The following is a 54,731-nucleotide window of genomic DNA, read 5'->3' as shown; positions in this document are numbered from 1 at the left end:
TCAGCGAACTCGTCCGTACCAGACGCTCCTCGTCCAGATCTTCTCCAGCCGCACGACGGAACCGGTCTTCGGGGAGTGCCAGATCTTTCCTTTGCCGGCGTAGATGCCCACGTGGTAGACGCTGCGCCCCGAGTGGAAGAAGACCAGATCGCCGCGCTTGCGTTTCGACGCCGAGACGTGGCGGGTCTTGTTGTACTGCTGCTGGGCCGTGCGTGGGAGCTTCTTGCCCACCCTCTTGAACGCGTACAGCGTCAGCCCGGAACAGTCGAAACGGTGGGGGCCGGTGGCCCCGTACCGGTACGGCGATCCCTTCTTCGACGCGGCGATCTTGAGCGCCTTCGTTGACCGCGTCGCGGCCTGGGCGTCGGTCACGGCGCCGGGGACGATCATGGAGCCGCCGACGGCGGCGAGCGTCAGAACCGTGGCCGTGCCGGCCCGGGTGATCAGAAACGGGACATGAACCTGCGCAGTCATGCGCAACCCTTCGTCAGCCGCCTGTGAAGGATGACCTGTCGGGTTCGGGCTGGCGAAGTTGCCCGGCCGCGCGATGCGGCTTCACCCCGAGGGTCGACCGGCTGCCCGGTCGACCCGTTGTGCTCGGGTCCTCCACTCCTGCCGATCCACTTCTGTCGACCAGTCATCCGGGCGGCGGCAGGACTCGGCGTCCGCCCGGACCGCCTCGCCGTGGTGGCGGGGGCTTGTCGTCCCACGGATCTTGACTCACCGGCTGCCGGATTTCCTGAGCAAAACAGCGATATGCAATATTTGCCATCAATGGTCTATTTGAGTGGCTGGGGGCGATTTGTGCACTCGTCAGGCTTTCTTGACCGGTCCCGTACCAGCGGTGGAACGGCATATTTCCCTCACCGTCCACGTCGGCGGCGCAAGTCGAGTCGTCCCTCTCGCAGGGGATTCCTTGCGCCGGACGAGCGAGAAAAATCGATCACCATGCCGGGCGTGTCGCCGACGGAGAGATGATCAACTCATTGCGGCCGGGGGCAGGGTGACCCGTCCGGCCCGCCGTTCCCCGTCCAACACGCGCAGTGCCCGCGCCAACGTGGCGGCGTGGATCTGTGCTTCACCCCGCTCGTGCATCAATGTGAGCGCGTCCCGCAGGGCGCCCGCCCGCGAGGCGAGCGCCTGGGCCGCGCGCAGCGCACCATAGGTGTCGCTGCCGCGGGCGGGGTTGATCCGGCCCAACTGGTCGAGCACTTCCAGATAGCAGTCGATGAACTCGGCCTCGGCGCACGTCAGTGCGGGCAGCGGTGGGAGGAACGGTGGCTGCATCGGTGGCTCACCTCGCGCTGTTCGGCGGGAGCGACGTCTTGCGGTTCTCCAGGACGTGGTCCACCAGTCCGTACGCCTTGGCTCCGGCGGCGTCGAGAATGAGGTCGCGCTCGAAGTCGGCGGCGATCCGCTCGGCGCTGCGGCCGGTGTGACGGGCCAGCATGCCGGTGAGCAGCTCGCGGACGCGGACCAGTTCCCGCGCCTCGATCTCCAGGTCGGACGGCTGGCCCTGCACCGGCTCCGGGAGCTCGGGCTGCTGGACGACGACCCTGGACCCGGGCAGGGCGTGCCGCCGGCCGGGAGCGCCCGCGGCGAGCAGGACCGCCGCGCTGGAGCCGGCCTGGCCGAGGCAGAAGGTCTCCACCTCGCAGGTGAGGTACCCCATCGTGTCGTAGACGGCGGACATGGCGCCGAACGAGCCGCCGGGGGAGTTGATGTAGAGGGAGATCGGCCGATCGGGTGCGGCGTGCTCCAGATACATGAACTGCGCGATCAGGTCGTTGGCGGCGGTGTCGTCGACCGGGGTGCCGAGGAAGACGATGCGCTCGGCGAGCAGTTTGGAGTACGGGTCGAGGGTGCGGGTCCCGTCGGTCGTGCGCTCGGTGAACTCGGGCAGTACGTAACGGGCGGCAGGGCGGAACATGGTGAGGCCTCTCCTCCGGTGTCTGTACGCGGCCTGCGCGAGCATCTGTAAAAAATGTACAGGACGTACAGAAGGTTATGATGGGGACTATGGCCTACGAGATTCCGGTGACGCAAGCGCGAGCTGAACTCGCCGAACTGATCAATCGCGTCGTCTACGGCGGCGAGCGGGTTGTGGTGACGCGGCACGGAAAGCCGCTTGTCGCGCTCGTCTCGGCCGCTGACCTGGAGCGACTTGAGAGCGACGTGGCCGTTGCGGAGGAGCAGGTGATCAGCTCGGTCTCCTCGATCGGCTCCACGGTGTCCGCTCCGGGCGAACGGCGACGCTTCGGCATCGCGGCGGAACACCGGGGGCAGCGCGACGCGGGCAACTGACCGCTCCTGCACGCATAAGCCGTGCACCCCCGCTACGGCGGGGGTGCACAGCCGCCGTGACGGTGGGGCTCAGCCCACCAGAGCCGGCTCCGGCTTGCTCGGTACCCAGGACGTCGCCGGTGCCCGGCGCCGGCCTCCGGCGAGAACGGCGGTCAGCCCCAGGGCCACCCAGGCGGCGAGCGTCAGTGCAGCGCCGCCGATGTGCCGTCCGGTCATGTGGCCCGCACGCTGATCGCCACGGCCCAGGCGTTCATTGTGTAGCCGGCGACGTTCGGGACGCCGCGCCCGAGGTGCTGGAGGACGGTCTGCGCGGGCTGATGTCCCATGGATCTGCAAAAGAGCAGTAACGCGCCGGAAAAACGTGTGTCCTAACCTGCGATACCTCGCCGTGAGGCAGCGATTCTTCATTCAACAGTCTGTTGAATGCGGTTAGTGTCTCGCTGCGCCCAGAACGGGACTGGCGGAAGACTGTGAGGTGGATACGTTGCAACTGACCCCGCATGAGCAGGAACGCCTGCTCATTCATGTGGCTGCCGATGTGGCGGAGAAGCGCCGGGCGCGTGGACTGCGGCTCAACCACCCCGAGGCGGTCGCGCTGATCACTGCGCATCTGCTGGAGGGGGCCCGTGACGGCCGTACGGTCTCGGAACTGATGGTGTCCGGGCGGAAGGTGCTCACCCGCGACGACGTCATGGACGGGATTCCCGAGATGATTCACGACGTCCAGGTCGAGGCCACCTTCCCGGACGGCACCAAGCTCGTCACCGTCCATGACCCGATCGTCTGACGGGGCGTCGCCGTGATCCCCGGAGAGATCCTTTACGCGGACGGGTCCGTGCCGCTCAACGCGGGCCGAGCCGTCACCCGCCTCACTGTCCTCAACGTCGCGGACCGGCCCGTCCAGGTGGGCTCGCACTACCACTTCGCCGAGGCCAACCCCGGTCTGGACTTCAACCGTTCGGCCGCGCACGGCCTGCGGCTGAACATCGCCGCCGGAACCGCAGTCCGCTTCGAGCCCGGCATCCCCGTCGACATCGAACTCGTGCCCCTCGCCGGACGGCGCGTCGTCCCGGGCCTGCGCGGCGAAACCGGAGGTGCCCTCGATGCCTGAGCTCAACCGTGCCGTGTACGCGGATCTGTTCGGGCCCACCACCGGCGACCGTATCCGGCTCGCCGACACCGATCTGCTCGTCGAGGTCGAGGAGGACCGCTCCGGTGGTCCCGGACTCGCGGGCGACGAGGCGGTGTTCGGCGGCGGCAAGGTGATCCGCGAGTCGATGGGCCAGGCGCGCACCACCCGTGCCGAAGGGGCCCCCGACACCGTCATCACCGGCGCCGTCATCATCGACCACTGGGGCATCGTCAAGGCGGACATCGGCATGCGCGACGGCCGGATCACCGGGATCGGCAAGGCCGGCAACCCGGACACGATGGACGGTGTCCACCCCGACCTCGTCATCGGCCCCGAAACCGAAATCATCGCGGGCAACGGCAAGTTCGTGACGGCCGGCGCCATTGACGCGCATGTCCACTTCATCTCGCCGACCATCGTCGACCAGGCGCTCTCGGCCGGTGTCACCACGCTCGTCGGTGGCGGCACCGGACCGGCTGAGGGCACGAAGGCGACCACGGTCACCCCGGGCGCCTGGCACCTGGCCCGGATGTTCGAGTCGCTTGAGGCCTACCCCGTCAACATCGGGTTGCTCGGCAAGGGCAACACGATGTCCAGCGACGCCCTGCGGGCCCAACTGCGGGGCGGAGCAATCGGATTCAAGATTCATGAGGACTGGGGGGCCACCCCGGCCGTCATCGACGCCTGCCTGAAGGTGTGCGAGGAGAGCGGCGCGCAGCTCGCCATCCACACGGACACCCTCAATGAGGCCGGATTCGTCGCCGACACCCTCGCCGCGATCGCCGGGCGCTCCATCCACGCGTACCACACCGAAGGTGCCGGCGGCGGGCATGCCCCGGACATCATCACCGTGGTCTCCGAGCCGTACGTTCTGCCGAGCTCCACCAATCCGACCCGGCCGCACACCGCCAACACCATCGAGGAACACCTCGACATGCTGATGGTCTGCCACCATCTCAACCCCGCCGTGCCGGAGGACCTGGCGTTCGCCGAATCGCGGATCCGGCCGTCCACCATCGCGGCCGAGGACATCCTCCACGACCTCGGGGCGATCTCGATCATTTCCTCCGACGCCCAGGCGATGGGCCGCGTCGGCGAGGTCGTCCTGCGCACCTGGCAGACCGCCCATGTGATGAAGAAGCGCCGTGGCCTCCTGCCCGGCGACGGTCGGGCCGACAACCACCGGGTCCGTCGCTATGTCGCCAAATACACCATCAATCCGGCCGTCGCCCAGGGCCTCGACCAGGAGATCGGCTCCGTCGAGACCGGTAAACTCGCCGACCTGGTGCTGTGGGAGCCGGCGTTCTTCGGCGTCAAACCGCAGACCGTCATCAAGGGCGGACAGATCGCCTACGCGCAGATGGGTGACGCCAACGCGTCCATCCCCACCCCGCAGCCGGTCCTGCCCAGGCCCATGTTCGGCGCACTCGGCCGGGCGCCCGCCGCGAACTCGTTCAACTTCGTGGCGAGCGCGGCCATCGAGGACGGACTGCCCGAGCGCCTCGGACTCGGCAAGAGGTTCGTACCGATCACCAGTACCCGTGGCGTGACCAAGGCGGACATGCGGGAGAACGACGCCCTGCCGCGCGTCCACGTCGACCCGGACAGCTTCGCCGTGACCATCGACGGCGAAGCGGTCGAACCCGCGCCCGCCACCGAACTCCCCATGGCCCAACGCTACTTCCTCTTCTGAGACAGGGCATCTGATGAGCCGCGCAGCTCTGCTCGTCCTCGCCGACGGCCGGTTCCCCGCCGGTGGCCACGCCCACTCGGGTGGCGCCGAACCGGCCGTCGAGGCAGGACGCATCCGAAACGCCGAGGATCTGGCCGCCTTCTGCCGGGGCCGCCTGCACACCACCGGACTCACCGCCGCCGCACTCGCCGCGGCGGCCGCCCACGGCCTCGACCCGCTGGCCCTCGACGAGGCCGCCGACGCCCGCACCCCGTCGCCCGCCTTGCGGGCTGTAGCGCGCAAGCTCGGCCGTCAGCTGATGCGGGCCGCCCGCGCGACCTGGCCCAGCCCCGAACTCGCCGCGCTCGCCCGGGCCCGCCCGCACGGCGCCCACCAGCCCGTCGTGCTCGGCCTCACCGCACGTGCGGCAGGGCTCGGGCCCGAGGACGCGGCGCACTGCGTTGCGTACGAGACGGTCAGCGGTCCGGCCACCGCGGTGGTCCGGCTGCTTTCCCTGAACCCGTTCGAGGCCACCGCTGTCCTCGCCCGCCTGGCACCCGAACTCGACCGGGTCGCCGAACAGGCTGCCGCCGCCGCACGGAGGGGTATCGACGCGCTGCCCGCCGCGTCGGCGCCGCTGCTCGACATCACCGCGGAGGCCCACGCCGCCTGGCCGGTCCGCCTGTTCGCCTCGTAGAACCACACGCACCACACCCCACCAGGAGCCGCACCCCATGCATCTCGACCACTCCCACGACGGCCCGGCCGCGGTGAGCGCCGACGCAGCACGTCCGGACGGCACCCGCCGTGCACTGCGCATCGGGCTCGGCGGGCCGGTCGGCTCCGGCAAGACGGCGACGGTCGCCGCGCTCTGCCGCGCGCTGCGTGACCAGCTGTCCCTCGCCGTCGTCACCAACGACATCTACACCCGCGAGGACGCCGAGTTCCTGCTCCGCAACGCCGTACTCCCGCCCGAGCGCGTTCAGGCAGTCGAGACCGGCGCCTGCCCGCACACCGCCATCCGGGACGACATCTCCGCCAACCTCGAAGCCGTCGAGGACCTGGAGGACAGCGTCGGGCCGCTCGATCTGATCCTCGTCGAGTCCGGCGGCGACAATCTCACCGCCACCTTCTCCAAGGGCCTCGTCGACGCCCAGATCTTCGTCATCGACGTGGCGGGCGGCGACGACATCCCGCGCAAGGGCGGCCCCGGCGTCACCACCTCCGACCTCCTCGTGATCAACAAGACCGACCTCGCCCCGTACGTCGGCTCCGACCTGGACCGGATGGCCCACGATGCCGCACAGCAGCGCGGAGCACTTCCCGTGGCCTTCACCTCTCTCACCTCCGGCGAAGGGGTCGGACCCGTGGCGGCCTGGGTGCGCGCACAGCTCGCCGCCTGGACCGCATGAGCGTCCAGGCGGCCGCCCGGATCACCGCCGTCCTCGACGGCCGCGGTGCCACGGCCCTTCCCGTGCTGGAGAGCGACGGGCCGCTCGCCCTGCGTCGGACCAGGGCCACCACCGCCCCGTACGCCCGCGTCACGGTCGTCGGCGCGATGAGCGCACCGCTGGGCGGCGACCGGCTCTCCATCGCTGCGCGCGTCGAGGAGGGTGCCCGGCTCACGGTGGACTCCGCCGCGGCCACCGTCGCGCTGCCCGGACCGGGCCGGATGCCCCAACCCGCCTCGTACGACATCGCGTTGAGCGTGGGGGAGCGGGCCGCACTCAACTGGCTTCCGGAACAGCTCATTTCCGCGTCCGGCAGCGAGCTGTACATGACCACCCGGGTGGAACTCGCCGCCACCGCACGGCTGGTGCTGCGTGAGGAGCAGATCCTCGGCCGGCACGGCGAGTCCACCGGCACCCTCGGTGCCCGCCTCACCGTCCACCGCGCCGGTCGTCCGCTGCTCGATCAGGAGGTGGCGTGCGGTCCCGGGGCGCCCGGTGGCTGGGACGGCGGGGCTGTATTCGGCGGCCATCGTGCGGTCGGTCAACTCCTTTTTGTGGACCCGGCATTCGAGGATGAATGCCCCGAGACGCGCCTGCTGGGGCCGACCGCCGTACTCACCCGTCTCGCCGGCCCCGGGGTGCTGGTGACCGCGGTGGCCCCCGATGCTCGACTGCTGCGTACTGTCCTGGACGTCGCCCTGGGCGAGCTGCTGGACGCCGTACGCGGGTGAGCACCGCTCAGCGGGACATGGGTCTCCGGTTATCGATTCGGTAAAGAAGTGCGTCCACAGCCTGTTCCCTAGTACCCCATAGGCGACAGGATCCGCGGAAGTAACCCGATGTGAACTGCGCCGCTACCTGCGGCGCTTCAGACAATGGGGGAGGTTCCACTTGAGACGCACAGCAGTGCTCGGCTCGGTCGGCACTCTGATCGCGGGCGCGCTCATGGCCGGCGCGATAGTCGCACCGACTGCCACGGCCGACAGCCGCCACCACAGCGGTTCGGAGGCGCGCGGCGTCCAGATCGCCGCCGCACGGGCGGCCCAGGCCGGCGTCGACTGGAAGGACTGCCCGGCCGACTGGGCTCTGGCCACACCTATTCAGTGTGGCTGGGTGACCGTGCCGCTCGACTACGCCAAGCCCGACGGCAAGCAGATCAAGCTTGCGGTCGACCGGCACGTCAGCACCGGCACGAAGGAGGAGCGGCAGGGGGCGCTGCTCTACAACCCGGGCGGTCCCGGTGGTTCCGGGCTGCGTTTCCCCACCCGGATCACCAACAAGAACCCGCTGTGGACGAAGACCGCGAAGGCGTACGACTTCGTCGGCTTCGACCCCCGCGGTGTCGGCCACTCGGCGCCGATCTCCTGCATCGACCCGCAGGAGTTCGTGAAGGCTCCGAAGGCTGACCCGGTACCCGACAGCGAGGCCGACAAGCGCGCCCAGCGCAAGCTCGCCGCCGAGTACGCGGACGGCTGCGCCGAGCGCAGCGGCGACATGCTGCCGCACATGACCACGCCGAACACCGCACGCGACCTGGATGTCATCCGCGCCGCGCTCGGTGAGGAGAAGCTCAACTTCCTGGGCGTCTCCTACGGCACCTACCTCGGAGCGGTCTACGGCACACTGTTCCCGGATCACGTCCGGCGCATGGTCGTCGACAGCGTGGTCAATCCGGCGAAGGACAACATCTGGTACGAGGCCAACCTCAACCAGGACATCGCCTTCCAGAAGCGCTGGGACGACTGGAAGGCATGGGTCGCCCAGAACGACGCGGCCTTCCACATCGGCACCACGCCTGCCCAGGTCGAGCAGGAGTGGCTGAAGCTGCGCGCCTCGGCCAAGAAGAACCCGATCGGTGGCGTCGTCGGACCCGCCGAGCTCATCGGTTACTTCCAGAGCGCGCCGTACTACGACTCCACCTGGGTGCGCATCGCCCGGACCTGGAGCAACTACCGGGCCGGCGACACCCAGGCGCTGGTCGACGCCGCGGGCCCCGACATGTCGGACCTCGCGGGGAACGCCTCCTCCGAGAACGGCAACGCCGTGTACACGGCCGTCGAGTGCGCGGACGCCAAGTGGCCCACCAATTGGCAGAAGTGGGACCGCGACAACACCCGGCTGCACAAGGACTACCCGTTCATGACCTGGGCGAACGCCTGGATGAACCTGCCCTGTGCGACCTGGTCGGCCAAGCAGCAGACCCCGCTGGAGGTCAAGACCGGCAAGGGCCTGCCGCCGGTGCTGATCGTGCAGTCCACGCGTGACGCCGCCACCCCGTACGAGGGCGCCGTCGAGCTGCACAAGCGGTTCAAGGGTTCGCGTCTGATCACCGAGAAGGACGCCGGTTCGCACGGCGTCACGGGCCTGCTCAACCCCTGCATCAACGAGCGGGTGGACACCTACCTGCTCACCGGGCAGACCGACGGGCAGGACGTGACGTGCACCCCGCACGCCACGCCCAAGCCGTAGGCGACTGAGTGACGGGGACGGGCGGCCGGACAGGAACCACCGGCCGCCCGTCCTCCCGTACGAGGACCGTTCACAGCCCCCGGTCGTACCGCTCCAGCCAGGCGTCCTCCGCCGAGTAGTCGAAGAGGACCTCGCCGTACGCTCGCAGCATCGCCGGGAAGGCGTCCCGCCAGTCCCGTCCGTCCAGCCGCGCGGCGAGCCACTCCACGGTCTCCGGCAGCGACTTCGTATAGCCGGTCACCGGCCGGTAACCGATCTCCTTCTCGGCCGCCGTCATGTCGTAGACGATCGGATGGGCCATGGTCCACGGCGTCTCGCCGACGTGTCCCGCGGGTGGCGGTCCGTCCACGAGCACCGTCTCCGTCTCCAGGCCGAGCACCCCGTCGATCGCCGACGCGATCTCCGCGACCGTGGGCGCCTGCGGATCGCCCGCGTTGAGCACCCGCGATCCGGGCCGCAGGGCGGCCAGCCTGATCAGCTCGGCGACGTTGGACACATGGACCGGATGGAACCGGCTCGCACCACCGTGCGAGAGGACCCGGCGCCTGCGGCCGTCCAGGAGACGTTTGACGAAGTACAGTTCGCGCGGGGAACGGCAGTACGGGCCATGGACCGCACCGGCCCGCAGCAGCGTCACCGGCAGGACGTCACCCGCCGCGAGCAGATCCCGCTCCAGCCGGACCTTCCGGGTCCCGTACGTGGCATCGCCGGGCGCCACCGTGGCCTGTGTCTCCGGGATCGGCAGCGGGTACTGCGGAGCACCGTCGGGCTCGCCCTGCGTGTCGAAACTGCGGCCGCGGTCGTCCTGATACACCGCGCCGCTGGAGATGACGACGGCCGAACCGATTAGGTCGGCGAGCCCGGTCAGCTGCCGGGCGTGCTGATCGCCGTACGCCACCATGTCGACCAGTACGTCGCACCCGTCGCCCAGCGCCGCGGCGAGTGCCCCCTCCTCGTCGCGGTCGAGGGCGACTGTCCGTACCTCATCGGCCCAACGCTCGTCCCGGCCGCCCGCGCGCGAGGCCGCCGTCACCTGCCAGCCGTCCTCGGCGAGCGCCCGCACGGCCACCCGCCCGATCTGTCCCGTTGCCCCGAGAACCCATGCGTGTCCCTTGCTCATGAGGTGCACGCTAGGCGGTGGCCGGCCCGTCGGACCCCGGGAGTTCGCCCCTCGCGGATTCGCCGTCAGCGTCGCCGTTTCGGGAACTTCTTCGCCTGCTCGGCCTGTTCGGACTTCACCCTGGCCGCGTACTCGTCGACGTACTCCTGACCGGAGAGTCCGAGGATCGCGTACATGATCTCGTCGGTGACCGCCCTGATCGCCGCCTTCTGATCCTCCATGCCCGCGTAGCGGGAGAAGTCCAGCGGCTCACCGAAGCGGATGGTGACCTGCTTGATGCGCGGCACGACCCTGCCGGGAGGCTGGATCTCGAACGTTCCGACCATCGCGCACGGCACGACGGGCACCCGCGCCTTGAGCGCCATGACCGCGACACCGACCTTGCCCTTGTAGAGCCGGCCGTCGTGCGAACGGGTGCCCTCCGGGTAGATCCCGAGCAGCTCGTCCTTGCTCAGCACCGCGAGCCCTTCACGGATCGCGGCCTGCCCCGCGTCCTTCCCGGACCGGTCCACCGGAATCTGCCCGGCGCTGCGGAAGAACGCGGCAGTCAGCCTCCCCTTGAGACCCGGGCCGGTGAAATACTCCGCCTTGGCGAGGAAGGTGATGCGCCGTTTGATGATCGCGGGCATCAGGAAATGGTCGGAGAACGACAGATGGTTGCCGGCGACGATGGCCGCACCGTCCTCCGGGATGTGCTCCAGTCCCTCGATCCTGGGCCGGAACAGCAAGCGCAGCAGTGGCCCCAGAATGACGTATTTGAGCACGTAGTAGAACACCGGATTGGCTCCTCGCTCCGCCCGACCCTCGCTTCGAGGAGGCGGCCTGCGCGAACGCGGCGACGCGTTGGGTGAACGGGGTGGACGTGCCGGCCGAAGTCCCGACCGGGCGCTGAACCTCGGCCGACAGGCGGGCCTGCGCCCGCCCGGGCCCGCCCGTCGTACCGGACAAAGGGCCCCGCTCAGGTGTCGCGCGTGGCGACCATTCCCACAGTGATCAGCCCGAGTACCACCCAGCCGAACCAGAGCCAGCCATTGCTCCCCAGCGCCACTGTGTAGGCGGTGACCGCCACTAGGGCTCCGACGGTGAGCATCCCCATCGTCTTCGTGGATCCGGACATGCGCGCACCCTCCTCGTCGGCCGCGCGGCCGTGGACCCCATCGTCACCCGGAAGGTGTCTCCACCGCTACTGTCCGCGCGCTTGCAACGAGGCGAGATAGGCGTTGTACGCCTTCAGCTCCTGGTCCCCGTCGCGGTCGGCGGCGCGGTCCGCACGCTTCGCGGTCCGCTGCTCGGATCCGTACCACTGGAAGACCAACGCGATCAGCACCAGCACCGAAGGGATCTCGCTGAACGCCCAGGCGATGCCGCCCGCCCAGTTCTGGTCGCTGAGCGCGTCGATGCCGAGTGAGGCCGGCGGATGCTTGTACGTCTCCACCATCGGAGAGGTCGCCATCATCAGCGCGATACCGAAGAAGGCGTGGAACGGCATCCCCGCGAACAGCTCCAGCATCCGCATCACATAGCCGGGCCGGTGAGGTCCCGGGTCGACGCCCATGATCGGCCAGAAGAAGGCCAGTCCGACAGCGAGGAAGTGCACCATCATCGCGAGGTGCCCGGTCTTCGAGCCCATGAGGAAGTCGAAGAGCGGGGTGAAGTACAGCGCGTACAGGCTGGCGATGAACATCGGGATGGTGAAGACCGGATGCGTGATGATCCGCATGTACCGGCTGTGCAGCAGCATGAGCAGCAGCTCGCGGGGGCCGGTGCGGTTACGGCCCGCGACCGGCAGTGAGCGCAGCGCCAGAGTCACGGGGGCGCCCAGCAGCAGCAGGATCGGCGACAGCATGCTGATCACCATGTGCTGCACCATGTGCACGCTGAACATGACCATGCCGTAGTCGTTGAGCTTCGTGCACATCACCAGGGCGATGCTCAGCACACCGACCGTGAAGAAGATGATCCGGTTGACCGGCCAGCCGTCCCCGCGTCTGCGCAGTCGCAGCACCGCGTAGCCGTACAGGCCGAGCGCGAGGACGCAGCCGATCAGGAATACGGGGTCCGCGGAGAATTGGAGCCCACGTCCCAGCGTGAACGGCGGCAGATCCATGGTCATGCCGTGCCCGCTGTGATCCATCTGTTCACTCCCGCTGGGGACGTCCCCGTTTCGCGCCGGTTGTCCCGACCAGAGTAGAACTGCCCCCGGCCGCAGCTGCGGCCGGGGGCAGTTCTCAGGTGCTGGTGTTGCTCAGAGCACGCACTCGGCCTCGGCGTACCGCTCGGCCGGGACCGACTTCAGGCTCTCCACGGCCCGGGCCAGCGGCACCATGGTGATATCCGTGCCGCGCAGCGCCGTCATCATGCCGAACTCGCCACGGTGCGCCGCCTCGACCGCGTGCCAGCCGAAGCGGGTCGCCAGAACCCGGTCGTACGCGGTCGGGGTGCCGCCGCGCTGGACATGACCGAGTATCACCGGGCGGGCCTCCTTGCCCAGGCGCTGCTCCAGCTCGACGGAGAGCCGCGTGGCGATCCCGGTGAACCGCTCGTGGCCGTAGATGTCCTTGGTGCCCTGCTCGAACTCCATGGAGCCCACCCGCGGCTTGGCGCCCTCGGCGACCACGACGATCGCGAACTTCTTGCCCGCCGAAAAACGCCTGCCGACCAGCTCGGTCAGCTCGTCCATGTCGAAGGGGCGTTCCGGCACGACGATCGCGTGCGCACCGGCCGCCATGCCCGAGTGGAGTGCGATCCAGCCGGTGTGGCGGCCCATGACCTCGACGATCAGTACCCGCTGGTGCGACTCGGCGGTGGTCTTCAGCCGGTCGAGGGCGTCGGTGGCCACGCCGACCGCGGTGTCGAAGCCGAAGGTCACATCGGTCGACGCGATGTCGTTGTCGATGGTCTTCGGCACGCCGACGATCGGCAGCCCCGCCTCGGAGAGCAGATGGGCAGCCTTCAGCGTGCCCTCGCCGCCGATCGGGATGATCGCGTCGAGACCGAGATCGGCGACATGGCCCTTGGCCTGCTCGACGCCGCCCCGCAGGTGTGCGGGCTGGACCCGGGACGAGCCCAGGATCGTACCCCCGCGGGCGAGAATGCCGCCGACCGCGTCGAGGTCGAGCTTGCGGTAGTCGCACTCAAGGAGGCCCTTCCACCCGTCGTGGAAGCCGATGACCTCGTCGCCGTGGTCGACCACCGCGCGGTGCACGACGGAACGGATGACGGCATTGAGGCCGGGGCAGTCGCCGCCGGAGGTGAGCACACCAATACGCATTGCCCGGGAAACCTTTGCAACGTGGGCCGACGACCGGACCACGTCGTCCGGTTGGATCCCCGCCACCCTACCGGCGCAGGGTGGCGGGACCGAATCAGACGTCCGCCTGGTGGACACCGCTCAGTTGAGCGAATTACGCGTCATGCGGGCTGGGTCGCCGACGCGATGCGCTCGGCGCGCAGCGCCTCGTACCAGCGGTCGTCCGTCGGCGGCAGGGCGTTGACGTCGAGGGCCAGCTTCAGGAGCAGGTCCGCGATCATCGGGTTACGGGCCATCACGGGCCCGTGCATGTACGTACCGAAGACCGTGTCGTTGTACGCCCCCTCGGTGCCGTCACCCGTGCCGTTGCCCCGGCCGAACTGCACCCGGGCGAACGGCCGCGCCGTCGGGCCGAGATGGGTGACGCCCTGGTGGTTCTCGAAACCGGTCAGCTGCGGCAGGCCCAGCTGCGGATCGATGTCGGCCAGTACGTCACCGACGCACCGGGCACCCTCGCCACGGGTGGAGACCACGTCGAGCAGGCCGAGACCGGGCTCGCGCTCACCGAGGTCGTTGATGAACTCGTGGCCGAGGATCTGGTAGCCGGCGCAGACCGAGAAGATGATCGCGCCGTTGGACGCGGCCCGGCTGAGACCGCCGTCACGGCGCAGCCGCTCCGCGGCGAGGCGCTGGGGCCGGTCCTCACCGCCGCCGATCAGATAGATGTCGCCGGACGTCGGGACCGGCTGGTCGCTGCGCACGTCGACGCGCTGCACGTCGAGACCGCGCTGCCGGGCCCGGCGCTCCACCACCAGCGCGTTGCCCTGGTCGCCATAGGTGCTCAGCAGGTCGGGGTAGACCCAGACCAGACGCAGACCGTTGTTGCTCATGCTTCGTCCTCTCCGGAGGTGGCCGGGTCCGGGGTCAGTTGCCGACACGACGGCGCAGATCCTGGAAGGCGGTGTAGTTGGCGATGACCTCGATACGGCCGGGCGGGGCCTGCTGCACGGCCTCGTCGAGGTTCTCGCAGACCCGGAAGTCGAGACCGGCCACTTCGAGGCGGACCGCGAGGTCCAGCTTGCGGTCGCCGAGCACGAAGATCGGGTGGCCCGCGAGCTGGGTGTAGTCGACGTCCCACAGCCAGGAGGTGTCCGTGCCGTCCGCGCCCCGGGCGTTGACCGAGAGGATCACCGGCGTGGGCGGCGGGTCGATCAGGGAGAACGTTTCGAGCCAGCCCGCCGGGTTCTTCGCCAGCAGGAGCCGCAGCTCACGGCCGAGGAAGGAGACCACGTCGTAGCGGCCGGCGACGGCCTGCACCTGATACATGCGCTCCAGGGCGACCTGCGGCGGCACACCGAAGACGGCCGCGACGGCGGCCGAGCTGGTGGCGTTCGCCTTGTTCGCGCGGCCGGGGAGCTGCAGGTGGATCGGCCACGCCGAGCCGTGCGGGTCCAGGACGTAGTCGCCGTGCAGCACCCAGCTCGGGGCGGGGCGGCGGAAACCGCACTCGCCGCAGAACCAGTCGTCGCCGGGGCGCTGCATCACACCGCCGCAGGACGGGCAGGACCAGGCGTCGTCCTTCCACGCCTGCCCGGCCGCGACCCACACCACGTTGGGGGAGGAGGATGCCGCCCAGACGATCAGCGGGTCGTCGGCGTTGGCGACGATCACGGCCTTCGAGCCGGACAGCCCCTCACGCCACTTCTCGGCCAGCATCCGGGTCTCCGCGGCGCGGTCCAGCTGGTCGCGCGAGAGGTTGAGCAGCGCGATCACCTTGGGTGTGGTGTCCCGCGCGACGCCTGCGAGGTACTTCTCGTCGACCTCGATCACGCCGTACTTCGCGTCCGAGCCACCGGCCAGGGCCGAGGTGATACCCGCGGGCATGTTGGCGCCGAGCGCGTTCGACACGACCGGGCCGGCCGCCCGCAGTGCCTCCGCGATCAGCCGGGTCGTCGTGGTCTTGCCGTTCGTCGCCGACACGAGGATCACGTCCAGGTGCTGCGCCAGCCGCCCCAGCAGGGCGGGGTCGAGCTTGAGCGCCACCCGGCCGCCGATCACCGATCCGCTGCCGCGCCCCGCAGCGCGCGACACCGCCGCTGCGGCCTTGCCCGCCGTCACCGCCAGCTTGGCCCGCGGCGACAACGGCTCCGTGTTGCCTGCCATCGTCCTAGATCCTCCTTGCATCGGTCCGCGCCCAGCCTATCGATGTCCGGCGCGGCGACCGCACCACGGCACCACCAGGACGGTGGAGGCCGGGTGGAACGTACGATGACGGCCATGCGAAACCGCCCGATCCCCGGCAGTTCCGGACTCGTCCGCGCCATGACTCTGCTCGGTGACCCGGTGCTTCACGGCGCCTGCGAGGACGTCACCGACTTCGGTCCGTCGCTCGCCCGGCTCGTCGAGGACATGTTTGCCACGATGTACGCGGCGCAGGGGGTCGGTCTCGCCGCCAATCAGATCGGCATACCGTTGCGGGTGTTCGTCTACGACTGTCCCGACGACGACGATGTCCGTCATCTCGGCCACCTCGTCAATCCGAAGCTGGTCGAGGCGGACGGCATCACGGTACGCGGACCGGAGGGCTGCCTCTCGCTTCCCGGCCTGGAAGCCGGGACCCCACGCTTCGACCATGCGGTGGTGGAGGGCGTGACCGTCGACGGGGAACCGGTGAGGGTCGACGGCACGGGCTGGTTCGCGCGCTGTCTCCAGCACGAGTGCGACCACCTCGAAGGCACCGTCTACACGGACCGGCTGACCGGGCTGCGCCGGGCGAGGGCACTGCGCGCGGCCCGCCGGGCGCCCTGGGGACGTACCGACTGACCACGCTCTCCCGCGTCAGAATCCGGGCCCGCCCGGCAGGTCGCCCGCGGCGGCCAGCCTGCCCCACAGCAGATCGGCCAGGCTGCGCACCAACTGGGCGCGTGAGCAGGGGCGTTCGCCCAGCCACCAGTCGCCCGCCGCATGCATCATGCCGACGATTCCATGGCCCCAGATGCGGGCCATCTCCTCGCTGTCCGGGCCGAGGTCCACCCGCTCGGCGATGACCAGGGCGAGCTCTTCGCCGAGCCGGCGCAGCAGCGGGGCGGAGTGGCGCCCGACGTCGAAGCCCTGCTCGGGGGAGGGGGCGGGGTCGTCGGACGGGTGCATCAGGAAGCGGTAGACCTGCGGACGGGCCTCGATTGCCGCGAGATAGGTGTCGAGCGTCGCCTCCACCCTCTGGCGGCGCTCGGCGGGGGCGTCGAGTGCCGCCCGCAGTGCGCTCAGCAGCGCGTCGGTGTGGCGCTTGGCGAGCGCGCGGTAGAGGCCGCCCTTGTCGCCGAAGTGCCGGTACAGGATGGGCTTGGTGATCCCGGCCTCCGCCGCGATGGCGTTCATCGAGGCCTTGGGCCCGTCCCTGAGCACCACGCGGTCGGCGGCCTCCAGCAGCTCCCGGCGGCGCTGCTCGGCCGCCGTCCGCTGTTTTTCGGCCTGTCCTGTGGTCTCCATGTCGCCTCTCCCCACCCTGGCCGTGCAACTGGCCATGCAAGTCCGTTACGCCTGCGCAACGTAACACCCTGACCACCGGTGCTGCTGATCGGAGTCCGACTGATTGACAGAGACTACTTGCCGGTAACAGACTTCTGTTACCGCAAGTAATGGCGATTTTTACGGTAGTGCATGGAGGGGAACATGGCCGAATTCACGCTCGATCTCAACGACGACCAGAAGCAGGTCCGTGACTGGCTTCACGGCTTCGCCGCGGATGTGATCCGTCCGGCTGCTTCGGAGTGGGACGAGCGTGAGGAAACGCCCTGGCCCGTCATTCAGGAGGCGGCCAAGGTCGGCATCTACTCCCTCGACTTCTATGCCCAGCAGTTCTTCGACCCGACGGGGCTCGGCATCCCGATGGCCATGGAGGAACTTTTCTGGGGCGACGCGGGCATCGCCCTGTCGATCGTGGGTACCGGCCTGGCAGCCGTCGGCGTCCTCGCCAACGGCACCGAGGAGCAGATCGGCACCTGGATCCCGCAGATGTACGGCGATGCGAACGATGTGAAGGTCGCCGCCTTCTGCTCCTCGGAGCCGGACGCCGGCTCCGACGTCGCCTCGATGCGGACCCGCGCGGTGTACGACCAGGCCAAGGACGAGTGGGTGCTGAACGGCACCAAGACCTGGGCGACTAACGGCGGCATCGCACATGTCCACGTCGTCGTCGCCGTGGTCGACTCGGAACTGGGCTCCAAGGGCCACGCCTCCTTCATCGTGCCGCCGGACACCCCCGGGCTCTCGCAGGGCCAGAAGTTCAAGAAGCACGGCATCCGGGCCTCGCACACGGCGGAGGTCGTTCTGGAGGACGTCCGTGTCCCGGGCCACTGCCTGCTCGGTGGCAAGGAGAAGCTGGACCAGCGCCTGGCGCGGGCCCGCGAGCGCGCCCAGTCCGGTGGCGAGCGCGTGAAGAACGCGGCGATGGCCACGTTCGAGGCATCCCGCCCGGCGGTCGGCGCGATGGCGGTCGGTACCGCGCGCGCCGCGTACGAGGTGGCGCTGGACTACGCGAGGACCCGGACCCAGTTCGGCCGCCCGATCATCGACAACCAGGGCGTCGCGTTCCAGCTCGCGGACATGCGGACACAGATCGACGCGGCCAGGCTGCTCGTCTGGCGGGCGTCCTGGATGGCGACCACCGGGAAGCCGTTCGAGTCGGCCGAGGGCTCCATGTCCAAGCTGTACGCGAGCGAAACGGCGAAGAAGGTCACCGCGCAGGCGATCCAGATCCTCGGCGGCAACGGCTTCACCCGTGAATACCCGGTGGAGCGGATGCACCGGGACGCTGCCATCTACACGATCTTCGAGGGTACGAGCGAGATTCAGCGGCTGGTGATTGCGCGCACGCTGTCGGGCATGCCGATTCGCTAGCGCGGTGCCGCAGGGTGGGGGCGCCGCGCTCGATCGCGGTGCCTCCGGCCCCGCCTCTGTCGTCGATCGCCGGACGGGCCGGACATTCGGCGGGCGGGGTGGCTGCTGGGCCGGGCGGGCCGGCTGCGGCGTTCGGCCCGCCCGGCGGTGCGCGTCCGTCAGGCGGGCAGCAGGGCCTCGATTGCCGCCACGAGCTCCGGCGCCTCCGGTTCCGTGCGCGGGCGGATACGGGCCACGGGCTCGCCGGACGGGGAGATCAGGAACTTCTCGAAGTTCCACTGCACGTCACCCGCCTCGCCGTCCGCGTCCGCGAGCCGCGTCAGCTCCGCATACAGCGGGTGCCGCCCGTCACCGTTGACGTCGACCTTCTGCAGGAGCGGGAAGCTGACTCCGTACGTCGTCGAGCAGAACGTCTGGATCTCCTCCGCGCTGCCCGGCTCCTGGCCCGCGAACTGGTTGCACGGAACACCGAGCACGGTGAAGCCCCGGTCCCCGTACTCCTTCTGCAGCCGTTCCAGGCCCGCGTACTGCGGGGTGAGCCCGCACTTGGAGGCGACGTTCACCAGCAGGACCGCCTGGCCGCGGTAGGTGCCGAGGGTGGTCGGCTCGCCGGTGAGCGTGTGGAGCGGAATGTCGTACAGCGTCATGAGGGTCTCCTTTTAAGTCGCTTCCGAGGCCATTCTTACGCCCGCAGGTTTATTGGCACCGCCCGGCCGTCCGGATCCAGCAGCAGGTCCCGGCCGCCCGCCGGGCGTTCCACGGTCACCGCCCGGGAGCTGGGTGCCGTCGGCCGGAGTGCCGACGGAGAGGCGCCATGTCACGCTGGGACGGGGGATCACGCCCGGTGCGGCCTGCTGCTCGGCCGGACCAACGGCACAGCCACCCAAGGAGGCCGACATGGCCAGTGACACCGTCGGACCCGCAGCGGGCCGCGCCAAGCCGAGCCCCACGCACGCGCCAACATCCGATATCACCGTCCTGGCAGCAGCCCTGATGATTTTCGGAGGAGCGATGGCGATCCTCGAGGGAGTTGCGGCCATCGCCAAGGACGACCTGTTCCTCGCGACACGTCACTACGTGTTCGAGTTCAGCCTGTCGGGCTGGGGCTGGGTTCACCTCACTCTCGGCATCATCATCGTCCTCGCCGGCTGCGCCGTGCTGACCGGAGCCCTCTGGGCGCGCTACTTCGGTGTCTTCGTCGCCGGCCTCGGCGCGATCGCCAACTTCCTGTGGGTGCCGTACTACCCCCTGTGGGCCATGACGCTGGTCGCCGTCAATGTCTTCATCCTCTGGGCGCTGTGCACGGGCATGCACCGAGAGGCGGCCGAGGGTCAGACGGCTTGATCCGGGCGCGTCCGGCCGGCCGGCACCTTCTCCGGGCGGGACGGCGACGTTTACGGCAGTCGGCCCTGTTGGACATGAGGAAACCGGATGCGCCGCCTAAGGTGCGAATCATGCCGGAGAGCGCAACGTCCATGGAAGGTGCAGCGGGGAGCTGGGCGGCCCCGGCGCCCGACCCTCGCCGCTGGCAGGCACTTGGTGTGTGCCTGGTCGCGGGCTTCATGACGCTGTTGGACGTGTCCATCGTCAATGTCGCCCTGCCGTCCATCCGGAACGGCCTGCGGAGCCCGGAATCCGATCTGCAATGGATTCTCTCCGGCTACTCCCTCGCCTTCGGACTCCTTCTCATCCCCGCCGGACGGCTCGGCGACGCCCGGGGGCGCCGTGTGGTGTTCCTGGCGGGACTGGCCGTGTTCACGCTGGCGTCGGCGGCCTGTGGAGTCGCCCAGACCAGTTTCTGGCTGGTGGTCGCCCGAGTGATTCAGGGCCTCGGTGGAGCTCTGATCTCGCCGCAGATCTCCGCGTTGATCCAGCAGATGTTCTCGGGCCGGGAGCGAGGCCGCGCCTTCGGCATGTTCAGCACGGTGGTCGCTGTCTCGACCGCCGTCGGCCCTCTGCTCGGCGGGCTGCTGATCCAGGCGGCCGGACCGGCCGAGGGCTGGCGCTGGGTGTTCTACGTCAACCTGCCGCTCGGCGTCGTCTGCTTCCTGCTCGCCCGGCGCCTCCTGCCGGACACCCCGTCGGCGGGCCGCGTACGGCCGCGCGACCTGGACCCCGTCGGCGTCCTCCTTCTCGGCGCGGGCGTGCTGGCCCTGCTGCTGCCCCTCGTCCAGGAACAGCAGTGGCCCGGCAACGAGAAGTGGCTGCTGCTGGCCGCGGCCGTGGCTCTGCTCGCCGTCTTCGTCGGCTGGGAGTCCGGGTGCGGCAGACGCGGCACCGTGCCGGTCCTCGACCTGTCGCTGTTCCGGCTGCACTCCTACTGGCTGGGCTGTCTGTTGAGCCTGCTGTACTTCGCCGGATTCACCTCGATCTTCTTCATCAGCACGCTCTATCTGCAGGCCGGCCTGCACTGCACCGCCCTCCAGGCCGGACTGGCCATCACACCGTTCGCTCTGGGGGCGGCGGCCGCCGCGGGACCGGGCGGCCGGATGGTCCACCGTTACGGCCGACCGCTGGTCGTTGTGGGGCTGTCCATGGTGGTCGTCGGACTCGGGGCCACCGTGTTCACTGTGCACGTCGTCCCGGGCCGCGGCGTCGCCTGGGCGATGGCTGCCCCGTTGCTCCTGGCGGGTGTGGGCAGCGGCCTTGTCATCGCTCCGAACCTGACCCTGACTCTGTCCCAGGTGCCGGTGGTCGGCGGCGGGAGCGCCGCGGGCACGCTCCAGACCGGCCAGCGCGTCGGCTCCGCGATCGGGATCGCCGCAGTCGGCTCGGTCTTCTTCGCCCAGTTGGCCTCCGGGGGCTGGACCACCGCGTTCGACCTCGGGCTCCTCGTCTCCGTCGCCTTCGTCGTGGGGGCACTCGTGGTGGCACTGGCCGATGTGGTGGCCTCCCGGCGGGGCAGAAGATCTACGGACGACGTGTCCGGCCCCGGTCCGTCCGACCGGAGGGGAGGACACCATGAGCAGCCCGACCGGCAGTGAGCCGCACGGCAACGCAGCGTACGGACGCACGACGTTCAAACGGTCCAGGAGCCACTTCGCCGACCGGATCACGGCCGACGGGAGAGACGGCTGGCCGGTCGAGGCGGGCCGCTACCGGCTGGTTGTCAGCCGCGCCTGCCCCTGGGCGAGCCGGGCACTCGTCTCCCGGCGGCTCCTGGGCCTGGAAGACGCCCTGTCGCTTGCTGTCGCCGACCCGATCCAGGACGACCGCAGCTGGCGCTTCACCCTGGACGAGGGCGGCAAGGACCCGGTGCTCGGCATCGCGTACCTGAGCGAGGCGTACGACGCGCGTGAACGCGGCTACCCCGGTGGCGTCAGCGTGCCCGCGATCGTGGACGTACCCAGCGGGAAGCTCGTCACCAACGACTTCCAGCAGATCACCCTGGACTTCGCGAGCGAGTGGACCGCGCTGCACCGGTCCGGGGCCCCCGATCTCTACCCCGAACGGCTGCGGGACGAGATCGACGAGGTCATGGACGGTATCTACCGCGATGTCAACAACGGCGTCTACCGGGCCGGATTCGCCTGTGGACAGGACGAGTACGAGGCCGCGTACCGCGCGCTGTTCCGCCGGCTCGACCTGGTCTCCGAACGCCTCGCGGACCGGCGCTATCTGGTCGGGGACACTCTCACGGAGGCGGACATCCGGCTGTTCACCACGCTCGTCCGCTTCGACGCCGTCTACCACGGACACTTCAAGTGCAACCGCTCGAAACTGACCGAGTACCCGGTGCTGTGGGCCTACGCCAGGGACCTGTTCCAGACCCCCGGATTCGGCGACACGGTCGACTTCGACCACATCAAGCAGCACTACTACCGGGTCCACACGGGGATCAACCCCACCGGCATCGTGCCCCTGGGACCCGATCTCTCCGGTTGGGGGACACCGCACCACCGCGAACAGCTCGGCGGCCGCCCGTTCGGCGACGGCACCCCGCCGGAGCCAGATCCGTCCGGCCGCGCCCGCCTGTGAAGGGCACGTCACGGTCCCTGAAGGGCACGTTCACGGCAGCGGACCGGTGGGCGGTCGGTGCGGGACGGTGGGCGGCTCGGCGACACAGGACGAAGGAGCGCGTCCCGTTCTTACGGGCCGTCAGTACGCCGGTATGCCGCCCGGGGGCAGTTCGCGCTCCACGTAGGCGGCGTTCCGGGCCGCCGAGCGCGTCCGCGTACGTGATGACATGCCCGGGGGGACCGTCGCCGCCCGGTGCCGCGCTCTTCCTGTCCGGGGGGACCGGCTCCATGGTCAGCACGCTGCTCATCCGCGAACTCCTCCCTTGCGCTCCGTTCGGAAGTCGCAGGGCAGACCGAGGACTTGAGAAGATCGATCCGTGGAGAATCATGAGCCGTTCCCCGGGTCCGACATCGAGGCCCCGGCCGAGCCCGACCGGGCGGCCGGCCGCCGTCCGGTCCGCTGCCGCCTGTGCGGTCGCCCGCTCACCGGCAGGGAGTCGCGGCGCACCGGGCTCGGCCCTGCCTGCGACGCCAAACTGCACCCTGCCGCGCCGGACATCCGCACCCGTCGTCACGAGGTCGAACAGGACCCCCTGCCCGGCACGTGAGCCGGGCTACGCGCCCAGCCGGCGGAACAACCCCTCCTGCACCACGGACACCAGCAGATTGCCGCCCCGGTCGTAGATCCGGCCGCGTGCCAGTCCCCGTCCGCCCGTCGCGATCGGCGATTCCTGGTCGTACAGGAACCATTCGTCGGCCCGGAACGGACGGTGGAACCACATCGCGTGGTCCAGCGACGCCATGTCGAAACCGCGCGGCCCCCACAGGGGTTCCACCGGGATACGGACCGCGTCGAGGAGCGTCATGTCACTCGCATACGTCAGCGCGCAGGTGTGCACGAGCGGATCGTCGCCCAGCGGGCCGACCGCACGCATCCAGACCGCGCTGCGCGGGTCCGCGTCCTTGATCTCCTCCTGCGTCCAGCGCAGCCGGTCCACGTACCGGATGTCGAACGGCTGGCGTCTGGCCATCCGCTCCAGCGCGTCCGGCAGCACCCCGAGATGCTCGCGCACCTCTTCGGCGACGGTGGGCAGCCGCTCGGGGTCCGGAACGGTCCGGGCGGGCGGCAACTGGTGCTCGAAGCCCGCCTCCTCCGGCCGGTGGAAGGACGCCGTCAGATTGAAGATCGTCCGGCCCTGTTGCACGGCGGTGACCCGGCGCGTGGTGAACGACCGCCCGTCCCGCACCCGCTCGACCTCGTAGACGATCGGCACGCCCGGGCGGCCCGGCCGCAGGAAGTATGCGTGCAGCGAATGGACCGGCCGGTCCCCGTCGGTGGTCCGGCCGGCCGCCACCAGCGCCTGCCCGGCGACCTGGCCGCCGAACACCCGCTGCAGCGACTCCTCGGGGCTGCGCCCCCGGAAGATGTTGACCTCGATCCGCTCCAGGTCGAGCAGGTCGACCAGGCGCTCGGCGGGGTTCGTCATGCCGTTCGTCTCCACTCTCGCAACGGTGCCGTCGTCACGGCGGTCATGCTGACAGCTGGCCGACCGAGGTGACCCGGACGACCGCCCGGCCCTCTTCGTCGGAGGCCGCCAGATCGACCTCCGCGCTGATGCCCCAGTCGTGGTCGCCGTTCGGGTCGGCGAACGTCTGCCGCACCCGCCACAGACCGTGTGCGGCGTCCTCGTCGATCTTCAGCAGCTTCGGACCGCGGGCGTCCGGGCCGGTGCCCAGATCCTCGTACTCGTCCCAGTACGCGTCCATCGCCTCGCCCCACGCGTCCTCGTCCCAGCCCGCCTCGCCGTCCAGCTCGCCGAGCTCTGCGACCTTGTCCAGCGCGGCCAGCTCCACCCGGCGGAACATCGCGTTGCGGACCAGCACCCGGAAGGCGCGGGCGTTGGCGGTGACCGGCTTGACCTCGTCGGCCCGCTCCTGCGCCTGCTCGGCCGTGTCCACCTCCGGGTTGGCGAGCTGCTCCCACTCGTCGAGGAGACTGGAGTCCACCTGCCGGACCATCTCGCCGAGCCAGGCGATCAGATCCTCCAGGTCCTCGGACTTCAGGTCGTCCGGGATGGTGTGCTCAAGAGCCTTGTACGCGCTCGCCAGGTAGCGCAGCACGATGCCCTCGGTGCGGGCCAGCTCGTAGTTGGAGGTGAACTCCGTGAAGGTCATGGCCCGTTCATACATGTCCCGGATCACGGACTTCGGCGAGACGGGGTGGTCGCCCACCCACGGGTGGCTCTTGCGGTACACGTCGTACGCGTGCCACAGCAGCTCGCTCAGCGGCTTCGGGTACGTGACGTCCTGGAGCCGCTCCATCCGCTCCTCGTACTCGACACCGTCCGCCTTCATCTGGCCGACCGCTTCGCCGCGCGCCTTGTTCTGCTGGGCGGCGAGGATCTGCCGCGGGTCGTCGAGCGTCGACTCGACGACGGAGACCATGTCCAGGGCGTACGACGGCGATTCGGTGTCGAGCAGGTCGAACGCGGCCAGCGCGAAGGTGGACAGCGGCTGGCTGAGCGCGAAGTCCTGCTGGAGATCGACGGTGAGCCGCACGATGCGCCCCTCGGCGTCCGGCTTGTCGAGCTGTTCCACGACGCCGCCGTCCAGCAGGGAGCGGTAGATCGCGATGGCCCGGCGGATGTGGCGCAGCTGCGCGCGGCGCGGCTCGTGGTTGTCCTCCAGCAGCTGCCGCATCGCCTCGAAGGCGTTGCCAGGGCGTGCGATCACGGACAGCAGCATCGTGTGTGTGACCCGGAAGCGGGAGGTCAGCGGCTCCGGGTCGGACTGGATCAGCTTGTCGAACGTGGTCTCCGACCAGGCGACGAAGCCCTCGGGGGCCTTCTTGCGGACCACCTTGCGCTTCTTCTTCGGGTCGTCGCCCGCCTTCTTGACGGCCTTCTCGTTCTCGATGACATGCTCGGGCGCCTGCGCGACGACGAAGCCCGCCGTGTCGAAGCCGGCCCGGCCCGCACGGCCGGCGATCTGGTGGAACTCACGGGCGCGCAGCGTGCGGACCCGGGTGCCGTCGTACTTGGTGAGCGCCGTGAACAGCACCGTACGGATGGGGACGTTGACGCCGACGCCGAGCGTGTCCGTACCGCAGATCACCTTCAGCAGTCCCGCCTGGGCGAGCTTCTCCACCAGCCGCCGGTACTTCGGGAGCATGCCCGCGTGATGCACGCCGATGCCGTGCCGCACATAGCGGGAGAGGTTCTGGCCGAACTTCGTGGTGAAGCGGAAGTTGCCGATCAGATCGGCGATCTTCTCCTTCTCCTCCTTGGTGCACATGTTGATGCTCATCAGCGACTGCGCCCGCTCGACGGCCGCGGCCTGCGTGAAGTGCACGATGTAGACGGGCGACTGCCGGGTGTCCAGCAGCTCGGTGAGCGTCTCGGTGATCGGGGTGAGGCGGTACTCGTAGCTCAGCGGTACCGGCCGGGTCGCTGAGCGGATCACGGACGTGGGGCGGCCGGTGCGCCGGGTCAGGTCCTGCTCGAACATCCTGACGTCACCGAGCGTGGCCGACATCAGGATGAACTGGGCCTGCGGCAGCTCCAGCAGCGGGATCTGCCAGGCCCAGCCACGGTCCGATTCCGCATAGAAGTGGAACTCGTCCATCACGACCTGGCCGATGTCGGCGTACTTCCCGTCGCGCAGCGCGATGGAGGCCAGCACCTCGGCGGTGCAGCAGATCACCGGGGCGTCCGCGTTGACGGAGGCGTCGCCGGTGAGCATGCCGACGTTCTCCGTACCGAACAGCTTGCACAGGTCGAAGAACTTCTCCGAGACCAGCGCCTTGATCGGGGCGGTGTAGAAGGTGACCTTGTCCTGGGCCAGAGCCGTGAAATGTGCACCCGCCGCGACCAGGCTCTTTCCGGAGCCTGTGGGGGTGGAAAGGATCACGTTCGCCCCGGAGACCACCTCGATCAGCGCCTCCTCCTGAGCAGGGTAGAGGGTGATGCCCTGGGTCTCGGTCCATGACGAGAAGGCCTCGAAGAGGGCGTCCGGGTCGGCAGTCGGGGGCAGCTGATCGATAAGGGTCACGCCCCCATCTTGCCTGCCTTCCGCCCGGATGAGGGAACCGGACGACCGTACAAAGATCACGGACGGTACGCTGCCCACTCAACTCGGCCGCATCGCACCGGCGATGGCGGCCGGACAAATTTTGGGGGCGGAAGAACCATGATGGGACCGGCACACTCGCTGTCCGGGGCGGCGGCCTGGCTCGGGGTGGGCGCGGCGGCGGCAGCCGCGGGCCATACGATGCCGTGGCCCGTCCTGGTCGTCGGCGCACTGATCACCGCGGGCGCCGCGCTCGCCCCGGACCTCGACCACAAGTCCGCGACCATCTCGCGCGCCTTCGGACCGGTCTCCCGCGGACTCTGCGAGATCGTCGACAAGCTTTCGCACGCCGTCTACAAGGCGACCAGGGGCTCTGGCGACCCGCGCCGCAACGGCGGTCACCGGACTCTGACGCACACCTGGCTCTGGGCGGTGCTGATCGGCGCCGGGGCCTCCGCCGCAGCGATCACCGGCGGCCGGTGGGCGGTCCTCGCCATCCTCTTCGTCCACCTCGTGCTCGCCGTCGAAGGACTGCTGTGGCGGGCTGCCCGGATGTCCAGCGACGTCCTGGTGTGGCTGCTCGGCGCGACCAGCGCCTGGATACTGGCCGACGTCCTCGACAAGCCGGGCAACGGCTCGGACTGGCTCTTCAGCGCCCCCGGCCAGGAGTACCTCTGGCTCGGGCTGCCGATCGTCCTCGGCGCCCTCGTCCATGACATCGGCGACGCGCTGACCGTCTCCGGCTGCCCGATCCTGTGGCCGATCCCGCTGGGCCGCAAGCGCTGGTACCCGATCGGGCCGCCGAAGGGCATGCGGTTCCGCGCCGGCAGCTGGGTGGAGCTGAAGGTGCTGATGCCCGCGTTCATGGTGCTCGGGGGAGTGGGCGGGGCGGCCGCCCTCAACTTCATCTGAGCCCCCACCCGGCCGCCGGGGGATCAGGCCGATTCGCGCGGCGCCAGACGGTGCGCGAGAACGATCTCCCGGGCCGGCCCTCCTCCATCGCGTCGACCCCGCCCAGGGGGTAACCGACGCGGGCTTCGCCGCTCTGGACGCGTGGCTGCGCGCGAACCGGTGACGGTCCGCGCACTACCTCCGCCTTCTCCGCTCAGGGCCTGTCGGGTGACCTTCGAGCGTCCGCCCGATCAGAGGTCGCCCGACAGGCTCTCAGCCGTGCCAGGACCGCCACAGAGCCGCATACGCGCCGTCCGCCGCAACCAGCTCGTCGTGGCTGCCCAGTTCGCTGATCCTGCCGCTCTCGACCACCGCGATCACATCCGCGTCATGCGCGGTGTGCAGCCGGTGCGCGATCGCCACGACGGTACGGCCGTCGAGCACCCGCGCCAGCGAGCGCTCCAGATGCCGGGCCGCCCGCGGGTCCAGCAGCGAGGTCGCCTCGTCCAGCACCAGCGTGTGCGGATCGGCCAGCACCAGCCGGGCCAGGGCGATCTGCTGCGCTTGCGCCGGGGTCAGGGCCAGACCGCCCGAACCGACCTCGGTGTCGAGACCGTCGCTCAGCGCCTTCGCCCAGCCGTCCGCGTCGACCGCGGCGAGCGACGCCCACAGCTCCGCGTCCTGCGCGCCGTCACGGGCCAGCAGCAGATTGTCGCGGAGCGAACCGACGAACACATGGTGCTCCTGGTTGACCAGCGCCACATGCGTGCGCACCTGCTCCGCCGTCATCTGCGACAACTGCGCACCCCCCAGGGTGACTTCACCGCTGCGCGGGGCGTAGATCCCGGCCAGCAGCCGGCCGAGCGTGGACTTTCCCGCACCGGACGGGCCGACCAGCGCGAGGCGCGTGCCCGGGGCGACGTCGAGGGACACCTTGTGCAGCACGTCGACCCCGGAGCGGTAGCCGAAACGCACACCGTCCGCCCGGACGTCCCGGCCGTCCGGGGCGACTTCCGTGTCGCCCGCGTCCGGCTCGATCTCCCGCACGCCGACCAGCCGGGCCAGCGACACCTGCGCCACCTGCAACTCGTCGTACCAGCGCAGGATCAGACCGATCGGGTCGACCATCATCTGTGCCAGCAGCGCACCCGTCGTCAGCTGTCCGACGGTGAGCCATCCCTCGATGACGAACCAGCCGCCGAGCATCAGCACCGCGCCGAGAATCGTCACGTACGTGACGTTGATGACCGGGAAGAGCACCGAACGCAGGAACAGCGTGTACCGCTCCCAGGCCGTCCATTCCTTGATCCGCCGGTCCGACAGCGCCACCCGGCGCGCGCCGAGACGGTGCGCCTCAACCGTCCGTCCGGCGTCCACGGTCTCCGCCAGCATCGCGGCGACCGCCGCGTAACCGGCGGCCTCCGAGCGATACGCGGATGGCGCCCGGCGGAAGTACCAGCGGCAGCCGAGGATCAGCACCGGCAGCGCGATCAGGACGGAGAGTGCCAGCGGGGGAGCGGTCACGGTGAGCGCACCGAGTAGCAGCCCCGCCCACACCACACCGATCGCCAGCTGCGGCACGGCCTCCCGCATCGCGTTGGCCAGCCGGTCGATGTCGGTGGTGATCCTGGAGAGCAGATCACCGGTCCCGGCCCGCTCCAGCACGCCCGGCGGCAGCGCGACCGACCGCACGAGGAAGTCCTCGCGCAGATCGGCCAGCATCTCCTCGCCGAGCATCGCGCTGCGCAGCCGCATCATCCGGGTGAACACGGTTTGCACGAGCAGTGCCAGCCCGAACACCGCGGCGGTGCGCTCCAGATGGAGGTCGACGACCCCGTTCGACAGGTCCTCGACCAGTCCGCCCAGCAGATACGGCCCGACGATCGAGGCGATCACCGCGACGGCGTTGACCGAGATGAGTACGGCGAACGGCTTGCGGTGGCGCCGCATCAGGTCCCGTACATAGCTGCGCACGGTGGTGGGGGTGCCGACCGGCAGCGTTGTCGCCGACTCCGGGGCGGCCGGGTCGTACGTCGGTCGTGCGACGCCGATCATGCCCTCTCCTCGATTCCTTCGATCTGTTCGATCGCCTTGATCCCGCTGACTCCGCTGATCCCGTCGATCTCGTCCGGTGCAGTCTGTGCCGCCATCTCGTCGTCGGTCTCCCGGGTGACGACCGCCCGGTAGCGCGGTTCGGTGCGCAGCAGTTCGCGGTGCGTACCGACCGCTGTCACGGTGCCCCGGCGCACCAGCACCACCTGGTCCGCGAGGTCCAGCAGCAGCGGCGACGAGGCGAACGCGACGGTCGTACGACCCTGGCGCAGCGCCTTGATACCGGCGGCGACCCGGGCCTCGGTGTGCGAGTCGACGGCGGACGTCGGCTCGTCGAGAACCAGCGCTTCCGGATCGGTGACCAGGGAGCGGGCCAGGGCGAGCCGCTGCCGCTGGCCGCCGGAGAGCGACCGGCCGCGCTCGGTGATCCGGGTCGTCATCGGATCGCCGTCCCTGGTCACCGAGGCCTGTGCCAGCGCGTCGAGCACGTCATCGCACTGGGCGGCGGCAAGCGCCTGCTCAGCGGTCACCCGGCCGGACTGCGGCACGTCCAGGAGCTCCCGGAGTGTCCCGGAGAGCAGCACCGGGTCCTTGTCCTGGACCAGTACCGCGGTCCTGGCGGCCGCCAGCGACAGCTCGTCCAGCGGTACGCCACCGAGCAGGACGGACGGGCTCTTCTCCGGCGACGGCGTGTCCTCGGGAGCGTCGTCCGTCGTGTCCTGCTCCGCGGCCGGCTCGGCGTGCCCGCCGAGCCGTCCGGCCAGTCGGCCTGCCTCGTCCGGGTCGCCGCAGACCACCGCGGTGAACCTGCCCGCGGGGGCCATCAGCCCGGTGACCGGGTCGTACAGATCACCGGAAGGCACCACGTCGACGGTCGACGGCTCGGCGGTGCGGTGCAGCGACAGCACCCGCACGGCCCGCTTGGCGGACGGCCGTGAGAAGGAGTACGCCATCGCGATCTCCTCGACGTGCCTCAGTGGGAACAGCATCAGCGTCGCCGCGCTGTACACCGTGACCAGTTGGCCGACCTCGATCCGGCCGTCGCGGGCCAGCGTCGCCCCGTACACGACCAGCGAAATGAGCAGCACGCCCGGCAGCAGCACCTGGATCGCCGAGATCAGCGACCACATCTGCGCGCTGCGGACGGCCGCCCTGCGGACCTCCTGCGAGGCACGCCGGTAGCGGCCGAGGAACAGCTCCTCGCCGCCGATCCCGCGCAGCACCCGCAGCCCCGCCACGGTGTCCGACGCCAGTTCGGTGGCCTTTCCGGCCTTGTCGCGCTGAAGGTCCGCGCGCCGGGTGGCGCGAGGGAGCAGTGGCAGCACGGCCAGCGCCAGGAGCGGCACGGCGAGTGCCACCAGCGCCCCCAGCGACGGCAGATAGAGGACGAGTCCGACACAGATCAGCACGAGAGCGACGGCGGCAGCGGCGAAGCGGGAGAGTGCCTCGACGAACCAGCCGATCTTCTCGACGTCGCCGGTGGACACCGCGACGACCTCGCCCGCGGCGACCCGGCGGGTCAGTGCGGACCCGAGTGCCGCGGTCTTGCGGGCCAGGAGCTGCTGGACACGGGCGGCTGCGGTGATCCAGTTGGTGACAGCGGTCCGGTGGAGCATGGTGTCGCCGACTGCGATCAGCACACCGAGGACGGCGATCAGCCCGCCGGCCAGCGCAAGCCGGCTGCCGGAACGGTCGACGACGGCCTGCACGGCGAAGCCGACGGCCAGCGGCAGCCCGGCGACGGAGCACTGGTGCAGCAGGCCCCAGGCCATGGACTTGAGCTGTCCGCGGATCTGGTTGCGGCCGAGCCAGAGCAGGAAGCGTGGGCCTGACCGGACATCGGGATCGCCAGGATCCGAGTAGGGAAGATCGCGAATGTGCATGACGTCCCATGGTTCTGAGGATCGGTTTTTGTTCGGTGGCTGACTCAAACCGTGCAAGGTTCACCCGGGGGCCCCGGTCGAAGCAAAGGGTTTTTCCACGGAATGCGCACTTCGCGCCAAGGTCACCGAACGGGCCGCGGGAGGTCGCACTGCGGGGCCCGGCCTTTGCGGCCGGGCCCCGCAGCGTCGTGCCGGCCGTCAGGCCTTCGCGGGCTTCTCCGAGTCCATGCCGGGGCGGGCGTTCTTCCACTTGCCGCGGGTGAAGTCCGGGATCTGCTGCGGCGCGCCCTTCGCCTTGATGGAGAGGTGGCTGAGCGGTACGGGAGACGTCCAGGTCGCCGCGTCGTACACATCGAAGTCGGGAACGAGCCCCAGACGCATGCACTGCATCAGCCGGAACACCAGCATGTAGTCCATTCCGCCGTGCCCGCCGGGCGGGTTGGCGTGTTCCTTCCACAGCCAGTGGTCCCAGTCGGCGTACTTGCCGAAGTCGCCCCAGGTGTCGTTGGTGTGGTCGGGCTCGATATAGATGCGGGCCGGATAGTCCTCGAAGAGTCCTTTCGTGCCGCCGAGGCTGTTGATCCGCGAGTACGGATGCGGTGTGGACACGTCGTGCTCCAGCCGGATGACCCGTCCCTTGGCGGTCTGGACGAGACTGATCGTGCGGTCGCTCTCGATATAGGTCTCCTTCCAGCTCGGGTCGCCTGCCGGCATGTGCTTCTTCCGGTACTCGGCGAGCCCCAGGGACGGCGAACCGACGCTGGTGATGCTCACCGCACGGTCCCCGCGGTTGAGGTTCATGTAGTTGGCAACCGGACCGAACCCGTGGTTGGGGTAGAGGTCGCCGCGCAGCCGGGTGTGCCACAGCCGGCGCCACGGACCCTCGTAGTAGTCCGGGTCGAACATCAAGCCGCGCAGATCGTGGTTGTACGCGCCCGCGCCGTGCAGCAGATCGCCGAAGAGACCGGCGTGCGCCATGCGGAGCACCCGCATCTCGTTCCGACCGTAACAGCAGTTCTCCAACTGCATGCAGTGCCGTCTGGTGCGCTCGGAGAGATCGACCAGCTCCCAGAGCTGATCGAGCTGGAGAGCGATCGGACACTCCACCCCGACATGCTTGCCGTGGAGCATGGCGGTCTTCGCCATCTCGAAGTGGAAGTCCCAGGGAGTCGCCACATAGACGAAGTCGATGTCCCCGCGCTTGCAGAGATTCTCGTAGTCGTCCTCGCCGTTGGTGTAGACGGCGGGCGCCGGCTGACCGGCGGCGGTCACCTTCGCGGCGGCCTGCTGGGCCTTCTCCTTGACCGGGTCGCACACGGCGACGACCTGCACTCCGGGGACGGCGAGATAGAGGTCGATCATGCTCCCGCCGCGGTTGCCGAGGCCGACCAGGCCGACCCTGACGGTGGAACGCCCTTCGAACGGCACTCCCACCATGGTGGCGCCCTGGCGCTTCGGCGTGGCCGTCTGGGCCTGTGCACCGGCGGCGGAATCGGAGCCGAGGGGGGTGGCGGCGGATGCGGTGCTGCCGAGACCGCCGAGTCCGAGCCCGGCACCGGCCACGCCGGCGGCGGTCGTCCACAGGACCGAACGACGGCTCATTGAGCCGTCGTCGCCGTCCTCCGTACCGTGGCTCTGCTGTGCTGCGTCGTTCATCGATCCTCCAGGAGAGGGGTCTGACGTGCGCGGCTTTTGCTGTGAACCTCGGTCATGACCTTGATAGTTGAGACTGCTGATACGCAAGGGGAGGGCTTGGACTCTCGAAACCGAAACCATGGACTTTTGTACGCGACTCCCCGGGCGTCCAGGAACGCCGACCACCGGGCCCGGCGGATGTGGCGGGACCCGGTGGCCGGTTGCGTACGCGGTCGTGCGAGAGGCGCGTCAGGGGCGCGTCGCCCGCTCCAGTTCCATCAGGACCGAGTGGTACGCGCGCCCCGTGGCCCGGTCCATGCCGATCTCGCACATCCGGTTCGCGGAGAGATAGGCGTCGTACTCACGGGAGTTGACCTCGGCCGCTTCCTTCGCCGTGGCCGACGCGGACAGTTCCTTGTGCAGCATCCCGCGGTCGCCCGCGAACGCGCAGCACCCGGCGTCGTCCGGTACGACAACCTCCTCCGCACACGCCTCGGCGACTGTACGCAACTGCTCCACGTCGCCGAGATGCTGCATGGAGCACGTCGGGTGCAGCACCGCCGAGCCGGTCTTCCGCAGGATCGTCAGTTCCGGCAGCAGCTCGTCGGCCGCCCAGACGAGGGAGTCGACGACTGTCAGCTCCCGGTGCAACTCCCGGTTGTCCTCGGTGAGATAGGGCACCACCTCATGGGCGATGCCCAGCGTGCACGACGAGGCGTCGACGACCAGCGGCAGCTTTCCGCCCGCTGTCCAGCCCCAGGCGGCCTCCACGATGCGGTTGGCCATCACGGCGTTGCCCTCGTCGTAGCCCTTGGAATGCCAAATCGTCGAGCAGCAGGTCCCCGCGACGTCCTCCGGGATCCATACCGGCTTTCCGGCGCGGGCCGAGACGGCGACGACGGCCTGCGGCAGCGACGGGCCACGGTGGCCTTCCGGACCGCCGAAGATACGGTTCACGCATGCCGGGTAGTAGACGGCGCTCGCCCCGACCCGCGAGGTGCGGGGCAGCTTGCGGGGCGCCGCGCCGGGGATCTCGGGCAGCCACTCGGGCACCAGATCGGGACGTACGGCCTTGCGGGCGAGCCCGGTGACGGTTTCCAGCAGCCGGTCGCCGATCTTGTCGGCGGCGGCGACCGCGAGCCGCGCCGAGGCCTCCACCGCCTTGAAGTTCCTCGCGGTGAGTGCTGCGATCCGTTCCTCGCGCGGCGAGTGCCGCTGGTGGCGGAAGTCCTTCATCATGGCGCCGGTGTCGATGCCGACCGGGCAGGCGAGTTTGCAGGTGGAGTCACCGGCGCAGGTGTCGACGGCGTCGTACCCGTACGCGTCGAGGAGCCCGGTCTCCACCGGCGAACCGCCGGGCTGGCGCATCATCTCCCGTCGCAGCACGATCCGTTGACGCGGGCTGGTGGTGAGGTCGTGACTGGGACAGGTGGGTTCGCAGAACCCGCACTCGATGCACGGGTCGGCGATCAGCTCGACCTTGGGAATGGTCTTCAGCCCGCGCAGATGGGCCTTCGGGTCACGGTCGAGGACGATCCGCGGCGCGAGCACCCCGTCGGGGTCGATGACCTGCTTCGTACGCCACATCAGCTCGGTCGCCTTCGGGCCCCACTCCAGTTCCAGGAAGGGCGCGATATTGCGACCGGTGGCATGCTCCGCCTTGAGCGAGCCGTCGAAGCGTTCCACGGTCAGCCGGCAGAAGTCGTCCATGAACGCGGCGTACCGGTCGACATCGGACGGCTTCGCCGCATCGAACGCGAGCAGGAAGTGCAGATTGCCGTGCGCGGCATGGCCCGCGACGGCGGCGTCGAAACCGTGCTCCGCCTGGAGCCGGAGGAGGGATTCGCAGGCGTCGGCGAGCAGCGACGGCGGGACCGCGAAGTCCTCCGTGATCAGAGTCGTACCGGACGGGCGGGAGCCGCCGACCGCGGTGACGAACGCCTTCCGGGCCTTCCAGTAACCCGAGATGACCTTGGCCTCGCGGGTGAACTCATTGGTCACCGAGGCGACCGGCGCGACAAGGTCCAGCCCCTCGACGACCGCGGCCGCCGCCCGCTCGTACGCCTCCTGCCCCGGCTCGTCCGGAGCCCGGAACTCCACCAGCAGCGCCGCCGTCTCCTTCGGCAGCTCGGCCCAGTCCGCGGGCACGCCCCGGACGCTCACCGACGCCCGCAGCGTGTTGCCGTCCATCAGCTCGACGGCGATCGCCCCCGCCTCGTTGAAGCGGGACACGGCAGCGGCGGCGGCAGTCAGCGAGGGGAAGAAGAGCAGCGCGCTGGAGACCTTTCGGTCCAGCGGCAGCGTGTCGAAGACGACCTCGGAGATGAAACCGAAGGTGCCCTCCGAGCCGACCATCAGCCCGCGCAGGATCTGTACGGGGGTCGAGCCGTCCAGGAACGCGTCGAGCCGGTAGCCGTTGGTGTTCTTGATCTCGTACTTGGCGCGGATCCGGGCGGTCAGTTGCGCGTCCGCCTCGATCTCCGCCTTCAGGGCCAGCAGCCCCTCGCACAGCTGTGGTTCGGCGTGGGCGAGCAGTTCGTCCGCCGCCGGATCGGCCGTGTCGACGACCGTGCCGCTCGGCAGCACGAAGGTGAGCGAGGCGACGGTGCGGTACGAATTGCGGGTGGTGCCCGCGGTCATTCCGGAGGCGTTGTTGGCGACGACCCCGCCGATCGTGCACGCGATGGCGCTGGCCGGGTCGGGGCCCAGCAGCCTGCCGTACCGGGCGAGGGTGGCATTGGCGCGCATGACTGTGGTCCCGGGGCGGATCCGGGCCCGCGCACCGTCGTCCAGCACCTCGATGCCCGCCCAGTGGTGGCGGACGTCGACGAGAATGTCCTCGCCCTGCGCCTGGCCGTTCAGGCTGGTGCCCGCGGCCCGGAAGACGACTTCGCGGCCCTTGCCGTGCGCGTACGACAGGATCGCTGAGATGTCGTCGATGTCCTCCGGGACGACGACGACCTGTGGGACGAACCGGTAGGGGCTGGCGTCGGAGGCGTATTTCACCAGGTCGGAGACGGTCCACAAGACCTTCTCCGGTCCGAGCAGCGCGGTCAGTTCGCCGCGCAGCGGCTCGGGCGTGCCCGTGGCCCGCACGTCGGGGACCCGGTCCGGGGACGGGGTGCGTGCCGCACCCGGGCGGAGGACTTCCGGTTTCGGCTCCAGCAGCGGCATCGCGATGGCCTCCTCGGTGGATCGGTGCGGTACTCCCACCTTTCTACCGCGAGGATTCGCACCGCTCATGATCGGTGCTAAGCCTCGAGGCCGCCCGGCGAACCGGCCCGGCACGGGGCTGTGCCGAGCCGCCCCGGCACCCGGCACCATCCGAAGGCGGAGCCTCAGCAGCTACGCTCCGGCATTCCCGCGACCAGAGCGGACAGTAGCCCGCCCAGCACCTCACGCTGATCGGCTGTCAAGGGAGCCAGGATCTCCTCCGCGGCCGCCCTCCGCGCGTCGCGCAGCGAGCGCAGTGTGGCGCGGCCCTCGTCGGTGATCTCGATCCGGACCACCCGGCGGCTGTCCCGGTCCGGGGTGCGGCGCACCCGGCCGCTCGCCTCCAATGCGTCGACCAGGCTGGTCACGGCGCGCGGCACGACATCCAGGCGCTGCGCGAGATCCGCCATTCGGGGCGGCCCGTCGTAGTGGGCGACCGTGCGGAGCAGCCGGAACTGGGCCGGCGTGATGCCGATCGGCTCCAGCTGGCGGCTCTGGATGCGCTGGAGCCGGCGGGTGAGCCGCAGCAGCTGCTCGGCCAGCAGGCCGTCGGAGTCGGGGGAGTCCATGGAGGGAACAGTATCAGGAGGACGTTCATTGTGAGTATAGGTAACAATGAGCTATGCTCGCAAAGGTCGGACTGCCGCCTGCGGCCGTCTCCCTCCGTCACGCTTGTCGAAGGAGCCCATGAAACCCGACGAACCCACGTGGACACCCCCACCCAGGGACGGCGTGCGGCCACCCGCCGAGCTGCGTCGCATCCTCCGCCTCTTCCACCCGTACCGCGGCCGACTCGCGCTGGTCGGACTGCTCGTCGGCGCCTCGTCGCTGGTGTCGGTCGCCTCGCCGTTCCTGCTCCGCGAGATCCTCGACACGGCCATTCCCCAGGGGCGGACGGGACTGCTCTCGCTGCTCGCACTCGGCATGATTCTCACCGCCGTGATGAACAGCGTCTTCGGCGTCCTGCAGACCCTGATCTCCACCACCGTCGGCCAGCGCGTCATGCATGACCTGCGCACGTCCGTCTACGCCCAGCTGCAGAGGATGCCGCTCGCCTTCTTCACGAAGACCCGCACCGGCGAGGTGCAGTCCCGTATCGCCAATGACATCGGCGGCATGCAGGCCACGGTCACGTCCACCGCCACCTCGCTGGTCTCCAACCTGACGGCGGTCATCGCCACGGTCGTTGCCATGCTGGCGCTCGACTGGCGGCTCACTCTCGTCTCGCTCCTCCTGCTGCCGGTCTTCGTCTGGATCAGCCGCCGGGTCGGCCGCGAGCGCAAGAAGATCACCACCCAGCGCCAGAAGCAGATGGCCGCCATGGCGGCCACGGTCACCGAGTCCCTCTCCGTGAGCGGCATCCTGCTCGGCCGGACGATGGGCCGGGCGGACTCCCTCACCCAGGGCTTCGCCGACGAGTCCGAGCGCCTGGTCGACCTCGAAGTGCGCTCCAGCATGGCCGGCCGGTGGCGAATGTCGACGATCGGCATCGTCATGGCCGCCATGCCCGCCGTCATCTACTGGGCCGCAGGAATCGCCCTGCAGTTCGGCGGACCCGCTGTCTCCATCGGCACGCTCGTCGCCTTCGTCTCGCTCCAGCAGGGCCTCTTCCGGCCCGCCGTGAGCCTGCTCTCTACCGGGGTGCAGATACAGACGTCCCTCGCACTTTTCCAGCGGATCTTCGAGTATCTCGACCTCAGGGTGGACATCACCGAGCCCGAGGAACCCGTCCAACTGGAGAAGATCCGCGGCGAGATCCGCTTCGAGGACGTGGACTTCAGTTACGACGAGAAGAGCGGCCCGACCCTCAGCGGCGTCGATGTCACCGTGCCGGCCGGCGGCAGCCTCGCCGTTGTCGGACCCACCGGTTCCGGCAAGTCCACGCTCAGCTACCTGGTGCCACGGCTGTACGACGTCACCGGCGGCCGGGTCACGCTCGACGGTGTCGACGTACGCGAACTGGACTTCGACACGCTCGCCCGCGCCGTCGGTGTGGTCTCCCAGGAGACGTACCTCTTCCACGCCTCCGTCGCCGAGAACCTGCGCTTCGCCAAGCCGGACGCGACGGATGCCGAGATCGAGGCGGCTGCCCGCGCGGCACAGATCCACGATCACATCGCCTCGCTGCCCGACGGCTACGACACCCTGGTCGGCGAGCGCGGCTACCGCTTCTCCGGCGGCGAGAAACAGCGACTGGCCATCGCCCGCACCATCCTGCGTGATCCGCCCGTCCTGATCCTCGACGAGGCGACCAGCGCCCTCGACACCCGTACCGAATTCGCCGTACAGGAGGCGATCGACGCACTGTCCGCAGGGCGCACCACGATCACCATCGCTCATCGCCTCTCCACCGTTCGCGACGCGGACCAGATCGTCGTCCTCGACGGCGGCCGGACCACCGAGCGCGGCAGCCACGAGGAGTTGCTCCAGCAGGACGGCCGCTACGCCGCGCTTGTCCGCCGGGACACCCAACCCGCCCCCGTGACAAGCTGAGGAAGCTCTACCCTGCCGCGCGCCGGGTGCAGCACGGTGGTGAAGGCCCAGGCGGGCCGAACATGGCATGACAGGGATGTGGGAAGCGGTGGCGTCGGCCAGGGTAGGGCCGGCACAGTACTTCCGGCTCCACCCCTACGCTCCTGACGTCCAGGGCGGTCTGCCGTTCCACGCGGCCGACCATGAGCGGTGGGACGCCGAGTTCCCCGACCACCCCCTCATTCGGGTCCGCCGCACCCTCGGCGCGCTCGCGGAGGCGGTCACCGTGATACCCGAGTTCGCTGCCTGCCCGAGTTCACCGGGCCGGGGAGCTGAGGCTGAGACGGCACACGCGACGGCGCCGCCGCTCCCGTGGGACGGGGAGCGACGGCGCCGGGGCGGAGCAGAGGTCAGACGAGCCAACCCACGAAGTGGACGAGTCCGGCAAGCAGGTTGGTCAGGACGTTCATCAGGTGTTTCCCCTCGTACATGGTGCATCTCTGGGACAGCGCAGTCGCGGTCTGCAGCCCGTTGTTTGCGCCCTGTAATCATCAGGTGCCGCAGGCGAGTTGAGCAACGATCGGCCATACGATCACGCGTTCCAGCGAACACCCGATCCCCTGTTCGTGTGTTCTGTCCTCGCGGTGCGGAGCTGTGTCGTCCCGGCACGAGTCGCCGACGGCCCGGGACAGCGTGCCCGCATGGCGAACGAGCGAGCGGCAGCTGAAGGGCGAGGTCACACCAGAACGGCGGTGTGCTCGCCCCCGCGGCCGACGACGTCGTCCCTGCCGGCTTTCAGCAGCTGCCTGATGGCACGCACCGCCGCCCGCCCTGCCCGATTGGCACCGATGGTGCTCGCGGACGGCCCGTACCCGACCAGATGGATCCGCGGGTCCCGTACGGCCTGTGTGCCTTCGACCTGGATACCGCCGCCGGGCTCGCGCAGCCGCAGCGGCGCGAGATGGTCGATGGCGGCGCGGAATCCGGTCGCCCAGAGGATCACATCGGCGTCCACCGTCCGTCCGTCGTTCCACGCCACCCCGGTCGGAGTGATCCGGTCGAACATCGGCAGGCGGTCGAGCACTCCCTCCTCCCGGGCCCGACGCACGGCGTCGGTGATCGGCAGCCCGGTCACGCTCACCACGCTCTGCGGCGGCAGCCCCCGCCGTACGCGCTCCTCCACCATGGCGACGGCGGCCCGCCCCTGGTCCTCGCCGAACGGCCCCTCCCGGAAGACCGGAGGCCGACGCGTCACCCAGAAGGTGTCCGCCGCCACCTCGGCGATCTCCATCAGATGCTGAGTGCCGGAGGCGCCGCCACCGACCACGACCACCCGCCGCCCCGCGAACTCCTGGGGCCCCGGATAGTTCGCGGTGTGCAGCTGACGCCCCCGGAAGGTCTCCTGGCCCGGGTAACGCGGCCAGAACGGCCGATCCCAGGTGCCGGTGGCGTTGATCAGGGCGCGCGTGGCATACGCACCCTCGGAGGTCTCGACGAGCAATCTCCCGCCGTCGCCCTCCCGCACCGCACTCACTTCCACGGGCCGGTGGACCCGCAGGTCGAAGGTGCGCTCGTACGCGTCGAAGTACTCGCCGATCACTTCGGACGACGGGCGGCTGTCGTCGGCGCCGGACAGTTCCATGCCGGGCAGCGCATGCATACCGTGGACCTTGCCGTACGTCAGCGAGGGCCACCGGAACTGCCAGGCGCCGCCCGGACGGGGCGCGTGGTCGAGCACGACGAAGTCGTGGTCGGGCTCCAGACCTGCGCGGCGCAGATGATAGGCGCCGGACAGACCAGCCTGTCCGGCGCCGATCACGACCACGTCCACTTCGCGTGCTGCCCCGACCCCAAAGTTGTTCACGCTTCTACCAACCACTTCGGGGTCGGGGATCTTCCCGGTCAGCGGCCCGGGCGTTCAGCGCCGAGCACCCCTGGGGGCTCGCGGAGGTTCGTGCGAGGATCGCGCGATGAATAATCTGAACTTCCGCCTCGCCGAGGATGCCGACCTCGCCACTCTCGTTCGCGTGCGTGACGATGCTGCCCGCTGGATGCTCGCCCAGGGCATCACCGGCCAGTGGCAGCCCGGCGAGCTGAATGAGGACCACTTCCGCCGGATCATGGTGAGCGGCGGTGAAGTCTGGCTCGCCGAGGTCGACGACCGCGTGGCCGGGGCCTGGGAGTTGTGGTGGGAGGACGAGGAGGCCTGGGGGCCGCAGCCGCCGGTGGCCGGTTACGTGCACCGGCTGATGGTGGACCGCAGCAGCGCCCCGCCCGGGGCCGGGCGGCTGCTGCTGCAAGCCGCGGAACATCGCGTGGCCACCGCGGGGCGGGCGTTCGTACGTCTGGACTGCCTGGCCGGCAACGCGCGCCTGAACGCCTACTACCTGGACGGCGGCTACCGGGTCGTCGGTCACAAGACGGGTAAGCCGCAGCCGGGCGGTACACCCAAGTCGTTCACACTTCTCGAGAAGACCTTGCGGGCAGGCCACGAGGACTGTTACTCGGCGTCAGTCCTGCACGCCACCTGACGTATCCATACGCGAACAGGGCCGCCACGGCGACACGACGGGCCGCGTCCGTTGTTCACCGGTCGCCGCGATCGTCACCGCCGATCTCGGAACGTGGATGCGCCGTCTCGCGCCACGAGCGAGAAGATGGGGGGCATGCCCGATGCCTTCATCACCAGCGTTCTGCACATCACGACCGGTGGCGCCGAAACGGTCACCGACCTGACGGACGACTGTGTACGGTTCCTCACCCGCGCCGCCGTCGGCCGGCACGGCCTGCTCAACATTTTCGTGCCCCACGCCACCGCCGGAATCGCCATCCTGGAAACCGGAGCGGGCAGCGACGACGACCTCCTCGCCACCCTCCACACGCTGCTGCCTGCGGACGACCGCTACCAGCACCGCCACGGCAGCCCCGGCCACGGCCGCGACCACGTCCTGCCGGCCCTCATCGCACCGCACGCCACATTGCCGGTGATCGGCGGACGGCTGGAACTGGGTACGTGGCAGTCGGTGTGCCTGGTCGACACCAATAAGGACAAAGACAACCGTCAAGTGCGGTTGAGCTTCCTGGGCTGATCGAGGCGATCAAGATCGTCCTGGGTGTGGCCGCCAAATCTCCTTACGCTCCGGCGAAACGGGAGAAAGATGCGCGGTACCACCATGGACGAGATTGAGCGGCCGTACGACGGCTGCGGAAAGTGCCTGCTCGGAGTACGCCGGCTGTCGCGGGTCAAGGCGGCGACGACGTCGCCGGAGCGGCAGCGCGAAGACGTGCTAGCCGCCGCGGCGGCCGTCGGCGGGCACATCATCGACTGGGCGGACGACTGGGTGGTGTCCGGTGTCACCGACCCGGTGACCCGTTCGAAGCTCGGTCCGTGGCTCCGCGACGAGCGGGGCAAGTACGACGGGCTCATCGAGCCGATCGGAGCGGGCGGGTTCGGCCAGGTTTGGAAGGCGCACGATCCCAAGGTCGACCGTCTGGTCGCGGTCAAGGTCCTCACGGGCGACGGCAGCGCAGACACCGGCCGTCAGGTCGCTCGGTTCGCCCGGCCTGCGCCACCCGGGTGGCCGCGCAGGGATCGGCGGACTGCACGACGTGCGAAGGGTCCGGCCGGGTGGTTCATGAGCAGCGCACCAAAAGGGTCCGCATTCCCGCCAGTATCCGGGAGGGACAGCAGATCCGGATCAGGGAGCACGGAGGGCCCGGAGAGCACGGGGGGCGTGGCGGGGGACCTCTGCCTCCCCGTGCACATCGACCGCTGAGGCCGTGCCTGTCGGCGCCCGTCCCCGTGGGGATACGACGCCGCCTGGTGCCCGAGAGACCGTTCACCTGCGGGATTCGGCCAGGGGACGCTTTCTGCCAATCGCAGGTAACTCGACCACAGCAACGCTGAGCCCGGGCTACACAAGAAGGCTGGGGTGGGCGTCCGCTGCCCTTCGTGAGGACAGTCGTGGTCTGGTGGGAGGTCCGGCGGTTGTTGACGATCAATGTGGCTGTGCTGCTCGCTGTCATTGTCTTCTTCCGGCTGCGTCGCCGTACGGAGGCCCGGAGCCGATTGGACGAGAAGTTCACCGTGGTCATCGTTCTGGCGCTGGGCGTGCTCATTGCTCCGACCCCGGTGGGACGGGGAATCCTGGACTTCTTGGGCCAGCTCGCGAGCGGCGTCACGCAGGCCGGCCGATGAGCCCCCGCGCCCGCAAGGGCCGGGCAGCGACAGCCAGGCGCCCGCCGGCGCGGCGTCGCACCCGCAGGCCCGGGAGGCGGCGGCAGCGTGCAGACGACCGGCTGATCGGCCTCCTCGTTGCCGTGGTCCTGGCCATCGCCCTGGTGGTGGCCGTCGTCAACTGGCTGCTGGTCCATTGGTGGGTCATGGTCGCCATCGGCGCGCTCGCGGTGCTGGCCGGCGGCGGCTGGCTCTACCAGAAGCAGCAGAGGGCGCGGTGGGAAGTGGTCCGCGCGCAGGGCCTGCGCTACGGGCTGTCCCATCTGGATGCCCTGCATCACTCTCGGTTCGAGGACGCGGTGCGGGACCTGATGCGCCGCGACGGATGCCCGGACGCCGTCCGCGTCGGGGGTGGCGGCGACCTGGGCGCCGACGTGAAGGCCACCGACCCCTACGGGCGGCGCTGGGTGATCCAGTGCAAACACCGCCGTAACGGCCTCGCCGGCTCCGCAGTCGGCTCACCGGACCTGCAGGTCCTTAACGGCACCGCCCGCCAGGTCCACGGCGCCGACGTCGCGGTGATCGTGACGAACGGCCGGGTCACCGCACCGGCCCTGGCCTTCGCCAAGCAGCAGCGCCTCCACGTCGTCGACCGCCACACCCTCGCAGCGTGGGCGTCCGGCTCACGCCCCTTGTGGGAGCTGCTCCGGGCCGTCCCGCCGCCCCGCAAACCGACCGCCCTGTCATGAGGTCGCGCCGCCGCGATGGATGGGCCCGGCCGTCGCGGCGGCAGTAGACAGGCAGACCGGCGCGATGCGGGTTACACGCGCACGGCCCGCCGGATCTCCTCCACCGACACCACCGGCACCACCGGACCGTCCGTGTCGACAGCGCCATCGCCGTCCCGCGGTGCCGCGGTCCGGACGGCCACGGCGACTGGGGTCGGTGCGGCCCCGGCGGTGAGGGACCCGGTGGTCTCCGGCGGCAGCGGAATCTCGTGGGCAACCGGCCCGGAGCCGTTGTCGGTTAAGGGTGCTGCGGGCACAGGCGGGTTGGGTGGAGCGAGGGCATCGACCGCTTCTTTCACCTCGCGCATCTCATCCCGCAGTTGGGCGACGGCCCGGCGCACCTCCCTGTTCAGCATGTCCCCGCCGGAGGCCGGCTGGTCCCGAACCTCCCGCAGGTTCGTACGCATCCGGCTGAACTCGCCGACCACAGCCTGTGTCGTGGTCTCCTGGGCGGCCTGCCCGCTTACGGCCTGGTGCACGATAGAGAGTGGATCAGGCCGTTACTTCCAGTTCCTCGATGCCCTTGTCGATCCCATCTCGCAGATCGGCCCCCGTGGTTATCACGGTGATGTGCAGCATCGTCAGAGTGGCGGCGCCGGTTCCCTTCGCCCGTGGCATCTGCCCCAATGGTTACCGGTTTTAGCCTTCTCTTGGGAGCGCCCGGGTCCTGGGTTGCCGTGGGGCTCAACCGGGTGAATCATGGCATAGGTTCGATTGCTCATACTTTGAGCAATGACGATGAGGGTTTCGTCGAGGCTTGCACGTGCGACTGTGGAGGACTCATGTACACGACTCGATCCCGTGCCCGTTTCGCCGCCGTCTGCGCCACCACCCTGTGCGTCATGGGTGCCACGTCGCTCCCGGCTCTTGCTTCGTCGTCGTTCTCGCCGGCGGTCTCCACTCTGGACAGGCAGCTCCTGACCGCAGCCCACCAGGGAAACCTGTGGGAGATCACGACCGGTCAGCAAGCCGAGAGCGCCGCGACCACCGCCTGCGTCAACCGGGTTGGCGCCGACCTCTTCCGCGACCACAACGCCCTTGATGCCGGTGTCGTCAAGACCGCGGCAAAAGTCGGCGTGACACTGCCGTCCAGGCAAACGGACGAGCAGCTGAGGCAAACCGCCGCCCTCAAGTCCCTCGCCGGGACGCCCGCGTACGATGCCGCATGGCTCAAGGCCCAGTACCCCGCCCACGTGAAGACTCTCGCGCTCATCGACAAGGAGATCAGCTCGGGCACCAACCCGCTCGTGAAGTCCCTTGCCAAGAGCGCGCGCCCGGTGGTCGCACGCCACATCCAGATGGTCAAGCGCGGCGTGTGTCACGCATAGGCGCTTCTGCCCATTCGGCGATGGTCCAGCAGTTCTTGCGCGGCAGGTCCGCTAGCAGGCCGAGCACCAACCGCCGTATCCGTCAGAGGGGTTCGACCCGTGTGAACCGGCCGGTGATCTGGACCATCAGGGCCTCGAACGCCCCCTGCCAGCGGGCAGGGTCTACGCTGCGACCCGCGGCCACCGCCTGATCGTTTGGCTTCACGCGCCGATGATCAACGGTGGCCGCGCTTGTTGGCTGACTTGTTCCAACCAGCAAGATCACATACTGCGGGTCGCGTCCGGCCAGCCAAGGACTCCTCGGACCGCAACGGCTTTGCGAAGGCGTCCCGCCATCTCCGTTGCCTCCGCCGACGACACGGACAGTGACCACCCGGGCGCCGAGGACGTGCACCGTGCCCTGCAGGGCAGGGAGCTGGCCTCCGGTACTGTCAGCGCTGAGCGCGTCACCGCTGGTCGTAGCCATGGGCGCCGTACAGCCGGACGAACCGGGCCGCGGTGACCGTCCTGCGTTGCACCAGGCCGCGGGCCCGCCGCTCGTACAGCTCGACGCGCTCCTGCCCGCCCTGCCCGATCGGCTGGACGAGTCGGCCACCGGTGCGGAGCTGTTCCACGAGCGGCTCAGGCACTCGCGGGAAGGCCGCGCAGACGATGACGGCGTCGTACGGGGCACGTGTCGGCATCCCGAGGGTCCCGTCGCCGAGTACGACCTCGGCATTGCCGACGCCCTGCCCGGCCAGCCGCAGGCGGGCCTCGTCGACCAGGTCGGGCCAGCGGTCGACGCTGACGACGTAGGCGGCCAAGCGGGCCAGCAGCGCGGTTTGCCAGCCGTATCCGGTCCCGACCTCCAGGACCTGTTCGTCTCCGGTGAGGTCGAGAGCGGAGACCATCATGGCGATCAGGGAGGGCTGGGTGGTCACCTGCCCGTGGGGGAGCGGAACGGGCGTGTCCCGGTACGCGGATGCCACCTCGTCCGCGGGGACGAATTCCGCCCGGGGGATGCTCCGTACGGCCGCCAGGAGACGGTCGTCGGTCACGCCCACGGCGTGGGCCGCGCGGACCAGGTCCTCGGGGGTCCCTTCATGGGCCATCGGACTGTGGGGCCGTGTCGGTGGCGCCGGCGGCCCCGGTCGTGGTGCGTTCCAGTCTGACCACGATCCCCTTCGACGTCGGCGTGTTGCTGATCCCGGCCGTACTGTCCAGCGGCACCAGGACATTGGTCTCCGGGTAGTGGACGGCGGCGCAGCCGGGTGTGGTCGGGTAGGCGACCAGCCGGAAGTCCTCCGGGCGGCGCTCGGTGCCGTCCGTCCAGACACTCACGAGGTCCACCCGTTCGCCGTCGGAGAGCCCGAGCGCGGTGAGGTCCGCCGGGTCCGAACGGTGTTCCACTGGTTGTGGGAGCGCAGGGTCTGCAACAGCAGATGCCTTTGGGACGCCCGCAGCATGGCGTAGGAGTTGCGGATGAAGACGGCCCTGCCGCCGGGGGGTGCTGACGCGGCCCGATGTGCAGAAGGCGGCCTTGTCGAGGGAGTCCAGCTGGGCCAGTTCCCTGGCCGGCAGTGCGAAGGCCGCGTCCCAGCCGATGGGTTCGTAGTGGTCCGAGCCGGGCCGCTTGACCATCGGCTCGGTGAGCCGGCCCTGCTGGTTGAGCCACCGGGCGGATCGTTCGGCCAGCTCGGAGACCGGGTGCTCCCGGAAGAGCCCGGCCTTGATCCGTCGTGACGTCGCCTCGTCGCTCACGTGCTCGGCGCCGTTCTCGCAGTACTCGTTGCGGTGCCGGTGAGCGGGGTCCGGTTCCGGGCAGTCGAGGCCCCTGGTCTGGTTGAGGTTGAGCAGCGTCAGCGCCGTACGGCGGACCATCGTCTGTTCCAAGGAGTACCGCAGCGCGCTGGCCAGTGGCGGCACGCCTACCGCCCGGGTCTTGGGCGGGGTGATCGAGACGTCCGTCTCCTCCGCGCCGCTCCTGCTCCTGTCCATGGGCCCCATCCGCCGCTCATCCGCCGCGCTGCCGCTCCAGTCCAGTGTCGGCACGTTCCGCGCACGGCGCGATCCGGGGCGGTCGGGCGCAAGGTGCGACCCGTGATCGGGGAGGCGCAGTGCGCCGGCGACCAGGGGCATTGCGTCCGGCAGGGTGTTGTAGCGCGCGGAGTCGTGCTCGGGCGGCCTGGGCAGCTCCCCGTCCAGGACGAGCGTGCCGTGGGCGGCGAAGATGGCCTGATCACGTACCCCCGGCACCTCTGTGTCGGCGCCGACGACCTCCTCCAGTACGTTCAGCAGCGCCCGGTCCGCGCCCTGACGGGACAGACTCTCGCGCAGCCGCCGCATGCCGGAGCAGGGAAATCCGTGCGGGCCCTGCGCTTCGCCCTCGACCGCTTCCGGCGAGCAGAGCACGGTGGCCGCGTGCCCGTCATCCTGCCGCCGGTATCCTGGGATCCGGTCCGTCAGGACCTGGAGTCCTGGGTGGCCAGGCGCCTTGTCGTTGACCATCCGGCGCTTGCCGCGCCGACTGATTCCGTGGAGACATTGGCGACCGAACTCCTGCGCAGAGGACGTCTGTTACCCGTCCTGGACGGCTTCGACGAGTTGCGCCCCGAAGTGCAGAGCGAGGCCCTGCGCCGCCTCCGAGACGGCCTGCGCCAGGACGATCCGCTCGTACTCACCAGCCGGGTGACCGAGTTCAGGTCGGCTACTGAGGAAGCCGACCTCGCACTGCCCGCCGCGGCTGCCGTACGCCTGCGGCCTCTGGCCCTGGGGGAGTTGGGGCAACTCCTGCGCCGCAGCGCACGGAATCGGGTTCGCAGAGGGACCGTATCGAGCCGGCCAGCGACCTGCCGCTGGCCTCGCCTACCGCGTGGTCGTCATTCAAAGACGATGACCTGGCGGCCGACGATGTCGCCGCGGCCGAGGGCTTCCATGTTCTCGTTGATGTCTTCGAGCTTGACTTTGGTGACGTTGTGCTTGACGAGGCCGGCTTCGGCGAGAGAGAGCACCTCGACGAGATCCATGTGGTTGCCCCAGAAGGAACCGAGGTAGGACAGTTCCATCCCCACGAAGGGGAACTGTTTGTGCTCGACGTGGTGGCTCATGAGGCCCACGGCCGCCAGTACCCCCTCCGGGCCCAGCAGGTCGAACCCCATCGAGATGGACGCGTTGCTGCCGACGCAGTCCAGGATGGCATCGAGCGTCCTGCGGCCGGTGAGCCTTTCCAGTTCGTCCTGGATGGCCCCGGTGGACTTGTCGCGGACGTTGATCCCGTAGTCCGCGCCGTTCTCCTTCGCCACGTCCAGTTTGCTGTCCTTGCGCGCGAGCGCCACCACGGTCGCGCCGCTTCCGAGCAACTTCGCGTACTGGACCCCGTAGCTGCCCAGGCCGCCGATGCCCGTGATGGCGACGATGCGGCCGGGGCCAAGCTTGCCCGTGTCCCGGATCTTCTTCATTCCTCGGTAGGGCGTCATGCCCGCGTCGGTCATCGGGGCGAGCAGCTCGGGTGCTTTCGCGGCGCTCTCTGAGACCGGAATGGCGTGGCGGGACTCCACGGCCATGTACTCGGCAAAGCCTCCGGGAGGGCCGAAACCCACCCACCTGCCGTTGCCGCTGCACAGCTGTTCGTTGCCTTCGCGGCACTGCCGACATGTGCCGTCTCCCCAACTGGGGTTCACGACGACCATGTCGCCCTCCGAGTAGCCCACCGATTTCGGTACGGCGCTGCCCAGGCCGGCTACTCGGCCTGTTACCTCGTGACCGGGGATGAAGGGGAGGTCCACGGGGAACGGGCCCTCGAAATAGCCGTCGAGGAGCTGGTAGTCGCTCCGGCACATTCCGGTCGCCGCGACCTTCAGCAGTATCTCCTCCGGCGCGGGGTCGGGCGCGGGAACCTCTTCGATTCGAAGGGGTTCTTTGTATCCGTGCATCCGGGCTGCTTGCATTTGCATAGGGGTGCCTCGCTTTCGCTGGCAAGCAACGGTGGGGCCGGTGCAGCGTCAGTGAGCGCTCATGCATCTGCGGTCACCGCGGCCGCCGCGCCGCTTCGGATATCACCAGGTTCCTGCGATTGCCGCTGCCACGCATCCGGAGGACGGAGGGCGACAAGAGGTGGCAGGCCGCGGCGGGTTGGGCACCGCGCGTGCCTCACTGATGTCTCCGGAATCCAGGTACGACCGAGCCGCCGTTCCCCGCCGAATAACAGCAGTCCGGTCGCTGACCGAAGGTCAGTCGAAATTGGGGTGCTGTCGCAGGTCCTGCCGGCAGCAGCCTGCTGCACGTCCTGCGCCGGCCGGGAGGTCGGGTGCTGTGAGCAGTGGCGGCGTGGCGCAGCGGTGCTGGCATCGTGGGTACGTCCCACAGCCAGCGGTGGCCCGGTTCCCGCCCGGAACCTACCCTTGGTGGATGGGAGTTCCAGGCTGGATACGTCGTTGTATGGCGGCGGCATAGGCGCGCTGAGGCGAGCTTGCGCCGGCGCGTGTCTCCTTCGCCGAAGGCGGCAGTGCTCGCTCCGGTGAAGCGCCAAATTGGGCAAGCCCTGCCACAGCAGCAGACCCACTGGACCGAGTAGATGCGGCCCCCGCCCGCGACGCATGTCATGGTGAGCACTGTCTCGGTCGCTGAGGGGCGCGGACCGCGTGTCCTCACTCGTGACCGATGCAGTTCAGCGGGCGTCTTGACGCCTGCCGTGCGGGGAGCACGACCAGCTGTGGGACTGGCCGCAGAGCACGAAAGCATGCCCGCGAATACGAGGGATTGTCGTGATCAAACCCTATGGTCCCTACGATTTCATGCCGCCGATCAGGAGCTTCTCGGTGACCTCGGAGTCGGTGGCCAACGGTGAGCCGCTGGCCCTGGAGCAGGTGAGCGGCATTTTGGGAGCGGGCGGATCGGACATCTCACCGCAGCTGAGCTGGTCCGGGTTTCCCGAGGAGACGCGCAGTTTCACAGTGGCGATGTTCGACCCTGACGTACCCACCGCCTCAGGCTTCTGGCATTGGGCCGTGGCCAACCTTCCGGCCTCCGTAACCGACCTACCGGCCGGAGCGGGAGACGGCAGCGATCTGCCGGACGGCGCGGTGACGCTGCCCAACGACGCCGGCTACCGAAGGTACCTCGGCCCGGCGACGCCCCCGGGCAACGGCCCGGACCGCTACTTCCTCGTGGTGCATGCCGTCGATGTCGACAAACTGCAGGTGTCTGAGACGACGACACCTGCCCTCATGGACTTCCTCCTGTTCACACACGCAATCGCGCGGGCAACCGTGTACGGCACCTTCGAGCGATGAGTGAACCGCTCCGGGATCGGTGGAGGCTCTGATGTGCCCCGGGTCTGGGTTGCATGACATGGAGCTGCCCGCCATGGGGGCAGAGGTCGCAGGCAGGGGATTCTGGCACGCAGACCACAACCATCAGGTGAAGATCAAGCTGGACCAGTGGGACCGGCCTGAGTGATCGCTCCTGGGCCGTCCCCGCGCCGTCCCTGGGCCGTCCGAGGGCGGCCAACAGCAACCGGTGACGACCAACAACGACCACGGGGGTGCGGCCGACCGCCGCGCCCTCGTAACGTGTCCGCCCAGCTAATAGTGCCCCTCCTGGCAAGCTTTGCCCCGTCGCGCACCGAACCGCCCGGGGCGACGCATCGCCCCGGGCGGGGCAGACGGGCATGCCCCGGTCACAGCCATCCGCAACGTTGCGCCTGCAGAGCCATTTGGAACCGGCTCGTGGCACCCAGCCGGGCCATCAGGATCTGCACCCGGCGGAACAGTGTGCGGCGGCTGATTCCGATCTCCCGGGCGATGACCTCGTCGCTCGCGCCCCCGGCAAGGAGCCACAGCAGGCGGCGGTCGGCGGGCAGCAGGCCGCCTGGCTGGACGGTGCGGCCGTGGAAGGGCAGTGCGTTCTGCCATGCCTGCTCGAACAGTGCCACGAGCGCGGAGAGCAGCCCGCACGGCTGCACGACCAGCATCGTGTTGTGCACATCGGCCTCCTTGATCGACAACGACACGAGCGCGTACGCGTCGTCGATGATCACGAGCTTGACCGGCACCGACGGCAGTACCCTGGCCTGTTCACCGGCCTCGATGCACGGTTCGATGACGGCCTCCAGTTGGCCCGGATGCTCCAGCGACTCCCGGGAGTACACGACACGCTGTGTCACACCGCGGGCGAGGGTGGCCAGCGCATCGTCGGTGGCGCCGGAGAGGGGGAAGTACGGCGGTGAGTCGAACTGCCGGATCTGTTCGCGGGCACTGGTCCAGGCCTGGCGCATCCTGGGACCGATGGCTTCCCCGGTGACGACTTCGACGAGATCGTTGTTGTACGCGGCGAGCCGCTGCCGCCGGAACGACTCGAACGCGCCTCCGATGGTGATGCGCGACTCGTCGAGCTCGGCCGCCCGGTGCCGGCCGAGGATCTCCAGCCCTGCGCTGGGCGGAACCGGGGCCACTACGTCCTGGCCCTCCACGGCGGCACTGGCCAGGCCTGCGTCGACCAGTTCGCCATACGCCGCGGCAAGTTCCGCGCCGTCCAAGGCTGCCGCGGCCCCGACCGCGCTCAGCGGAGCGGGCGCCAGCTCCAGCAGGGCCATATAGACCCGGCCTGCCTCGTGGTCGATCCCCAGAAGCCGAAGAGCCTCGCTGAGTTTTGCGTTCGCCATATACCGCATTATCGACGGATCCCGTGCGCTTCGGGCGGGCGGTTCGGATGCCCGGTGGCCGATCTGTGCCAGTGGCAGTCTTCGGCACCCAGTGGGCGCGACGCGGGGTACCGTCCGGGAGCCGCCGACGACCGGTGGCAGCGAGTGGGCCTGGGGCTGCACCGGGAGAGGGTTCGGCCTGTCCGAACGCGCCTCTGTGCCCCTCGCCCCTGAGGAACCCACCCAGAAGAAGGTGTATGAAGTGGCGAAAGGTCGAAAGAACGGTCTCTACCAAGGGATCTCCGAAGAGCTGTCCGCCCTGATGCGGACGGGGTGGGCGGACACCGAGCGGCACGGTCTGCAGCTCAGCGAGCAGGCTCCGTACGCGGCCCACCGCCGCGCTGCGCTCTCCGCGCGCTTCCCCGGCGAACGCCTCGTGATCCCCTCGGGGAATCTCAAGGTCCGCTCGAACGACGACACCTACCCGTTCCGGCCGTACTCGGGCTATGTGCACATGACCGGGGACCAGGCCCGGGACGGCGCGCTCGTCCTTGAACCCCGCGCGGACGGCGGCCACGACGCCTACTGCTATCAGCTGCCGCGGGACAGCAGGGACACAGACGAGTTCTGGCTCGGCTACACCGCCGAACTGTGGATGGGCCGACGCCGCTCCCTCGCCGAGTCGGAGCTCGTGCTCGGTCTGACCTGCCGAGACGTCCGAACGGCGCCTGACGATTTGGCCGCCGCCTCCGGCGCGCCGACCCGGATCGTCCGCGACATCGACCCGGCCCTGGAGGCTGCCGTCACCACCGACGAGCAGCGCGACGCCGAACTGGAAGAGGCGCTCAGCGATCTCCGCCTCGTCAAGGATGCGTGGGAGCTGGGCGAGATGCGCAAGGCCGTGGACTCCACCGTGCGCGGATTCACCGACGTCGTCGGCGAGCTCTCCCGGGCGATCGCTTCGTCCGAGCGGTGGATCGAGGGCACGTTCTTCCGCCGCGCACGCCTGGAGGGCAACTCCGTCGGCTACGGATCGATCTGCGCGGCGGGCGAGCACGCCACGATCATGCACTGGACGGAGAACGACGGCCCGGTGCGCCCCGGCGACCTGCTCCTGCTCGACGCGGGCGTGGAGACGCACACCCTCTACACCGCCGACGTCACGCGCACCCTCCCGATTAGCGGGACCTTCACGCCCGTGCAGCGCAAGGTCTATGACGCGGTGTACGAGGCCCAGGAGGCTGGCATGGCAGCCGTCAAGCCGGGCGCCCAGTACCGCGACTTCCACGAGGCGTCCCAGCGCTATCTGGCGGCGAAGCTGGTCGAGTGGGGCTTCATCGACGGCCCCGTCGACCGCGCGTACGAACTCGGCCTGCAGCGCCGCTTCACCATGGCCGGAACCGGCCACATGCTCGGCCTGGACGTCCATGACTGCGCGATGGCCCGGAACGAGGAGTACGTCGACGGCGTGTTGGAGCCGGGCATGGTGCTCACCGTCGAGCCGGGCCTGTACTTCCAGGCGGATGATCTGACCGTGCCCGAGGAATGGCGCGGCATCGGCGTCCGGATCGAGGACGACCTGGTCGTCACCGACGGCGGCCACGAGAACCTGTCGGCCGGACTGCCGCGCGCCGCGGACGAAGTCGAGGCGTGGATGGCCCAGTTCGCCGGCTGAGCGGGGCGGCGTGCGCGGTGGGCGACGTACGGCCCCGGGCGGGCGCGGCAGCGTGCGCCGTGTCCGGGGCGCGCTCCGCGTCCGCCTCGGTGCCTCGGGTGATCACCGTGAACGGCCGACCGTTGACCGGACTCGGGTTATCGAAGTGCTGGCCCAGCCGGCTCCTCATGTCCGATCCACGGTGATCGGACCCCGAAGGGACGGTGCGGGTCAAGCCCGGGGCCCGACCCGCACCATGGCTTCACCAGGGACCCGCCGCACGGGGTCAGTCCTTGAGGTGTTCCAGGATCCGGTGCATTCCGCTGTTCCAGTTCTCCTTGAGCGCCGCGACCGCCGCGTCGAGGTCGCCGCGCTGGAGGCACTCGGCGATCCGCTCGTGCTCCACCGCGGAACGTTCCAGGATGTCCTGGTCGCCCAGGGCCACCCGCTCGTAGCGGTGCATCGTCACCTTCAGGGAGGTGATCAGCTTCATCAGGCGGTCGTTCGTGCAGCCCGACAGGAGCAGGTCGTGCCACGCGTCGTCGTACCGCTCTATGACGTCGTGCGGTGCCTGCGGGGCCGAGAACGCGCGCGCCTCCTCAAGCAGCCGGGGAGCCGTCGCCGCCAGATGCTCGGGGGCACTGGACTCCAGGGCCAGCGCCTCCAGTGTCGCGACGATCGCGGACAGGTCACGGAATTCCTGCGCGCTGAGCGGTGTGAAGCGGAAGCCCTTGCCGCGCTCACTGGTGATGACGCCCTCACGCTCCAGCGTGATCAGGGCCTCGCGCAGCGGAGTACGGCTGACGCCGAGCTCGGTGGCGAGCTGTCCCTCGTTGATAGGTTCGGTGGTCGCGATCGTGCCGCGCCCGAGGCGCTTGATCAGTTCCTCCTTGACCTGTTCGCGCAGCGGGCGGTTTTCGATTGGCATGTGAGGCTGCCCTCCCCTTCGGTGCGGTCGATTATCCGCTACCGGCGGGTCACGCGGTACCGGCGCCGTCGACCGGGATGATCGCCCCGCTCAGGAACGCCGAGGCGTCCGAGGCGAGGAACGCCACGGTCTGGGCGATGTCGCGGGGCTGCCCGATGCGGCCGAGCGGACGGTCGGCGGCGTCGGCGTAGAACGCGCCGGAGCTCTCGCCGAGCTGGCGGGCCTCCTCGGCGAGCATCCCGGTCGCCGTGTCACCGGGGCAGACGCAGTTCACGCGGATGTTGTCGGGGCCGTGGTCGATGGCCATGGCGCGGGTCATGTTGACGACGGCACCCTTCGACGCGCAGTACGAGACGGCTCGGCCGCCGCCGCGGATGCCCCAGCCGGACCCGGTGTTGATGATCGAGCCGCTGCCCCGGGCGGCCATCCCCGGGATCACGAGGCGGCTCATCAGCATCACCGAGCGGATGTTCACGGCCATCACCAGGTCCCAGTCGTCCTCGGTGATCTCACAGACCGTGGAGCGGCGGATGATTCCGGCGTTGTTGAAGAGTACGTCGACGCCGCCGAACCGCTCCTGCGCCGTGTTCACGACGGCCTCGCAGTCCTCGTGCCGGGACACATCGCAGCGTACGAACGTCCCTCCGGTGTCCTTCGCCGTCTGTTCGCCGCCTTCCGTGTCGATGTCTGCGATCACCACGCGGGCGCCGAGTTCGGCGAGGACCTGGGCGGTGGCGCGGCCGATACCGGCTCCGCCACCGGTCACG

At 69.6% G+C, this 54,731-nt stretch carries 53 protein-coding genes, 3 pseudogenes and 1 riboswitch (1 of these 57 only partly in view); of the genes and pseudogenes, 25 read left to right on the top strand and 31 right to left on the bottom strand.

Going from position 1 to position 54,731, the window contains the following annotated elements:
- From ACIBB8_RS18470 to ACIBB8_RS18460, 3 genes are all read right to left on the bottom strand, one after another.
- A complete protein-coding gene (locus ACIBB8_RS18470; RefSeq protein WP_398953305.1) occupies positions 1-474 on the bottom strand; it encodes a C40 family peptidase in 474 nt (157 codons plus the stop codon).
- A gap of 3 nt (positions 475-477) precedes the next feature.
- Positions 478-642: riboswitch (cyclic di-AMP (ydaO/yuaA leader) on the bottom strand.
- A gap of 336 nt (positions 643-978) precedes the next feature.
- A complete protein-coding gene (locus ACIBB8_RS18465) occupies positions 979-1,287 on the bottom strand; it encodes a hypothetical protein (protein ID WP_398953304.1) in 309 nt (102 codons plus the stop codon).
- A 7-nt stretch (positions 1,288-1,294) separates the two neighbouring features.
- Positions 1,295-1,930 carry an ATP-dependent Clp protease proteolytic subunit gene (locus ACIBB8_RS18460; RefSeq protein WP_398953302.1) on the bottom strand — a complete coding sequence of 212 codons (636 nt, stop codon included), beginning with the start codon at positions 1,928-1,930 and terminating at the stop codon, positions 1,295-1,297.
- 89 nt (positions 1,931-2,019) lie between these two features.
- Between ACIBB8_RS18460 and ACIBB8_RS18455 the strand changes: the two genes are divergently transcribed.
- A complete protein-coding gene (locus ACIBB8_RS18455) occupies positions 2,020-2,304 on the top strand; it encodes a type II toxin-antitoxin system Phd/YefM family antitoxin (RefSeq protein ID WP_398953299.1) in 285 nt (94 codons plus the stop codon).
- A 69-nt stretch (positions 2,305-2,373) separates the two neighbouring features.
- Here the strand turns inward: ACIBB8_RS18455 and ACIBB8_RS18450 are convergent, their stop codons facing one another.
- Positions 2,374-2,520 carry a hypothetical protein gene (locus ACIBB8_RS18450; protein WP_398953297.1) on the bottom strand — a complete coding sequence of 49 codons (147 nt, stop codon included), beginning with the start codon at positions 2,518-2,520 and terminating at the stop codon, positions 2,374-2,376.
- Between the two features lie 268 nt (positions 2,521-2,788).
- Here ACIBB8_RS18450 and ACIBB8_RS18445 point away from each other — a divergent pair, with 268 nt between their 5' ends.
- The 7 genes from ACIBB8_RS18445 to ACIBB8_RS18415 all read left to right on the top strand — a co-directional run bounded on the left by ACIBB8_RS18445 (position 2,789) and on the right by ACIBB8_RS18415 (position 9,028).
- Entirely contained in the window at positions 2,789-3,091 is a 303-nt protein-coding gene (locus tag ACIBB8_RS18445) for an urease subunit gamma (RefSeq protein ID WP_037822390.1), read from the top strand.
- A gap of 12 nt (positions 3,092-3,103) precedes the next feature.
- Positions 3,104-3,415, top strand: coding sequence for an urease subunit beta (locus tag ACIBB8_RS18440; protein WP_398953295.1), 312 nt, complete (start codon positions 3,104-3,106; stop codon positions 3,413-3,415).
- A complete protein-coding gene (locus tag ACIBB8_RS18435) occupies positions 3,408-5,129 on the top strand; it encodes an urease subunit alpha (protein ID WP_398953293.1) in 1,722 nt (573 codons plus the stop codon). Before ACIBB8_RS18440 ends, ACIBB8_RS18435 begins: the two co-directional genes overlap by 8 nt.
- Positions 5,130-5,142: 13 nt before the next feature.
- Positions 5,143-5,805, top strand: a complete 663-nt coding sequence (locus ACIBB8_RS18430; protein ID WP_398953291.1) for an urease accessory protein UreF — start codon at positions 5,143-5,145, stop codon at positions 5,803-5,805.
- Positions 5,806-5,842: 37 nt separating this feature from the next.
- Positions 5,843-6,520: an urease accessory protein UreG gene (gene ureG, locus ACIBB8_RS18425; protein ID WP_398953289.1), complete on the top strand. Its 678-nt coding sequence runs from the start codon at positions 5,843-5,845 to the stop codon at positions 6,518-6,520.
- Entirely contained in the window at positions 6,517-7,290 is a 774-nt protein-coding gene (locus ACIBB8_RS18420; RefSeq protein ID WP_398953287.1) for an urease accessory protein UreD, read from the top strand. Before ureG ends, ACIBB8_RS18420 begins: the two co-directional genes overlap by 4 nt.
- Before the next feature lie 160 nt (positions 7,291-7,450).
- Positions 7,451-9,028: an alpha/beta hydrolase gene (locus ACIBB8_RS18415; protein WP_398953285.1), complete on the top strand. Its 1,578-nt coding sequence runs from the start codon at positions 7,451-7,453 to the stop codon at positions 9,026-9,028.
- Between the two features lie 70 nt (positions 9,029-9,098).
- On the opposite strand, the gene ACIBB8_RS18410 is transcribed toward ACIBB8_RS18415, so the two are convergent.
- The 7 genes from ACIBB8_RS18410 to ACIBB8_RS18380 form a co-directional block, all read right to left on the bottom strand.
- Positions 9,099-10,148 (bottom strand): NAD-dependent epimerase/dehydratase family protein, encoded by a 1,050-nt coding sequence (locus ACIBB8_RS18410; protein ID WP_398953283.1) that lies wholly within the window; start codon positions 10,146-10,148, stop codon positions 9,099-9,101.
- A 65-nt stretch (positions 10,149-10,213) separates the two neighbouring features.
- On the bottom strand, positions 10,214-10,924 hold the full coding sequence (locus ACIBB8_RS18405; protein WP_398953281.1) for a lysophospholipid acyltransferase family protein: 711 nt from the start codon (positions 10,922-10,924) through the stop codon (positions 10,214-10,216).
- Between the two features lie 182 nt (positions 10,925-11,106).
- Positions 11,107-11,265: a hypothetical protein gene (locus ACIBB8_RS18400; protein ID WP_398953279.1), complete on the bottom strand. Its 159-nt coding sequence runs from the start codon at positions 11,263-11,265 to the stop codon at positions 11,107-11,109.
- Between the two features lie 66 nt (positions 11,266-11,331).
- Positions 11,332-12,282, bottom strand: a complete 951-nt coding sequence (locus tag ACIBB8_RS18395) for a cytochrome c oxidase assembly protein (RefSeq protein ID WP_398953277.1) — start codon at positions 12,280-12,282, stop codon at positions 11,332-11,334.
- Between the two features lie 111 nt (positions 12,283-12,393).
- Complete coding sequence (locus ACIBB8_RS18390) at positions 12,394-13,419, bottom strand: 6-phosphofructokinase (RefSeq protein WP_398953275.1); 1,026 nt, start codon at positions 13,417-13,419, stop codon at positions 12,394-12,396.
- 140 nt (positions 13,420-13,559) lie between these two features.
- Complete coding sequence (locus ACIBB8_RS18385; protein ID WP_398953273.1) at positions 13,560-14,288, bottom strand: type 1 glutamine amidotransferase; 729 nt, start codon at positions 14,286-14,288, stop codon at positions 13,560-13,562.
- A gap of 34 nt (positions 14,289-14,322) precedes the next feature.
- Positions 14,323-15,561 (bottom strand): MurT ligase domain-containing protein, encoded by a 1,239-nt coding sequence (locus ACIBB8_RS18380; RefSeq protein WP_366136062.1) that lies wholly within the window; start codon positions 15,559-15,561, stop codon positions 14,323-14,325.
- Positions 15,562-15,675: 114 nt separating this feature from the next.
- On the opposite strand from ACIBB8_RS18380, the gene def reads away from it, so the two are divergent.
- A complete protein-coding gene (gene def / locus ACIBB8_RS18375) occupies positions 15,676-16,221 on the top strand; it encodes a peptide deformylase (protein ID WP_326792064.1) in 546 nt (181 codons plus the stop codon).
- 15 nt (positions 16,222-16,236) lie between these two features.
- Here def and ACIBB8_RS18370 read toward each other — a convergent pair whose 3' ends face one another.
- Complete coding sequence (locus ACIBB8_RS18370) at positions 16,237-16,887, bottom strand: TetR family transcriptional regulator (protein WP_358856110.1); 651 nt, start codon at positions 16,885-16,887, stop codon at positions 16,237-16,239.
- 183 nt (positions 16,888-17,070) lie between these two features.
- Between ACIBB8_RS18370 and ACIBB8_RS18365 the strand changes: the two genes are divergently transcribed.
- On the top strand, positions 17,071-18,297 hold the full coding sequence (locus ACIBB8_RS18365; protein WP_398953270.1) for an acyl-CoA dehydrogenase family protein: 1,227 nt from the start codon (positions 17,071-17,073) through the stop codon (positions 18,295-18,297).
- A 158-nt stretch (positions 18,298-18,455) separates the two neighbouring features.
- On the opposite strand, the gene ACIBB8_RS18360 is transcribed toward ACIBB8_RS18365, so the two are convergent.
- On the bottom strand, positions 18,456-18,944 hold the full coding sequence (locus ACIBB8_RS18360; protein ID WP_398953267.1) for a glutathione peroxidase: 489 nt from the start codon (positions 18,942-18,944) through the stop codon (positions 18,456-18,458).
- 250 nt (positions 18,945-19,194) lie between these two features.
- Between ACIBB8_RS18360 and ACIBB8_RS18355 the strand changes: the two genes are divergently transcribed.
- The 4 genes from ACIBB8_RS18355 to ACIBB8_RS18340 all read left to right on the top strand — a co-directional run bounded on the left by ACIBB8_RS18355 (position 19,195) and on the right by ACIBB8_RS18340 (position 22,864).
- Entirely contained in the window at positions 19,195-19,641 is a 447-nt protein-coding gene (locus tag ACIBB8_RS18355; protein ID WP_398953265.1) for a hypothetical protein, read from the top strand.
- A gap of 110 nt (positions 19,642-19,751) precedes the next feature.
- Positions 19,752-21,281, top strand: a complete 1,530-nt coding sequence (locus tag ACIBB8_RS18350; RefSeq protein ID WP_398953263.1) for an MFS transporter — start codon at positions 19,752-19,754, stop codon at positions 21,279-21,281.
- Complete coding sequence (locus ACIBB8_RS18345; protein ID WP_398953261.1) at positions 21,259-22,275, top strand: glutathione S-transferase family protein; 1,017 nt, start codon at positions 21,259-21,261, stop codon at positions 22,273-22,275. Before ACIBB8_RS18350 ends, ACIBB8_RS18345 begins: the two co-directional genes overlap by 23 nt.
- Positions 22,276-22,633: 358 nt before the next feature.
- Positions 22,634-22,864, top strand: coding sequence for a DUF6011 domain-containing protein (locus ACIBB8_RS18340; RefSeq protein WP_398953258.1), 231 nt, complete (start codon positions 22,634-22,636; stop codon positions 22,862-22,864).
- 6 nt (positions 22,865-22,870) lie between these two features.
- Here the strand turns inward: ACIBB8_RS18340 and ACIBB8_RS18335 are convergent, their stop codons facing one another.
- Positions 22,871-23,743: an acyl-CoA thioesterase gene (locus ACIBB8_RS18335; protein ID WP_398953256.1), complete on the bottom strand. Its 873-nt coding sequence runs from the start codon at positions 23,741-23,743 to the stop codon at positions 22,871-22,873.
- A gap of 43 nt (positions 23,744-23,786) precedes the next feature.
- The gene (locus tag ACIBB8_RS18330; protein WP_398953254.1) at positions 23,787-26,306 is read right to left on the bottom strand and encodes a DEAD/DEAH box helicase; all 2,520 of its coding nucleotides are present in this window, start codon (positions 26,304-26,306) and stop codon (positions 23,787-23,789) included.
- 138 nt (positions 26,307-26,444) lie between these two features.
- Here ACIBB8_RS18330 and ACIBB8_RS18325 point away from each other — a divergent pair, with 138 nt between their 5' ends.
- On the top strand, positions 26,445-27,236 hold the full coding sequence (locus ACIBB8_RS18325) for a metal-dependent hydrolase (protein WP_398953252.1): 792 nt from the start codon (positions 26,445-26,447) through the stop codon (positions 27,234-27,236).
- 252 nt (positions 27,237-27,488) lie between these two features.
- Here the strand turns inward: ACIBB8_RS18325 and ACIBB8_RS18320 are convergent, their stop codons facing one another.
- The 5 genes from ACIBB8_RS18320 to ACIBB8_RS18300 all read right to left on the bottom strand — a co-directional run bounded on the left by ACIBB8_RS18320 (position 27,489) and on the right by ACIBB8_RS18300 (position 36,567).
- Positions 27,489-29,270, bottom strand: coding sequence for an ABC transporter ATP-binding protein (locus ACIBB8_RS18320; protein ID WP_398953250.1), 1,782 nt, complete (start codon positions 29,268-29,270; stop codon positions 27,489-27,491).
- Entirely contained in the window at positions 29,267-31,150 is a 1,884-nt protein-coding gene (locus ACIBB8_RS18315) for an ABC transporter transmembrane domain-containing protein (RefSeq protein WP_398953249.1), read from the bottom strand. Before ACIBB8_RS18315 ends, ACIBB8_RS18320 begins: the two co-directional genes overlap by 4 nt.
- Before the next feature lie 198 nt (positions 31,151-31,348).
- Complete coding sequence (locus tag ACIBB8_RS18310; RefSeq protein WP_398953247.1) at positions 31,349-32,806, bottom strand: Gfo/Idh/MocA family protein; 1,458 nt, start codon at positions 32,804-32,806, stop codon at positions 31,349-31,351.
- A gap of 228 nt (positions 32,807-33,034) precedes the next feature.
- The gene (locus ACIBB8_RS18305; RefSeq protein ID WP_398953385.1) at positions 33,035-35,959 is read right to left on the bottom strand and encodes an FAD-binding and (Fe-S)-binding domain-containing protein; all 2,925 of its coding nucleotides are present in this window, start codon (positions 35,957-35,959) and stop codon (positions 33,035-33,037) included.
- A gap of 164 nt (positions 35,960-36,123) precedes the next feature.
- Positions 36,124-36,567, bottom strand: a complete 444-nt coding sequence (locus ACIBB8_RS18300; protein ID WP_398953245.1) for a MarR family winged helix-turn-helix transcriptional regulator — start codon at positions 36,565-36,567, stop codon at positions 36,124-36,126.
- A gap of 118 nt (positions 36,568-36,685) precedes the next feature.
- Between ACIBB8_RS18300 and ACIBB8_RS18295 the strand changes: the two genes are divergently transcribed.
- Both ACIBB8_RS18295 and ACIBB8_RS18290 read left to right on the top strand, forming a co-directional pair.
- Complete coding sequence (locus ACIBB8_RS18295; RefSeq protein ID WP_398953243.1) at positions 36,686-38,491, top strand: ABC transporter ATP-binding protein; 1,806 nt, start codon at positions 36,686-36,688, stop codon at positions 38,489-38,491.
- Positions 38,492-38,804 (top strand): annotated as a pseudogene (locus ACIBB8_RS18290) (hypothetical protein); the annotation flags it as partial.
- A gap of 402 nt (positions 38,805-39,206) precedes the next feature.
- On the opposite strand, the gene ACIBB8_RS18285 reads toward ACIBB8_RS18290, so the two are convergent.
- A complete protein-coding gene (locus ACIBB8_RS18285; RefSeq protein WP_398953241.1) occupies positions 39,207-40,334 on the bottom strand; it encodes an NAD(P)-binding domain-containing protein in 1,128 nt (375 codons plus the stop codon).
- Positions 40,335-40,440: 106 nt separating this feature from the next.
- Between ACIBB8_RS18285 and ACIBB8_RS18280 the strand changes: the two genes are divergently transcribed.
- The 5 genes from ACIBB8_RS18280 (at position 40,441) to ACIBB8_RS18260 (ending at position 43,396) form a co-directional block, all read left to right on the top strand.
- The gene (locus ACIBB8_RS18280) at positions 40,441-41,001 is read left to right on the top strand and encodes a GNAT family N-acetyltransferase (protein ID WP_398953239.1); all 561 of its coding nucleotides are present in this window, start codon (positions 40,441-40,443) and stop codon (positions 40,999-41,001) included.
- 135 nt (positions 41,002-41,136) lie between these two features.
- Positions 41,137-41,559 carry a secondary thiamine-phosphate synthase enzyme YjbQ gene (locus ACIBB8_RS18275; protein ID WP_398953237.1) on the top strand — a complete coding sequence of 141 codons (423 nt, stop codon included), beginning with the start codon at positions 41,137-41,139 and terminating at the stop codon, positions 41,557-41,559.
- A 69-nt stretch (positions 41,560-41,628) separates the two neighbouring features.
- The gene (locus ACIBB8_RS18270) at positions 41,629-42,246 is read left to right on the top strand and encodes a hypothetical protein (protein ID WP_398953235.1); all 618 of its coding nucleotides are present in this window, start codon (positions 41,629-41,631) and stop codon (positions 42,244-42,246) included.
- A 212-nt stretch (positions 42,247-42,458) separates the two neighbouring features.
- Positions 42,459-42,668 carry a hypothetical protein gene (locus tag ACIBB8_RS18265; RefSeq protein ID WP_382224359.1) on the top strand — a complete coding sequence of 70 codons (210 nt, stop codon included), beginning with the start codon at positions 42,459-42,461 and terminating at the stop codon, positions 42,666-42,668.
- The gene (locus ACIBB8_RS18260) at positions 42,665-43,396 is read left to right on the top strand and encodes a restriction endonuclease (protein WP_398953233.1); all 732 of its coding nucleotides are present in this window, start codon (positions 42,665-42,667) and stop codon (positions 43,394-43,396) included. Before ACIBB8_RS18265 ends, ACIBB8_RS18260 begins: the two co-directional genes overlap by 4 nt.
- Positions 43,397-43,467: 71 nt before the next feature.
- Here ACIBB8_RS18260 and ACIBB8_RS18255 read toward each other — a convergent pair whose 3' ends face one another.
- Both ACIBB8_RS18255 and ACIBB8_RS18250 read right to left on the bottom strand, forming a co-directional pair.
- Positions 43,468-43,914 (bottom strand): hypothetical protein, encoded by a 447-nt coding sequence (locus tag ACIBB8_RS18255; protein WP_398953231.1) that lies wholly within the window; start codon positions 43,912-43,914, stop codon positions 43,468-43,470.
- Between the two features lie 13 nt (positions 43,915-43,927).
- Positions 43,928-44,053, bottom strand: a complete 126-nt coding sequence (locus ACIBB8_RS18250) for a hypothetical protein (protein WP_398953229.1) — start codon at positions 44,051-44,053, stop codon at positions 43,928-43,930.
- 164 nt (positions 44,054-44,217) lie between these two features.
- On the opposite strand from ACIBB8_RS18250, the gene ACIBB8_RS18245 reads away from it, so the two are divergent.
- Positions 44,218-44,763 carry a DUF4142 domain-containing protein gene (locus tag ACIBB8_RS18245; RefSeq protein WP_398953227.1) on the top strand — a complete coding sequence of 182 codons (546 nt, stop codon included), beginning with the start codon at positions 44,218-44,220 and terminating at the stop codon, positions 44,761-44,763.
- Between the two features lie 7 nt (positions 44,764-44,770).
- On the opposite strand, the pseudogene ACIBB8_RS18240 reads toward ACIBB8_RS18245, so the two are convergent.
- The 5 genes and pseudogenes from ACIBB8_RS18240 to ACIBB8_RS18220 all read right to left on the bottom strand — a co-directional run.
- A pseudogene (locus ACIBB8_RS18240) lies at positions 44,771-44,947 on the bottom strand (IS701 family transposase); the annotation flags it as partial.
- 262 nt (positions 44,948-45,209) lie between these two features.
- Positions 45,210-45,854, bottom strand: coding sequence for a protein-L-isoaspartate(D-aspartate) O-methyltransferase (locus ACIBB8_RS18235; RefSeq protein WP_398953225.1), 645 nt, complete (start codon positions 45,852-45,854; stop codon positions 45,210-45,212).
- A 397-nt stretch (positions 45,855-46,251) separates the two neighbouring features.
- Positions 46,252-46,740 (bottom strand): annotated as a pseudogene (locus tag ACIBB8_RS18230) (hypothetical protein); the annotation flags it as partial.
- Positions 46,741-47,319: 579 nt separating this feature from the next.
- Positions 47,320-47,529, bottom strand: a complete 210-nt coding sequence (locus ACIBB8_RS18225) for a hypothetical protein (protein ID WP_398953223.1) — start codon at positions 47,527-47,529, stop codon at positions 47,320-47,322.
- Positions 47,530-47,621: 92 nt separating this feature from the next.
- Positions 47,622-48,674, bottom strand: coding sequence for an NAD(P)-dependent alcohol dehydrogenase (locus tag ACIBB8_RS18220; RefSeq protein WP_398953220.1), 1,053 nt, complete (start codon positions 48,672-48,674; stop codon positions 47,622-47,624).
- 861 nt (positions 48,675-49,535) lie between these two features.
- Here ACIBB8_RS18220 and ACIBB8_RS18215 point away from each other — a divergent pair.
- Complete coding sequence (locus ACIBB8_RS18215; protein ID WP_398953218.1) at positions 49,536-50,033, top strand: YbhB/YbcL family Raf kinase inhibitor-like protein; 498 nt, start codon at positions 49,536-49,538, stop codon at positions 50,031-50,033.
- 386 nt (positions 50,034-50,419) lie between these two features.
- Here the strand turns inward: ACIBB8_RS18215 and ACIBB8_RS18210 are convergent, their stop codons facing one another.
- Positions 50,420-51,403, bottom strand: coding sequence for a LuxR family transcriptional regulator (locus tag ACIBB8_RS18210; RefSeq protein WP_398953216.1), 984 nt, complete (start codon positions 51,401-51,403; stop codon positions 50,420-50,422).
- Positions 51,404-51,644: 241 nt separating this feature from the next.
- Here ACIBB8_RS18210 and ACIBB8_RS18205 point away from each other — a divergent pair, with 241 nt between their 5' ends.
- On the top strand, positions 51,645-53,057 hold the full coding sequence (locus ACIBB8_RS18205) for an aminopeptidase P family protein (RefSeq protein WP_398953214.1): 1,413 nt from the start codon (positions 51,645-51,647) through the stop codon (positions 53,055-53,057).
- Positions 53,058-53,322: 265 nt separating this feature from the next.
- Here ACIBB8_RS18205 and ACIBB8_RS18200 read toward each other — a convergent pair whose 3' ends face one another.
- Complete coding sequence (locus tag ACIBB8_RS18200; protein ID WP_398953212.1) at positions 53,323-53,964, bottom strand: GntR family transcriptional regulator; 642 nt, start codon at positions 53,962-53,964, stop codon at positions 53,323-53,325.
- Between the two features lie 49 nt (positions 53,965-54,013).
- Positions 54,014-54,731: the 3' portion of an SDR family NAD(P)-dependent oxidoreductase gene (locus ACIBB8_RS18195; protein ID WP_398953210.1), read on the bottom strand. It continues 29 nt past the right edge of the window; only the last 718 of its 747 coding nucleotides appear in the window; the start codon falls outside the window, past its right edge; the stop codon is at positions 54,014-54,016.

Source organism: Streptomyces sp. NPDC051286 (assembly GCF_044455345.1).
Taxonomy (GTDB): domain Bacteria; phylum Actinomycetota; class Actinomycetes; order Streptomycetales; family Streptomycetaceae; genus Streptomyces.
Note: the sequence above shows the minus strand (reverse complement) of the source record. Positions and strands in the feature narration are given on the sequence as shown.

Excerpts from the sequence above, each read along its gene's own strand:
- ACIBB8_RS18280 (WP_398953239.1), top strand. The coding sequence starts at position 40,441 with ATGAATAATCTGAACTTCCGCCTCGCCGAGGATGCCGACCTCGCCACT.
- ACIBB8_RS18355 (WP_398953265.1), top strand. The coding sequence starts at position 19,195 with ATGGCCAGTGACACCGTCGGACCCGCAGCGGGCCGCGCCAAGCCGAGC.
- ACIBB8_RS18275 (WP_398953237.1), top strand. The coding sequence starts at position 41,137 with ATGCCCGATGCCTTCATCACCAGCGTTCTGCACATCACGACCGGTGGC.
- ACIBB8_RS18250 (WP_398953229.1), bottom strand. The coding sequence starts at position 44,053 with ATGCCACGGGCGAAGGGAACCGGCGCCGCCACTCTGACGATGCTGCAC.
- ACIBB8_RS18365 (WP_398953270.1), top strand. The coding sequence starts at position 17,071 with ATGGCCGAATTCACGCTCGATCTCAACGACGACCAGAAGCAGGTCCGT.
- def (WP_326792064.1), top strand. The coding sequence starts at position 15,676 with ATGCGAAACCGCCCGATCCCCGGCAGTTCCGGACTCGTCCGCGCCATG.
- ACIBB8_RS18395 (WP_398953277.1), bottom strand. The coding sequence starts at position 12,282 with ATGGATCACAGCGGGCACGGCATGACCATGGATCTGCCGCCGTTCACG.
- ureG (WP_398953289.1), top strand. The coding sequence starts at position 5,843 with ATGCATCTCGACCACTCCCACGACGGCCCGGCCGCGGTGAGCGCCGAC.
- ACIBB8_RS18380 (WP_366136062.1), bottom strand. The coding sequence starts at position 15,561 with ATGGCAGGCAACACGGAGCCGTTGTCGCCGCGGGCCAAGCTGGCGGTG.
- ACIBB8_RS18325 (WP_398953252.1), top strand. The coding sequence starts at position 26,445 with ATGATGGGACCGGCACACTCGCTGTCCGGGGCGGCGGCCTGGCTCGGG.
- ACIBB8_RS18235 (WP_398953225.1), bottom strand. The coding sequence starts at position 45,854 with ATGGCCCATGAAGGGACCCCCGAGGACCTGGTCCGCGCGGCCCACGCC.
- ACIBB8_RS18420 (WP_398953287.1), top strand. The coding sequence starts at position 6,517 with ATGAGCGTCCAGGCGGCCGCCCGGATCACCGCCGTCCTCGACGGCCGC.
- ACIBB8_RS18385 (WP_398953273.1), bottom strand. The coding sequence starts at position 14,288 with ATGAGCAACAACGGTCTGCGTCTGGTCTGGGTCTACCCCGACCTGCTG.
- ACIBB8_RS18260 (WP_398953233.1), top strand. The coding sequence starts at position 42,665 with ATGAGCCCCCGCGCCCGCAAGGGCCGGGCAGCGACAGCCAGGCGCCCG.
- ACIBB8_RS18315 (WP_398953249.1), bottom strand. The coding sequence starts at position 31,150 with ATGCACATTCGCGATCTTCCCTACTCGGATCCTGGCGATCCCGATGTC.
- ACIBB8_RS18450 (WP_398953297.1), bottom strand. The coding sequence starts at position 2,520 with ATGACCGGACGGCACATCGGCGGCGCTGCACTGACGCTCGCCGCCTGG.
- ACIBB8_RS18360 (WP_398953267.1), bottom strand. The coding sequence starts at position 18,944 with ATGACGCTGTACGACATTCCGCTCCACACGCTCACCGGCGAGCCGACC.
- ACIBB8_RS18245 (WP_398953227.1), top strand. The coding sequence starts at position 44,218 with ATGTACACGACTCGATCCCGTGCCCGTTTCGCCGCCGTCTGCGCCACC.
- ACIBB8_RS18370 (WP_358856110.1), bottom strand. The coding sequence starts at position 16,887 with ATGGAGACCACAGGACAGGCCGAAAAACAGCGGACGGCGGCCGAGCAG.
- ACIBB8_RS18470 (WP_398953305.1), bottom strand. The coding sequence starts at position 474 with ATGACTGCGCAGGTTCATGTCCCGTTTCTGATCACCCGGGCCGGCACG.
- ACIBB8_RS18430 (WP_398953291.1), top strand. The coding sequence starts at position 5,143 with ATGAGCCGCGCAGCTCTGCTCGTCCTCGCCGACGGCCGGTTCCCCGCC.
- ACIBB8_RS18345 (WP_398953261.1), top strand. The coding sequence starts at position 21,259 with ATGAGCAGCCCGACCGGCAGTGAGCCGCACGGCAACGCAGCGTACGGA.
- ACIBB8_RS18270 (WP_398953235.1), top strand. The coding sequence starts at position 41,629 with ATGCGCGGTACCACCATGGACGAGATTGAGCGGCCGTACGACGGCTGC.
- ACIBB8_RS18295 (WP_398953243.1), top strand. The coding sequence starts at position 36,686 with ATGAAACCCGACGAACCCACGTGGACACCCCCACCCAGGGACGGCGTG.
- ACIBB8_RS18350 (WP_398953263.1), top strand. The coding sequence starts at position 19,752 with ATGCCGGAGAGCGCAACGTCCATGGAAGGTGCAGCGGGGAGCTGGGCG.
- ACIBB8_RS18320 (WP_398953250.1), bottom strand. The coding sequence starts at position 29,270 with ATGATCGGCGTCGCACGACCGACGTACGACCCGGCCGCCCCGGAGTCG.
- ACIBB8_RS18210 (WP_398953216.1), bottom strand. The coding sequence starts at position 51,403 with ATGGCGAACGCAAAACTCAGCGAGGCTCTTCGGCTTCTGGGGATCGAC.
- ACIBB8_RS18460 (WP_398953302.1), bottom strand. The coding sequence starts at position 1,930 with ATGTTCCGCCCTGCCGCCCGTTACGTACTGCCCGAGTTCACCGAGCGC.
- ACIBB8_RS18465 (WP_398953304.1), bottom strand. The coding sequence starts at position 1,287 with ATGCAGCCACCGTTCCTCCCACCGCTGCCCGCACTGACGTGCGCCGAG.
- ACIBB8_RS18215 (WP_398953218.1), top strand. The coding sequence starts at position 49,536 with ATGCCGCCGATCAGGAGCTTCTCGGTGACCTCGGAGTCGGTGGCCAAC.
- ACIBB8_RS18435 (WP_398953293.1), top strand. The coding sequence starts at position 3,408 with ATGCCTGAGCTCAACCGTGCCGTGTACGCGGATCTGTTCGGGCCCACC.
- ACIBB8_RS18390 (WP_398953275.1), bottom strand. The coding sequence starts at position 13,419 with ATGCGTATTGGTGTGCTCACCTCCGGCGGCGACTGCCCCGGCCTCAAT.
- ACIBB8_RS18400 (WP_398953279.1), bottom strand. The coding sequence starts at position 11,265 with ATGTCCGGATCCACGAAGACGATGGGGATGCTCACCGTCGGAGCCCTA.
- ACIBB8_RS18200 (WP_398953212.1), bottom strand. The coding sequence starts at position 53,964 with ATGCCAATCGAAAACCGCCCGCTGCGCGAACAGGTCAAGGAGGAACTG.
- ACIBB8_RS18220 (WP_398953220.1), bottom strand. The coding sequence starts at position 48,674 with ATGCACGGATACAAAGAACCCCTTCGAATCGAAGAGGTTCCCGCGCCC.
- ACIBB8_RS18300 (WP_398953245.1), bottom strand. The coding sequence starts at position 36,567 with ATGGACTCCCCCGACTCCGACGGCCTGCTGGCCGAGCAGCTGCTGCGG.
- ACIBB8_RS18305 (WP_398953385.1), bottom strand. The coding sequence starts at position 35,959 with ATGCCGCTGCTGGAGCCGAAACCGGAAGTCCTCCGCCCGGGTGCGGCA.
- ACIBB8_RS18335 (WP_398953256.1), bottom strand. The coding sequence starts at position 23,743 with ATGACGAACCCCGCCGAGCGCCTGGTCGACCTGCTCGACCTGGAGCGG.
- ACIBB8_RS18310 (WP_398953247.1), bottom strand. The coding sequence starts at position 32,806 with ATGAACGACGCAGCACAGCAGAGCCACGGTACGGAGGACGGCGACGAC.
- ACIBB8_RS18410 (WP_398953283.1), bottom strand. The coding sequence starts at position 10,148 with ATGAGCAAGGGACACGCATGGGTTCTCGGGGCAACGGGACAGATCGGG.
- ACIBB8_RS18455 (WP_398953299.1), top strand. The coding sequence starts at position 2,020 with ATGGCCTACGAGATTCCGGTGACGCAAGCGCGAGCTGAACTCGCCGAA.